Below are 51,928 nucleotides of genomic sequence, written 5' to 3' on the forward strand. Positions count from 1 at the left end.
CGACAGGCCCTTCTGCTCAAGGACCTTCGTGATCGCCGCCGTCAGCGTCGTCTTCCCGTGGTCCACGTGCCCGATCGTCCCCACGTTGATGTGAGGCTTCGTCCGCTCGAACTTCTGCTTCGCCATCGGTCCCTCCGTAGGGGATACATCGTCCTTCATCGACCCAGCGGCGCAGGCCCCGCAACTCGACGTGGGGAGAGCGCTGGGATGGAGCCCACGACCGGGATTGAACCGGTGACCTCATCCTTACCAAGGATGCGCTCTGCCAACTGAGCTACGTGGGCGCCTCACACATCTCAAGCCGGCGCCCGCCGGCCGCGCAATGGCCGTCCGACGAGTCTATCAAGGCGCCCCGCAGCCGTCAAGCCCACAGCTCGAGAGCGGGTCTGTTCTCTGGAGCGGGAAACGGGATTCGAACCCGCGACCCTCAGCTTGGAAGGCTGACGCTCTAGCCAGCTGAGCTATTCCCGCGCGTTCCAGCAAGCGATCCCAAAGAACCGGTCCCTGATGGTGGGGAGGGGAGGATTCGAACCTCCGAAGGCTTCGCCGACAGATTTACAGTCTGTTCCCTTTGACCACTCGGGAACCTCCCCGATCCTCACCGCCCCGCGCTGCGTGTCTCGCCCGCGCGGACTTCTCATCCGTCTGTCTGGAGCTGGCGAGAGGAATCGAACCCCCAACCCCCTCATTACAAGTGAGGCGCTCTACCATTGAGCTACGCCAGCTTGGGTGCGTACAGCACCGCCGCTGGCGGTGCTGTTCGGGGCCGCCAGCTGCAAACGCAAAAGGTTATCCCGCTTCGGATGGGCTGTCAACGGAAAACTCGGGGCGACGCACAACGGGGTTGGCGACCGAAAGTCACTATTTGACTGCGCGTGCCACGGGGCCCGCCGGTGTGTCCTCGATGCTGTAGCCCGCGGCCTCCACCTCCGCCCTGATCGCATCGGCCCGCGCCCAGTCCTTCAAGCGGCGCGCCTCCACCCGCTCCCTGATGAGTTGCGTGACGCACTCCGGCACTTCCGCGGCCTCCCCGCGCACGCCCTCGAGGAGCCCCAGGATGCCCAGAAGCTCCCGCAGGACCGCTCGGTCCGCGCGCAGGCTCGCAGGAGCGGCCCCCCCGTCCACCTCCTGGTTCAGCGCGCGCACAAGGTCGAACAGGTGCCCGATGGCCTGCGCCGTGTTGAGATCATCGTCCATCGCTTCGAGGAACCGCCCGCGCGCGCTCGCGACGGCCGGTGATGCCTGGCTGGCGACCGCCCCCTCCCCTTCGGTGCCCGCGACCCGAGTGAGCGTGCGGAACAGGTTCTCGAATCGCTCCACGGCCGTGCGGGCCTCCGCGAGCCTCTCCTCCGAGAACTCGATCTCCGAACGGTAGTACGTCGAGAGCAAGTAGAACCGCACGACGTCCGCCGGAAACCGCTCTGAGATCTCGGCCATCGTCCGGAAGTGCCCCGTCGACTTGGACATCTTCTCGCCTGTCAGGTTCACGAGGCCGTGGTGGACCCAGTGATTGACGTAGGGCTTCCCGGTCGCCGCCTCGGACTGCGCGACCTCGTTCTCGTGGTGGGGGAAGATGAGCTCCGTACCGCCGCCGTGGATGTCGAAGTGCTCACCGAGGTACTTCATCGACATCGCGGAGCACTCGATGTGCCATCCGGGGCGGCCGTTGCCCCACGGGCTCGGCCAGCTCGGTTCGCCATCTTTCGCGGCCTTCCAGACTGCGAAGTCCTCGGGATGCCGCTTCCGCTCGTCGGACTCGACGCGCTCGCTCGCGCCGGCGATGAGGTCATCGAGGTTCCGCTTCGAGAGCTTGCCGTAACCCGGCCACTTCCTCACCTCGAAGTACACGCATCCGCCGGACTCGTAGGCGACGCCCCTTTCGATGAGCCTCTGGACCATTGCGATGATCTCGGGGATGTGGGCCGTCGCCCGCGGGTAGTGGTCCGCCGGCCTGGCCCCGAGGAACGACAGGAACTCCATGAATCGGTCGATGTTGCGCCGGGCGATCTCGGTGTAGGGGACCCCTTCGGCAGTCGCCTTCTCGATGATCTTGTCGTCGATGTCCGTGAAGTTCACGCAGAAGGTGACATCGTAGCCCTTGAACGTGAGGTAGCGCTTGAAGACATCGGCCACGATGGCGACACGCATGTGTCCGACATGCGGCTCGGACTGCACGGTGAGGCCGCAGAAGTACATGCTGACCTTTCCCTCGCGCACCGGGACGAAGTCCTTCTTCTTCCCGGCCATCGTGTCGTAGATCCTGAGCATCAGCGCCTCCCGGCCCTCGCCGCCGCGACGAAGGACGCCGCCCGCTCGAGCACCGCGGGCCCACCGGCCCGTCCGTCGCGCATCACCGCGCTCCCCACGATCACGCCGTCGCAGGCCTCGAGCACACCGGCTACGGAGGCCGCGGTCACGCCGCTCCCGACGAGCACGGGCACGCCGGGGACGGCGGCCCGGACAGCGATGACGCGCTCCATCGGCGTCTCCGAGCCCGTCGCCGGTCCCGTCACGATGAGCGCATGCGCCAGGCCACGCTCCACGGTGTCCCGCGCGATGCGCCCCGGGTCCGTCTCGCCCAGCGGCCGCGCGTGCTTCACGAGAACGTCCGCGAGCACGAGCAGCCCGGGAGCCATGCAGCGGATCGCACGCATGGTCCGGAACGCCGCCCCATGCACGACGCCCTGGTCGGTCACGGCCGCCCCGACGTGCACGTTCACGCGGATGAACGCGCCCCCGGCGGCCGCGGCGATCGCCACCGCCGACTCCGCGTCGTTCCTGAGCACGTTCACGCCGACGGGCACGCGGACGCTGTCGGACACGCGCGCGCCCACCGCCGCGAGTCCCGCGATGGCGCCGCGCCCGGCGAACCCGCGCGAGAACGGCGCATCGCCGTAGTTCTCCACGATCACGGCGTCGAACCCGGCGCGCTCAAGCGTCGTCGCGTCCTCGACGGCCCGGCGCGACACATCCACCATCGGGCCCGACCATCCCGGGCTGCCCGGCAACGACATGACGTGCACCACGCCGATGAGGCACTTCGGCGTGCCGAACAGCGGCTCGGCTCGAGCCATCGCGACTCCGTTCCCCGCGCGACCGGCGTGAGCCCCGGCGCACGGCAGGTCGCCCGCGTCAACTCCTCGTCAGCGACGCCACGGTCTCCGCGTCCAGCTTCTTCACCACCTCAATGATGAGACGGACGACGCAGTCGTAGTCCTTCCTGTGGATGATCCCGACGTGCCCGTGGATGTAGCGGGCCGGCACGCCGAACGTCAAACAGGGCACGCCCTTCCTGTTCAGATGGATGAGGCCGCTGTCGGTCCCGCCCCGCTCCAGGGCCGTGAGGAAGAACGGGATCTTGCTCTTCTCGGCCGTCTCGATGACAAGGTCGCGCAGTCGCCTGTTCGGGATGACGCTCCCGTCGAACACGAGAATGCCGGCGCCGGCGCCGAGCTTCTCGTCGGTGCCATCCATCCCCGGCGTGTCCATCGCGATGCAGACGTCCACGGCGAATCCCACGTCCGGGTCCACCATGTTCGCGCTCGTGCGCGCGCCGCGCAGGCCGACCTCCTCCTGGACCGTCCCGACGCCGTAGAGCGTGTTGGGATGGCCCTTCCCCACCTTCGTGAGGACATCGATCACCGCCGCGCAACCGATCCTGTCGTCCCACGCCTTCGCGAGGTAGGTCTGCTTGTTGCCCAGGATCGTGAACTCGCCCACCGGCACGATGGGATCGCCCAGCCGGATGCCGAGCTTCTTCTTCACGTCGAAGTCGCTCGTCGCCCCCACGTCGATGTACATGTCCTGGAGGTCGATGACCTTCGCCCGCTCCTCCTGCTTGAGGACGTGCGGCGCCTTGGAGCCCGTCACGCCGACGATGTCGCCCTTGCGCGTCCTCACGATGACTCGCTGTGCGAGCACAACGTGCCCCCACCACCCGCCGAGAGGCAGGAACTTGATGTACCCGTCCTTCGTGACGGACTTGACCATGAACCCGACCTCGTCCATGTGGCCGGCGATCATGACCTTCGGCTCGCGCGTCTTCCCTCGCTTCTCCGCCACGAGACTGCCCAGTCTGTCGTAGGTCACCGACGCCGTGCCCTTGAGGTGGGCGGCCATGATGTCCGCCACCTCTTCCTCGAAGCCGGGAACCCCCACCGCCTCCGTGAGCTCCTTGAACAGAAGTTCCGTTCGGTCCACGCCTTCCTCTCCTTCCCGCACGCGGGGGATGACCGGGCCACCGGGCGCCCGGTCTCGTTCTTCGGCTGCCGATTCCTGAATGTGTGTGAGCTTACGCCGACAGCGAGGTGCCGTCAAGCGCTCCGGCCCGGACGCGCGCGGTCCTCCGCTGGTACGCAACTTGCAGAACCCGGTTGTCCGCACTCGGGCCACCGGGTAGAGTCGCGCGTCCGGGCACAGGATGGGAGCGCCGAACGGAGCGCGATGCTGAACCGGACGGGAGTCCGCTCGGTCCTTCGGCGATGTTGGGGGCACATCATGGTCGACCTGGCACTCCTTGGCGTCGGAGCGTGGGGGAAGAACCTCCTTCGCACCTTCCTGCGCCTCAGGAACGCGACCCTCAGGACGGTCTGCGACCCGGATCTCTCGAGGTGCCATGCGGCCCTGAACGGAGCGCGGGGCGTCGAGGTCAGCGCGGACGCCGAGAGCGTCCTCTCCGATCCCTCCATCGCGGCCGTCGCGATCGCCTCGTCCGCGCGCACGCACTTCGACCTGGCACGGCGCGCCATCCTGTCCGGGAAGGACGTGTTCGTTGAGAAGCCGATGACGCTGTCCGTCGCCGACGCCGAGGAACTGGTGCGGCTCGCGGAGGCGGAGCACCGCGTGCTCATGGTCGGGCATCTGCTCATCTACCACCCTGCTGTCGAGAAGATGAAGCAGCTCGTGACGAGCGGCGAGGTCGGCAAGGTGTACTACCTGTACTCGCAGCGCCTGAACCTCGGCAGGATCCGGACCGACGAGAACGCGCTCTGGAGCTTCGCCCCGCACGACATCTCCGTGGCTCTCCACGTGCTGGGAGACGCGCCGGTGGAGGTGGCCGCCCGGGGAGCCGCGTACATCCAGCCCGGGATCGAGGACGTGGCGTTCCTCCACATGCGATTCCGGGATGACCGGCTGGCGCAGGTTCATGTCTCGTGGCTCGACCCCCACAAGGTCCGGCGGACGACGCTCGTCGGAAGCGAGAAGATGGTCGTGTTCGATGACGCCGAGCCGTCCGAGAAGATCCGCATCTACGATCGCGGCGTTGACCTCAACGGCACGTGCGTGGGCTACTCCGACTCGTTCACCCTCCGGTTCGGTGAGGTGACGGCGCCGGTCATCGACATGGTGGAGCCCCTGAAGGCTGAGTGCGCCCACTTCATCGACTGTGTCGAAGCGCGGACCAAGCCGCGCACGGACGGCAGGGACGGGCTCCGCGTGGTCCGCGTGCTCGACGCGGCGGAGAGGTCACTCAGGAACGGCGGCCTGCCGGTGCCCATCGAGTAGGATCTCCGAAGAGCGGGCGGTCGGTGACTGCGGGGCGGCGCGGCCGCCAGGGAAGGGCGCGCATGGAACGATACGTAGATCCCAAGGCGACAGTCGGCCGCGGAACCACGATCGGGTACTTCTCGGTCATCGGTCCCGATGTCCGCGTGGGCTGCGACTGCGCAATCGGCAACAACGTCGTGATCCACGCCGGGACGGTGATCGGCGACAGGGTGAGGATCGACGACGGGACGGTCGTCGGGAAGCTGCCCATGAAGGCGGCCCAGAGCGCCACGACGGACGGCAGGAGCGTGCCGCCGGCGGTCGTCGGCGACGGCTGCATCATCGGAACCTCGGTGGTCGTGTACGCCGGCTGCCGGCTGGGCCACCACGTGCTCGTCGCGGACCTCGCCTCGGTGCGCGAGGATGTGACGATCGGCGACTACACGATCGTCGGACGCGGCGTCACGGTCGAGAACAAGTGCGCGATCGGCCGATACTGCAAGCTCGAGAGCGAGTGCTACATCACGGCCTACTCGGAGCTTGGGGACCGCGTGTTCGTGGCCCCTGGCGTTGCGACGTCGAACGACAACTTCATCGGGAGAACCCAGGAGCGCTTCAAGCACTTCAAAGGTGTCACCGTGGAGAGAGGCGGCCGCATCGGCGCAGGCTGCGTGATCCTCCCTGGGAGGACCGTCGGCTCCGACGCCGTGGTGGCGGCGGGCTCCGTGCTTACGCGGGACGCGCCGCCGCGCAAGGTGGTCATGGGCGCTCCCGCCCGCGTCACGAGGGATGTTCCCACCGAGCAGCTCCTCGACAACCAGGGCTGGAAGGACTGATCCCGCGGACCACGGCGCAGGCAGGGCACACAAAGCAAGGGAGCAGGGATCACCGATCCCTGCTCCCTGCTTCTGTCCGCCGTTGTTCGAGATCTAGCCGCGGCGCCGTCTCACCAGGCCGACCATCCCCAGGAGCCCCGTGCCGAGCAGCATGAGCGTCCCGGGCTCAGGCACCGGCGGCGTCTCCCCGCCGTCGAAGCTCCCTGTGAGCCGGATCACGTCGTTGCGGCAACCCATCGTCCACAGAAGACCGATGGCGTCCCCGTCGGCGCCCCCGATGAGGGAGCGGTCGAGCGTGAGCTCGAACACGTACGTCGGCTTGCCGCGCTCGGTGAGACCGTAGTTGTAGGCGTTCAGCGTCGCATGCCCGAGCGTCACGCCGCCGGCGAAGTTCGTGGGGCCCGTTTCCGCGAGATACACCGTGTTGGACTGGAACCAGTTGCCCGGAGAGGTCGCCGCGATCCGTCCGGTGTTCCCGTCGATGTCCACGCCCATCTCATGCGATCCGCCACCGAGGTCCATCGCCAGGTCGCCGGCGCGCACGACCGAACCGAGGTACGACACGCCCGTCGGGACCTTGAAGGAGGTCACGACGGCGATGTAGGCATGGTCGGCGTCGTTGTCGAAGTAGATCGCCTCGATGTCGAACAGCTCGCCGCCGTGCGGCGTTCTCCCGAAGTACGTGCTCCAGTTGTCGTCCACGAAGTAGTCCGCCGTGGACGAGACCGGCGCCCAGCTGTGATTGAACGTCCCTGTCCCCCCCACGGAGAGCGTCACACCGAACCAGTCGCTGAGAAGCCCGGCGCTTGCAGGAACGGCGGCGGCAACGACCGCGGCCATCGCGACGAGGATGATCAGGGTCCTCATGATGCGGCCTCCTTCGAGTGTCCGAGCAATGACAATGGGTTCTTATCCGCCTATTGTCAATACTAGCATGGGGGCCGACTTCTAGACAAGAGCAATCTTGTGTGCTTGTGGGGCGCAACGAGCAACTCGCTGTGGCATAAGATGTTACAGGCGCGAGAATCTGCCGGGAGTCCTATCGGAGAGCCACGATCTTCCTCTTCGCCACGGCGCCTCCCGACTCGACCGCGCACACGTAGGCCCCGGACGACGCCGGCACCCCGTCGCCGGTCGTGAGGTCCCACGTCGCGGAGTGCGGGCCCGCGGAGAACACGTCGTCGGCGATGACCCGGACGAGGCGCCCGCCCACGGTGTAGACGGCGACTCGGGCGTGCCCCGCCTCGGGGAGAAGGAACGCGAGCGCGGCATCCTGCACGGCCGGGTTCGGCCACACTGCGAGCGACAGGGTTGCGACGACACCGCCGTTCAGCGATGACACCATCGTCGCGTCATCACCCTCTCCAGGGAGAACGGCATGCGGTGTCCCGGGGGCCGAGTCCCTCCTCGTCGGAGCGGTCGTGAAGCTGTCAGCTGCGGTCGCCGCGAACGCGCATGCCTCGTCAACGGCGCACACCCTGTAGTGGTACACGGTGTTCGGCGCAAGCCCGCTGACCTCCACCTGATAGCTGCTCCCGCCGGCAGGCATCCCGGGCCACACGCCCACGGGTTCCGGGTTGCCTGCAAGCTCCACCCAGGTCGAGCAGGGCCGGTCGGTCGCCCATCGGAGGACCGCCCTCGTGTCCTGCACCGTGTCGGCCCGCGCCCGCGTGATCGTGGGAGCCTTGAGCTCAGGGGCGAGCACGACGTCGAAGCCCGGCGTCCGGAAGAACCCCGGAGCGCACGCGGCGGTGTCCGCGCCGCACGCGCTCATGGCCACGAACGCGTACTCCGCCTCAGGGACGACCGGCCCGACCAGCACGCGGTGGTTCACCACGAGCGTGGTGTCGACCGGCGTTTCGAGGTCAAGGACTCCCCGGATCCCGTATCGGACCTTGGACGTCGCGGGGCGGTCCGTGTCCCAGATGACCGTGACGTAGAACGACGAGACGGTCCGTGCCGAGACCCCCCAGATGATCGGCGGCCCCGTCTGCGCGAGCGGGAGCGTCTCGAACAGCGTCTCCACAGGAACGGCCGGCACTCCTTCGGCGCTGCTCGAGCGCGCCCGCACACGGTATGGGGTTCCCGGCGTCAGACCCTCGAGAGCGACCGCGTGGCTGGTCACAAGGTCCCCGTCGAGCGGCGTCAGGTTCCCGAGGTCCGGAGAGGGACCGTACTCGACCTGGGACGTGGCGGGAGCGTCGGTCGTCCATGCGATCGTCGCCGAGGTCGGCGTGACGTCGAGGACCTCGAGGTGCGAGATGACGGGCGCGCCCGATGCGAGGACCGTCACGACGATCCCGCCGCCCGGAAGCCCGTCGTCGTCTACGGTGAACGCCAGGATTCCGAGTTCATCCGACTCGACCGAGACGGCACTCGAGGGCGCGCCGTTCAGGATCACCGAGAAGGACGTCTGGGGGGACATGCCCACGAGCACGTGAGAGGTCACGGCGCGAGTGGTGCCGTCGGCGACGGCGGCGGCGGAGCTGAACCATAGAGCGGCCGCGGCCGCCAGTGCGGCCGCGGCGCGCTCTCGCCCTGATGCTCGACATCCCATCGGAGCCTCTCGAGTGGCGAGTGAAGGACTTCAGGCGGGACCCGCGAGGCCGGAGGCGGGTGCATAGGGGGTTGCCAGATGCGTGGAAGACCCTTGGGCCAGCGGATGTGGGGGGATCCGCTCGACCCAGCGCGACCGAGGCTTCTTGGTATGCCTGCGCGGCCCCGCAAGGTCCCGCTTCACCTGAGTTCCTTTGTCAAACGCCGGAGGCTCGACCTGCACTTGCTGAGATGCACAAACTGTGCCGGGTGGGAGGTTACATCAGTGAAACAACGAAGAAGCCCGGCCGCCACTGCGACCGGGCTTCGTGGGAACACCAACCGCGCTGTGTCCGCCGGGACCGCTCTTACCTGAAGGACGGCCTCGGCGTGGCGGAGACAACGTTGGACAGCGAGCGCGCCCCGAACGAGTCAACCACAGCGACCTCGTACCAGTACACGACCGTCTCCAGAAGCGAGGTGTGCGTGTAGAACGTCTCGCTCGGGACGGTGATGCGCGCGAGGACGCGCTTCTCGCCGGTGCTCGGGGGACTTGGGGGAACCTGTTCCCAGCCTATGACCTCGTACTCCAGGAAGTCGTCCTCCTGGCTCCGGGACCAGCTGAGAACGAGCGAGGTGCTGTCCGGCGACCACGGTGTGTAGAGCTCCACCGGATCCGGGGGCTCGTTCGCAAGCGTCGTGCCGGACCGCTCGTTGCTGATGGTGGACAGCCCGATGGCGTCGAACACGTACACAGCGTAGTGGTAGGTGCGATCGGGCTCAAGCCCCGTGTCCGTGAACTCGGTGTCGTTGGCGTCCCGTATGTCGGCGATGAGCCTGCGCTGCGGGGACGTTGCCACGCCAGGAACGGGAGACCTGTAGAGCTTGTACCGCGCGAAGTCGGCATCGTTGCTCCGGCTCCAGGAGAGCGCGATGCTCCGCTTCGACAGCGCCACCGGCAGAGCGAGCGTCACGGCGTTCGGCGGCGTCTGGATCGTCACGGTCCCCGGCGCCAGCGCGGTCGGCGCGTCGTTCCCCACCTCGTCGATGAACCCGCCGTGCACCGCGGCGTTCACGACTTCGACGCCGTGCTCGACCGCGTAGTCGCGCTCGTACACGCCGTTGCCGGCCTGCGCGTCTCCATGGGTTCCGTCGTCGTAGAGCGTGATCCCCGACACGGACGACCCGAGGGTCACCCACGCGGTGCCGTGGGGCTCCCCCGCCGAGACGCTGAAGTGGATGACGTCTCCGGCCTGCTTCACGAGGCCGCCCGTGTCCTCGGTCACCGACGAGATCGCGGCCCGCGTGTCGAGCTCGATGTCGTCGCTGACGACCAGCGACTGGCTGTCACCGGAGTCCCGGAACTGGGCGTACACCGTCTTCACGCCGTCGCCCGCCGGGAGCTGCCACGAGTAGTTGGCCTGATACGGCACCCACGGGGACCCGTCGACCGAGGCCGAGTTCGAGACCCTCATGAGCTCGGTCGTCGACGGGGCGGACATCGTGATCGTGACGTCACGAGTGGACGTCTTCGGCCTGCCGCCGGCGATCAGGATGCCGAACGCGCGCGGCGTGACCGAAAGCGGGCGCGAGAGCCGTCCCTCGAGGCCCAGCACGTTCACGCCGGAGACTTTGTAGGAGTACTCCTGGCCGTTGCGCACACCCGAGTCCTCACAGCGCCTCCTCGTCACGGTGCGGAGCAGCTCGTAGTCCTCCTCCTCGCCGGCCTCGACCGCCCAGCGATAGACCCTGTAGCTCGCCACGCCGGTCGTGTCGTCCATCGCCCACGAGAGGACCACCAGCCGGTCGGACACGACCGCCGTGAGCCCGGTCGGCTTCCCCGGGATCCCCGACGACGTGCCGGGGTTGTCCGGGTCGAGCGGGTTGTCGTGGTCGGGCGACGCGAGTTCGCGGAAGCAGCCTGTCAGGGCCGCCGCGCCCAGCGCCGCCAGAAGGACAGCGAACCCAATGCGCCTCTTCATCGGGGGAACCTCCAGGGTGTCGCTAGAACCCGAACGCGACGCCGAACGTGGTCCGGTCCGCGTCCATGGACGCGAAGAACCCGGGCCCAGGGCCGTCGGTGACCGCGAAGCGGCCCTCTCCATACGAGGGAAACAGCAGCGTCGCGTCCAGCACGTTCACCAGCCAGATGGCGGCCGCCGCGTAGGACCACCGCTTCCGCTGCTCGTGCCACGTGTTGAGATCGTCGTAACGGCGCAACAGCTCGGCGTACTTCTCCTGGATGTCGTCGATCTGCGTCGCGGCGTCGTACGCCGCAGCGGCGGCGTTGTACCGCTCCTCCGCGGTCTGGCGCTTCGCGTCCGTCCACAGGACGCCGGCCAGCGCCGCCGCCTGCGCGACGGCGAACGCCGCTCCTTTGCCGCCCTGTCCCGTGTAGTGCTGGCCCCAGCCCGGCAGGATCGCCGATCGGAACCCCGCGCGGAGCGGGGTCTTCCTCACCATGCGGATGGACAGCGAGTCCGTCCGCGTGGCGGAGAGAACCACGTACCCCTCCCACATCTCGTGCCCCGCCTTGAACGCCCGCACCTCGTACGCGCCCCAGAGCGGCCTGTCCAGCCGCCACGGCGTGACGCCGCGCAGCACGTGCTCCCCGGACAGCTCGACCACCGCTCCCGGAGGCTGCGATGTGATCACGAGCCCGCCGGTCTGCGCACCCGCGCTGCCGGGCAGCGCGAGCGAGGCCGCCGCGAGCGTGAGAAGGAACAGGAGTGGCATGCCGCGAACCATGGGTCGCCCCCTCGCTGTCGTGGGCCGGTGTTGCCGCCGAGGCACCCGTCGCCCCCGCGGGCAGGGGCCATTCTAGGGAGCGTCCTCAGCGCTGTCAAGGCGGCTGGCCGGCGCGTCACGCCGGCAGCCGAGCCCGAGCGTCGGCTATCCGGCGTGCTGCCTCGGGCGGCCCTTGAACCGGGTGGCCGTGATCCCGTGCTTCCTCATGAGGTCGTAGAGCGTCGGCCTGCTCACGCCGATGGCCCTTGCCGCCCGGGAGACGTTCCCGCCCGTCTCCCGCAGCGCGCTCTCCAGGAGCTCGCGCTCGGCCCCGTTCCTGACCTCGGTGAGCGTGTGCTCCCGGCCGTTCGCCGCGTCGCCGGGAAGGCCCAGGTCGGTGGCCGACACGAGCCGCCCCCGCGCCATGATGACGGCGCGCCGCACGCGCGCCTCGACCTCCGTGACGTTCTCCGGCCAGTCGTGCGCCAGCATCGCCCGCTCGGCCGCCTTCGTGAACCCGACCGTCCGACGCCCCTCCGCGAGCGCAGCCGACTCGAGCGCCGCCTCGGCCAGGGCGAGAACGTCCATCTGACGCTCCCGCACGGGGGGGAGCGGGATCGCGATGACGGCCAGCCTGCAGTACAGATCGCCGCGGAAACGCCCGGTACGCGCATCGCTGTCGAGCGGGCTGTCGGACGACGCGACGATCCGCGCGTCCCGCCCCGGCTCGACGGACGCGAGAAACGCGGCAAGCCTCGCCTGCGCCGACGGCGGAAGCGACCGGAGGTTCGCGATGTAGAGCGTCCCGTCTCGCGCCTCCGCGAGCAGCCCGCCGGGCGGCCGCCCGTTCGATGCCGGCCCGAACACGTCATCCTCCATGGCCCGCTCGGGCAGCGCCGAAGCGTCCACCGCCACGAACGGCCCCCCGGCGCGCGCCGAGAGCTCGTGGATCGTCCTCGCGGCCCGCCGCTTCCCCGTCCCCGACTCCCCGATGAGGAGCACCGGAGCGTCCGTCGCCGCGGCGGTCCTGATGAGCGCGAGCGCCTCGGCCATCGCCGGACAGGAGCCCACCATGCCACGCGGGCCCTCGACGCGCCGATCTGCCTCCTCAGGCTCGCCCGTCCCCTCGAGGTCGCGCACCCGGATCGCGCGCCGCAGGAGGACGAGAAGCTCACCGACGTCCACCGGCTTCTCGCAGTAGTCGAATGCGCCGAGGTCGATCGCGCGGACGGCGTGCTCCCGCTGCGTGCTGCCGGTGAGCATCACGACCTTCGGGGGACGGCGGCACTCCTGCGCCGCCGCGAGGATGTCGAGCCCCTCCTCGGACTCCCCCGGCCTTGCCGTGAGCGACAGGTCGAGCGTGACGACGTCCGGGGAGCGCTCGCGGAGCTCCCGAAGCGCGTCCGCCGCCGTGGCGGCCGACGACACGTCGTACTCGTCGGACAGCGCCCAGCCGAGCTGCGAGCGGATGACCGCGTCGTCGTCCACGATGAGCACGCGCCTGCGTTCCGCCATCGTCACCTCGTAGCCTCCGGCCCGCGCGGCGATGCGCCGCCCGACCTCGCTCAGCCGGCCTGAGGCAGGACGATCTCGAAGACCGCCCCGCGCGCGCCGTTGAACGCCCGGATCCCGCCGCCGCAGCTCCTCACGAGCTCCCGGCAGTGGTACAACCCGATCCCGAGGCCGCCTTCCTTCGTGGTCCTGAACGGCCTGAACAGCGCGCCGCTCTCGATGAGCCGTTCCGGGATCCCCGGACCGTTGTCCGAGACCCTGACCACCACGCTGGCATTGCCGCAGCGTTCCGCGTGGATGTCGATCTGGCCATGCCCGTCCAGCGCCTCGCGCGCGTTCCGGAGCAGATTGCGCAGCACGATCGCGACGTCGCCGCGCGCGGCCGCGACGGCGAGGTCCTCGGGCACCGACATGCGCACGACGACCGGCGACGTCGGTCCCCCCAGCCCCGCCCCGTCGATCGCCTCGCGCACGGCGTCCGCGAGCCCGGAACGCGCCGCGGCGGCCTGCTCGCCCTGCGCGCCGCCCACGCGGGCGACGATGCGCTCCATCGAGCCGATGGACTCGGCGATCGCCTCGAGACAGCTCGCCCTGAACTCGGGGTCCTCGAGCCGCGTCCTGGCGTTCCCAAGCAGCATCGAGAGCCCGGTGATGCAGTTCTTGAGATCGTGCACGACGAACGCGGAGACCCTGTGCAGGGTCTCGAGCTCCCTGCCTTCCGCCATCCGCGTCGCGAGCCGCGCCGCAAGGAGCGCGTTGCCGGCCTGAAGCCCGATGGTCGTGAGCAGATCGAGGTCCTCGCTCGTGTGCCCGCCCGCGCGCCGCGGCCCGACGAGCACGATCCCGACAAGCTCCGCGCCGGCGAGGAGCGGACCGGCGATCTCGTGGCCCGAGCGCTCGAGCGCCTCGGCGTGGCGCCCGGCCCACGCGCGCAGCTCGCGCTCGCCGCCGCCGATCCTCACGGCGGCCCGCCGCGCGTCCAGGACCCCGAGGAGCGCGTCGTCCCCCAGCGCGTCGCTCAACCGGGCGTCGAACGCGCGGTCGCCGAAGAACAGGGGGCCCCGCGCCTCGTTCTCGACGAGCGCGACCTCGACCGGCGCCGCGTCGAGCGCGTCGGCCACGAGCGCCCGCACGCTCTCGACGATCTCCGCCTCATCCACCCCCGACGCCATGACCCTCGACGCGCGCGCCCACTCGCGCCGGTAGTCGTGCCGCGACAGGTGGAAGTTCGAGTCCACGAACCTCCGCATGTGGCGGCGGACGCGCGTCGAGCTCAGGAGCGCGGCCAGAGCGGTGAGCGCCAGGAAGGAGACCGCGACGAGCGGCGCCGTCGGGAGGCTCAGGCCCAGCGTCCGGACGATGAGCGCGACGAGGCCGACGGCCAGCAGGTAGGCGCCGGCCGCGAAGGCCGTGAACGAGGCGTAGAACACCGGGCGGCCGACGCGCACGGCGGCGCCGGCGAGCCTCCTCCGAGCGACGGAGTAGCCGATGAGCGCCATCGCCGCGAGCGCCGGCACGGCGCCCACCGCGAGGAGCGACACGCGCACCCGCGAGTAGAGAAGCGCTGCCGAGAGCACGAACGCGTGATAGGCCAGCGCGGCGAACAGGCCGAGCGCGGCATGCTTGAGTCGAGGGAACGCGTCGGGCCTCGCCGCCCGCAGCGTCACCTCGAGGTTGAAGAGCAGCGCGAGGACCGATGCGATCAGATAGACGATCATGGCCCGCCCGGCGGGCCCGAACACGAGCACGTGCCCGTCATCGGCGCCCGCGATCCCGAACAGCACGCTCCCGTCGAGGCTCTTCGCGACGAAGAACGCCGCCGCCAGCGCCGCCAGGACGAGGTAGGGCCGCCACGCGCGGACGACGCGCGCCCCGTTCTCGCGGGCGTACGCCAGAAGAAGAACCGTCCAGGGGAGAGGCACGGCGGCCGCCGCCGCGCACGCGGCGCGCGCGCGCAGCGCGGCCACGGACGCCGACGGACTCACGCGCACAGAGCCGATGGCGAAGAGCCACGCGGCCGCGCCGAACGCGCCGAGCGCGAACGACACGCGGCTCACGCGCGGCCCCGGGCGCGCGAGCGCGGCGACACCGCCCGCCAGGCAGGCGGCGACCGCAATGAGGATCAACGCGGAGACTGCGTCCATGAACTCACTCCGTCACCGGCCGCGCCGGTCCAGCGCGTCAAGCCTCGCCTTCGCTTCCTCGCCGGCCGCCGTTCCCGCGTGGCCGGCGCGAACGCGCGCGAGGAGTTCGCGCGCCCGCGCCTCGTCTCCAAGCTTCGAAGCGTACAGGGCCGCCGCCTGCAGCAGCATGCCGGGCGCCGCTTCCGAACCCGGCAGGCCTCCCGCGGTCTCCACGAGCGTCTCGGCGGCCTCCTCCCACTTCCCCTGGTCGAGCCTCGCCTCGACGAGGTAGCTCCTCGCCGTGAGGTCCGCAGGGGTGGACGGCCACTCTCCGCTCACGCGCCGGTAGTGCTGCACCGCCCGCTCGTACGCGCTCGCCGCGGCGGCGGCCTGCCCGGCGTCGCGGTAGTGCCTTGCGACGTGAAGCGGAGCCTGCAGGCCGTAGAGGGTCGCCGGGTGCTCCTGGGACAGCGCGTTGTAGCGCGCCACCGCCGTTTCCCAACTGCCCCCGAGTTCGTAGGAGAGCGCAAGGTAGTGCATCGCCGTGGCCGAGACCGTCGGCTCGCCCCTGAATTCCGCCAGAACCCGCTCCAGGCGCGCGCGCGCCTCGGGGTACCTCGCAGCATCGATGTCGAGCGCGGCCAGGGCGATGGCCGCCGTCGCCCCGGACACCTTCGAGGGATACGCGGCTTCGGTCTTCTCGTAGTACTCGCGGGCCCTGGCGGTGTTTCGAAGCCCGGCCGAGTAGATCTCCGCAAGTCGCAGCCAGATGGCGGCGCGGTTCTGCTCGTTCCCGTACAGCCCGTCGAAGTGCTCCAGCGTGCCGGCGGCGTCCGCGAATCGCCCCTCCTGCGCGTAGCTCTCCCCTTTGAGCTCGAGCGCGAGCCTGGCGGTCGGGCTTCCCTCCCACTCGCCGATCCAGCGGTCGTAGTAGTCCCGCGCCCGCTCGAAGAGCTCCGCCGCGCGCGCGGCCTCTCCGCGCACGGCGTACCCGGCGGCCAGCTTGATCGGCGTGCGGAGGATCCGGGCGTCGGGAGCGCCGGACGCCTCGGCCGCCGGCGGCCACTCCTCGGTCAGCGCCTCGTACTCTTCCGCCGCGTCCTCCCAGCGGCCGGTCGCCTCGAGCATGCTCCCGGCCGTCAGGCGCGCCTCGACGCACAGGGCGCGGTCGAACGCGCAGCTCTCGCGCACGGACGCGAGCACCCCGAGCGCGGCGTCCGCGTCTCCACGATCGAATGCCATGCCGGCCAGAACGAGGCGGCTCCGTCCCGCGATGGACGCGATGTCGCGCCCCAGCTCCGTGGTCGGCTCGCCGGTCCGGGGGTACCTCGCGACGATGGCCTCGTAGCTCGATCGCACGCGGGCCAGCATCTCGTCGGTCATGAGCTCCGGGTTGGACCGCATCGCCTGGGCGAGCTTCCCCGCCCGCCACGCCATGCGCTCCGCCTCGTAGCGGTCCTCGAGCTCCGAGGACCCGCAGCCGGCGGCCAGAAGCGCGACGACCGCAAGAAGGGCCGCGGCGAGGGTGCAGGCGCGCGAACGACGACTGACGTTCCTCGCCATGATCAGACCTCCTTCCAGTCGGCGATGCCGTGCACGACGTCCTCTGCGGAGTGGACGAAGACGCGCGTCGCCGTGCCGATCACGGCGTAGCTCGAGGCGAGGATGACGGCGATCCACAGGACCATCACGGCCGCGAGAAGCTCCGGCGACAGCCGAAGCGCGATGGCCTCGCCCTGCCTCGCGAGCCACGCGGGCAGAAGCTCGAACGCCGCAGGAACGGCGACGAGCAGGTACGTGGTGACGGGCTGCCTGAGCGCGGTGCGGACGCTCCGCGCGAGCGCCTCGGCGAGCCGCAGCCGCGCGGCCGCGATGCCCGGGACGGCGTACACGAGCAACGCCTGCAGCGCCAGCACGACCGCGATCGTCGCGAGCCGAACGAGGCGGAAGCGGTTCGGGCTTGCGTCGGCCAGATGCCCCCACAGCGCGAGCGGAACCCTCACCGCGGCCTGGGACAGCGCCACCGAGAGCGCCGTCACGCACAGGAGCGGCAGATAGGCGGCCCCCGCCCATCGGAACGCCGTTCCCACGCGCTCCGGCCGCCCCGCGTAGAGCGAGGCGAAGAGCACCGCGGCCGCGCCCGCCGTGAGCGGCCCGAGCAGCACCGAGAGCGGCAGGTCGGCCTGGCCGACCGCGGCGCGCAGCACGAAGAGGTTGTTCGGGTAGTGCAACGCCTGCGGCCCGAACCGCCACGCGAGCGCCGGCGCCGCGAACGCCGAGAACGGCCGGTACGCGAAGAACACGATCGAGACGAGCACCGCGACCTGCGCGGCGGCGTACACGAGGAGCGGCGCCGCCCCGACGCGCCGTCTGAGCGCGCGCAGCATCTCGGCCCAGCCCCACAGGAGAGCGTTCACCTGCTCAACGAGTGTCATCGTCACCTCCGGTCCGATCCGCAGTGAACACCTCGGAGAGGCGCGGCAGCGCCGCCTCGGCGAACTCCCTGACGAGCGCCTGCGCCGCGCCGAGGTCCCCGTCCCTCACGACGGCCGAGACCCTCGCGAACGCGCCGAACGTCCTGTTCGAGCGCATGCCCGACGCGGCCATCCGCGACATGAACTCGCCGTGGTCGCCGGTTGCCAGATCGCCGGCCGTGTACCACCAGAAGAGCGCGACGCGCTCCTCGTGGCCCATCGCCAGACGGATCCACCTCGCGGCGAGCTCCCCGCCCTCGCGGCGAACGGGCAGCGTGCCCTGGTCGGTCACCTTCCAGCCGTGCGCCGTGTAGCAGACGACCGGGTCGTGCGCGCCGTACCGGTCGTTCTGGTGGAACACGACGACGAACCACACCGTCGCGCCGTCGCCCCGGCTGTAGCGCCGGACGAGCGTCGCGTCGGCCTCGAGCTCATCGTAGACGACGCTGTCGAACTCGACGTTCTCGCTCACCCAGCCGCCGAGCCTCGCGGGGAACGCCGCGAGCGCCTCCTGCCCGAGCTCAAGCCGCGCGGGCGGGTTGAGCGCGATGACCAGCACGGCCGCGGCGAGGAGCGCCGCGACGACCGCCACCTTCACCGTGCCCCTCATGCGGCCTCCTTCCGCGCGCCCTCGAACCTGAGCAGCGCCCTCACGACGGCGAGCCCCGCGAACGCGATGACGAAGAGAAGAAGCCCCGAGAAGTCGTGGAAGAACCCGACCGCCGCGTCCACGCCCCACACGTTCGCGACGGCGCACAGCACCGAGATGCGCACGATGTTGGCGAGGACCGCGAGCGGCACCGCGGAGGCGAACAGCACGAGCCTCTTCCAGAGCGGCCCCTTCGTGAGGTACGCGAACAGCGCGCCGAGCGCCACGAGCGCGATGAGCGAGTGGAGCCCGCTGCACGGATCGGCGATGCGGAGCGACCCGGCCGGCATGTGAATGGTCACGCCCGAACGCACGAGCGGGATGCCGAGCCGCGCCGCGACCGCGCTTCCCGTGCGGGCGGCCAGCAGCTTGAGGTTGAAGCTCACGACGTTCATGAGGAAGGGCGGCATGGGCAGCATGAAGACGAGGTAGCCGATGCCGAACCACACGGCGCGCGTCGCGCGGCCGCCGAAGAAGAAGAGCGCGAGGCCGAAGAGCAGCAGCACGAACGAGTAGCCCTGCGTCATGAACACGCCGGCCCGGATGGACAGGAGGTGCGCAGCGAGCGCGGCGACGATGAGCGGGAGCCCCCACGCGGTGCCGGGACCGACCGACTCCGCGAACCGGCGGCGCTCCAGCCAGAGCAGGAACGCCGTCACGGGCGGTATGAGATGGCCGTGGGAGTAGTTCGGGTTCGAGAGCCACGTGCCCCACAGCGTCGCGAACGTCCGCCCGTACGCCGCGGCGGCGAGCGCGACGATGAGCGCGACGGCGAGCGCCGCGCGGACCCCGATCCTGCGTGGTGTCGTCGCCTGCGTCATCGTCGGGCGAGCTCCTCTTCCTTCAGCATGACCGCCAGGGTGCGAAGCACGATCCTCGCGTCCAGCATGATCGAGCAGTTGCGGACGTAGAACGCGTCGAGCCGCACCTTCTCGTCCACCGTGATGAGGTTCCGTCCGTTGATCTGCGCCCACCCCGTGAGGCCGGGCCTCATGAGGTCGCTGCCGGTCCTCCGTCGCATGTCGACGAGCTCGTGCTGGTTGTAGAGCGCGGGCCTGGGGCCCACGACGCTCATGTCGCCCTTGAGCACGTTGAGGAGGTTCGGAAGCTCGTCCAGGCTGAACCGTCGCAACAGCCTCCCGACCCGCGTCGTGTAGTCCACGGGCCCCGACGCCATGATGTCCGTGGCCACGTGGGGCGTCTCCCGCCGCATCGTCCTGAACTTGAAGATCGTGAACTCGTGCGAGTGGATCCCGATCCTCCGCTGGCGGAAGAGGATGCTCCCGCGCGAGTCGACGGCGATCGCGAGGGCGACGGCGGCGAAGAGCGGAGCGCCGAAGAGCAGCGCGCACGCCGCGAAGAGCCAGTCGAGGACGTACTTCGCGGCGAGGTAGCGCCGGAACCGAAGTCTGCCGCGCCCGAGCCACTTCTCGGTCACGACGATGTCGCGGAGCGCCGCTTCCATCCTCGCGGCGAGCGCCGCGCGCGCGTGCTTCCCGCACACGAAGTTCCGCCCCGCGCGCCCGAGCCTCTCGGCGGTCTCCGCGTCGCCGACGACGCGCCGCACCGCCTCCGCGAGGCCGGCGCCGTCGCCCGGCGCGACGACGATGCCGCCGCCCGAGGCCTCGACGATGTCCTTCGCGTCGCCGGACACGGCGGCGACGACGGGCCTGGCGCAGGCCATGTAGTCGAACATCTTGACCGGCACGACGGTTTCGACGAACGCCCCCGGGGCCACGGTCACGACGCACGCCGCCGCGCCGCGGATCGTCGCGACGAGCTCGTCGGGCTGCTGGCTCGGGCGGAACTCGACGTTCGGAAGCCCCCGCTCTGCCGCCTCGCGCACGAGCTCGTCCTTCTCGGCGCCGTCGCCGACGAGCAGGAAGCGAACGGAGGGCTCCGAGCGCAGGACCTCCGCGGCGTCGAGGATCGCGCCCATGCCGTGGATGAGCCCGTGCGTGCCGCTGTAGAGGACCGTGCGCGTCCCGCCGTCGGAGGCGGCCGCCGCGGGCCCCGGCGTGAAGAGGTCGGTGTCGGTGCCGTTCGGGACGAGCACGACGCGGTGTCTCGGGACGCCGCCTTCGACCATCATGCGAAGCGTCCCCGGCGTGACGGTCGAGATCGTCGACGCCCTGCGGACGACGAACCGCTCGAGCGCCTCCGCGAGCGCGATCGCGCGCCGGCCGCGAAGCTGGCCGAGCTCCACGGCCGCCCTCGGCCAGTAGTCGCGCACGTCGAGGAAGAACGGAACGCCCCTCACGACGCCGAGGAGCCACGCCGTGACCCCAAGGAAGAGCGGCGGGGACGTCACGAGGATGACGTCGCACGAACCCGCGAACAGGCCCCCGAACAGCGCCGTGAGCGCGAAGGAGATCTGGTTGAGCATTCTCGTCGCGAACGTCTTCCGCGGCGTGGCGAACAGGTAGCAGTGGCGGATCCTCACGCCGTCAGCCGTCTCGCGCGCGGCGAGCTTCCGCCGGTATGCCGGCAGCTTGACCCCGCTCGGGTGGTTCGGCATGCCCGTGACGACGGTCACGGTGTGTCCCAGCGCGGCGAGGTTCTTGGCGAAGTGGAAGGCCCGGAGCGGAGCCGCTCCGGTCTCAGGCGGGTAGTACTGCGTGATGAACAGGACCCTCATGCCGCCCTTCCGCTCCGCGCGCCGTCGCCCGCGCCCTGGAGGCGCGCGCACGACCCGGCCGCGCGGGCCTCGAGGAGATCATCGAAGAGCCGCTCGACCCTGCGCACGACCTGCGCGATGTCGTGCCGCTCGCGCACGACGCGCTGCCCGGCGCGCCCCGCCGCTGCGGCCGCGTCGACGTCCGATAGCATGCCGAGGACGCCGCGCGCGAGCGCGTCGGCGTCGCGCGGGGCAACGAGCACCGCTCCGCTCCCACCGGCGACCGCGCGGATGCCCCCGACGTCCGTGGCCACCACCGGAAGCCCCGCCGCCATCGCCTCCATGACCGCGTTCGGGGAGCCCTCCGACACGGAGGACAGCGCGAACACGCTCATGAGCTTGAGGAGCGCGGACACGTCGTTCCTCGCCCCCGCGAACACCACGCGGTCCGAAAGACCGAGGCGGGCCGCCGTCGCCTCGAGCTCCGCCCTTCTGGGGCCGTCGCCCACGATGAGGAACTGCGCGTCGCCGCGCTCCCGCGCGACCCGCGCCGCCGCCTCGAGGAACCACTCGTGCCCCTTGACCTCCGACAGCTTCGCGACGATGCCGACGACCGGTCCGCCGGACAGCCCCAGCGAGCGGGCGAGCCGTTCGTCACGGCCAGCTCCGGCGAACCGCCCGACGTCGACGCCCGCGCCCACGTCCACGACCTTCGCGCGCGGAACGCCGAAGCGCGAGACGAGCTCGTCGCCGGCCGCGCCACTGTTCACGGCGACCGCGTCCACGAGCCTGCGGTTCACGAAGCCGTACGTCGCCGCCCGCGCGCGGCCGCGGATCCAGTACGCGGCGTTGCGCTGGTGGTTGATCACGACCGGCACCGCCGCCGCGCGGCCGACGAAGGGCCCGAAGAGCGTGATGATGCCCAGCATGCAGTTCAGGATCGCCACGTGCTCCCGCCGGAGGAACGCCGCGGCGGCCGCGAGCCCCCGCGCGGTCGCCGGGCTCGCGAGACTCGACCCCGTCCCGAACTCGAGCACGGGCACGTCGAGCGACTCGATCGTCGGGAGGAGCTCCCCCCGCCTGAGCGCGGAGAACACGATCGGCCGAAAGGCGCCGCGGTCGAGACGCGCGAGGAGCTCGACGAGGAACCGCTGGGTCCCCGCCTGCTCGAACGAGCCGGCCCAGAACACGACCTTGGCCGGACGCCCAAGCCGCCCCATGCGGTCGAGTCGCACCCCGGTCACGCGCGCCTCCCCCGTCTCACGTCGATGACCTGCGCCGTCCGTCCTCGCCGTCCCAGCGCGCGGGCGACGTCGCGCACGCACCGGTCCGCCGGGCCGCACACCCGAGCGCGGTGGACGTCCGCGCCGAGCCGCCCGAGGTGCTCGTGGCGCGTGTACACCCCGACGCGCGGGATCGCGTAGACCGAGCACGAGCGCGACGCCGCCCCGGAGACCGACGTCACGGCCGAGACGAACCCCGCGTCGGCGACGACCCTCGCGACGCGCGCGTCGAAGTGCCGGTCCGTGCGCCCGTTCGGGTACGCGAAGTGCTCGACGGGCGACCCGAACTCGCGCGCGAGCGTCGCGGCGGCCCCGTGCACCTCGCGCTCGAGGTCCGCGTCGGAGAGGCTCGGGAGGTTCCAGTGCCCGACCGAGTGCGCTCCGACGGTCATGCCCGCGTCGCGCAGCGCGCGAATCTCGTCCCAGCTCATCATGACGCGCCCGCTCGGGCGGTCGCGCTCGCCCGTCGCGCCGAGGACCTCCTCGACGATCGCCCGCGCCTCCGGCTCGCCGCAGCGCTTCACGCGCGCCGCCAGCTCCCGCGCGGCCGCGTCGCGCGCCGCGTCGGTGGACACGTCGAGCGGCCCCTCGGCCCGGAACGACAGTCGGAGCGACGGCCCGCGCGCCCGCATCACGGCCCGCCGGACCGCCACGGTCCACAGCGGCAGCGCATCGCCGACCGCGCCCGTCGTCACGTAGAACGCCGCGGTCGCGCCGTGCTTCCTGAGGATCGGGAGCGCGCTGCGGTGGTTGTCCTCGTACCCGTCGTCGAACGTGATGGCGACCCAGCGGCGGTCGGGCGCCCGCCCGTCGCGGATCGCCCCCGCGATCTCGCCGATCCCGACGACGCGGTGCCGCGCAACGAGGTAGCCGACCTGCGCGTCGAACACCGCGGTCGGCACGACGAGGCTGCCCTGAACGCACTCACGCGCCCATACGGGGTCGTCGTTCACGGAGTGGTAGCGGAGGACGACGGCGCCCCGCCCAGGCAGGAGCGCGGCCGCGCGGACCACGGGGTCCGCCGTGGCGATCGAGACGCCAAGGCGCCTGCAGAACGACCCTCGCCGCTTCCGCGCGCTCACGCCGCCTCCTCCCGGGCCGCCGTCGCGTCCACCCACTGGATGAGCCCCGGGACCCGCCCCGCCAGGAGCGTCGTGTAGATCTCCACCGTTCGGGCCACCATGCGCTCGACGCCGAACGTCGACATCGCGCGCTCGCGAGCCGCCTCTCCCATGCGCCGTCCGAGCGCGCCGTCCGTCAGGATGCGCGCGACGCGGTCCGCGACCGCCGCGGCGTCGCCCGTCGGCACGAGGAACCCCGTGACGCCCTCCACGATGAGCTCGGGGTTCCCGCCGACGGCGGTCGCGACGATCGGGCACGCCGCCGCCATGGACTCGAGCACGACGTTCGAGCATCCCTCCTTGACCGAGGTGAGCACCGACACGTCGGCGGCGGCGAGCACGGCGGGCGTGTCGTGCGTCTCCCCGGCGAACGTCACGGCGTCGGACAGGCCGAGCAGGCTGGCGCGCTCCTCGAGCTCGCCGCGCAGGGGCCCGTCGCCGACGACGAGGAACCGGGCGTCCGGCACGCGCTCCCGGACCAGGACCGCCGCGTCGAGGAACGTGAACGGCGACTTCTTCTTCGTGAGGCTCGCGACCATCACGACGGTCGGGCCGTCCCCTCTCTCCGCCACGGGTGTCGCCGGAGCGCCCGCCGGTGAAGACCGCTCGGGCGAGACGCCGTTGTGCACGACGTGCACGCGCTCGCGCGCCACCCAGTGCGCGCGCGTCACGTAGTCCTTCACGGCCTCGGCGTTGGCGATCATGCGGTCCACGAAGCAGGCCAGCGCGCGCTCCAGGAGGTTCATCCACAGACGGCCGTGGATGTCCACGTTGCGCACCGACGAGACGATGAGCGGCACGCGCGTCAGGCGGCCGGCCAGAAGGCCTCGCCAGTTCCCGGAGAAGAGGTACGAGTGGATGACGGCGGGACGCTCGCTGCGCACGAGTCTGATGAGGCCGGCGGTCGCGGAGGAGAGGGCGCCGGGGCGCTTGTTCAGCGAGACGACGGGCACGCCCGCGGCTTCCAGCGAGTCCGCGAGCGGGCCGCGCGCGGAGAGCACGCAGACGAGCGGGTCGAAGCGGTCCCTCGGAAGACGCGACGCCAGCTCGAGGAGCTGCCGCTCGGCCCCGCCGTACCCGAGCTGGCCGATGACGTACAGCACCTTGACGCGTCGGCCGGTCGCCAGATCGGCGCGGCCCGAAAGCGCAAGCTCGTAGAGCGCCTCCGTCTGCCGGGCCATCTTCGACGCGGTGAACCGCGCCTCGTAGGTTCGACGGCCCGCCGCGGCCGCGCGCGCCCGCGCCTCCGGGTCCCGCGCGAGGCGCTCGACGGCCTCCGCGAGCGCGCCGGGGTCGCCGGGAGGCACGAGGAACCCGCTGGCGCCGTCGCTGATGACCTCGGGGACGCCGCCGACGCGCGTCGAGAGGACCGGGACGCCGGCCGCCAGGCACTCGAGGACCGTGATGGGCAGGCCCTCCCAGTCCGAGGACAGGACGAAGAGGTCGGCCGCGCCGAGGAGCCTCGGCACGTCGAGCCGCTGGCCGAGAAGGCGGACGCGGTCCTGAACTCCCGCCTCCCGGATCGAGCGCTCGAGTCCATCTCGAAGCGGTCCTCCGCCGACCACGAGGAACGTCACCGCGATGTCCCTCGAAACGAGCGCGGCGGCCCGGACGAGGTTCGCGTGGTTCTTCTGCTCCGTGAGGCTCCCGACGGTGAGACACACCAGTCCGCCCTCGGGCACATCGAGCTCGCGCAGCACGGCCGCGCGGTCGGCGGCGCTGAACCGCGCGTCGTCGATGCCGTTCCGGATGGTCACGAAGCGGCCGCGCGGGACCCGCCGCGCGGACACGTGGGACGCGCGCACCGCGTCCGCGACGGCGACCTGCGCGCTCTCCCTGAGCGCGGCGAGCCGCGAGAGCGCGGGTCTGTTGACGTCGCCGACGACGAGCACGTTGTGCTCGGTCCGCACCACGGCGCGGGCGCCCGCGAGCACGGCCGCGGGAACTCCCACGGACAGCCCCGTGAAGTTGTGGTTGTGCACGACGTCGATGCGCCGCCGTCTGAGCAGCGACGCGAGGGACAGCACCGCGCGCGCGTCCACCCTCCGCCTGCGCGACAGGACGTGCACGGGAACTCCCAGCTCCTCGACGGCGTCGGCGAGCGGGCCTCTGCGGACGACGCAGCAGACGTCGACGTTGAACCGCGCGGCGTTGCGGTGCGCGGCGAGCTCCAGCACGACGCGCTCCGCCCCGCCCGGATCGAGCGACTCGATCACGTGCATCACGTTGGTCACGAAGGTCCCCTATGCGCCCGCGCCGGTCGGGCCCGCCGTCCGGGCCGCCCGGCCCCCACGGTCACAGCGCCGCGGCTCCCCCGCCGCCCCGCCCCCAGCTCACCGGGGCGGTCGAGATGACCCACCGGAACTTCCCCCTCGCCGACCGGGGGATGTCACTGACGTACTCGAACCGCACGGTCGCCCTCTCGCCGAGCCGCGCCCGAAGGCCGTGCGCGATGAGCCGCTCGTCGTCGTCGGTGTAGCCGTCGAGCCTGACGATCCGCACCGTGACCTCGCCGCGCTCGCGCTGCACGATCTGCGACTCCGCGACGCGCAGGGCGTCCTTGAACACGCCGGTGAGGAGGGATGGCGACACGAGGCGACCGTCCTCCGCGACGAGCAGGTCCTCTTCCTTCGTGGCGACGCCCTTCGTGAGGGCGAGCGTCCTGCCGCACGGGCAGGATCGCGCGGCCATCGCCGTCGCGTCGCGGAGCTCGTACCGAATGAGCGGCATGCCGAGGTTGTGCAGGCTCGTCGCGACGACGCGGCCGGGCGACCCCGGATGAACCGGAGCGCCGCGGTCGTCAACGATCTCGGTCACGCCGTACTGCTCGAACAGGTGGTGGCCGTCGTGCGCCTCGCACTCGCTCGAGAACATCACGCGCTCGGCCTGCCCGTACGCGTCGAACACGCGGCATCCGAACCGCTCCTCGATGACCTCCCGCTGCGCCGGAAGGAGCGGCTCGCTCGTGGTGAAGACGGCGCGGAGGTTCAGGCGCCCGCGGGCGGCCCGGGCGTGCCTGGCGAGCACGTACGCCGACGACGGATACGCCTCGAGCGCCTCGACCCCGAAGTCGCGCATGGCCTCGAGGTACCGCGTCGCCGTCTCAGCAGTCACGTGCAGCGGCGAGAGGAGCAGCTGGTTCCAGCTGCGGTTCACGCGCCAGTACGGCGGCCGCGTCGCCTCGGCTGGCACGACGAGCCGCCCCAGGAGCGTGGCGTACGGCCGCCCGAACTCGAAGCCCGCCCAGCGCCTCGCGCGCCAGAGACACGCGTTCGTCATGACGACCACGCCGTGGTCCCAGCGCACGGAGACGGGGGCGCCGGTGGTCCCCGAGGTCGTCACGCTCCAGAGCCTGGGCCGCGGCGTCGCGGTCGTCACCATGCGCGCGCCGTGCGCGGCGAGGTCCGCGCGCGTGACGATCGGGAGCTTGGGGAGGTCGTCCACTGAGCGCACATCGCGCGGCGCGAGCCCGAGCGCGTCCATGCGCTCGCGGTAGAACGCAACGGTCTCGTAGGCGTGCGCCACGATCGCGCCGACGCGCTCGTCCTGGTACGCGCGCAGCTCGGCGCGACTCCACCGCTCCGACCGCTCGAGGAACTCGATCGCGCGGTCGAACGCGGCCCCGAAGCGCTCGCGCCGGGCTCTCGCTCCATAGGCGGACACCACCGCGTTCTGAACGAATGGCGGCGAGAGGGCGTAGAGCCTGTCCGCGAACTGCCCCATCGTCTCTCCCGGGCCCGCGACCACCGCGGCCCCGCTACCGCGCCGAGGACGCCCGAGCCACGAGCTCCCCGTACGCGGCCTCGATGCGCTTCATGTTGACCCTGATGTCGCCGCGCTCCTCGACGATCCTCCTGTTCCGCTCAGCCGCCGCGCGGCGAAGCTCGTGGTCCCGGCACGCCGCGGCGATGGCGGCCGCGTAGCCGCCCGGGTCGTCCCCGGCGACCAGGAACCCGTTCTTCCCGTGCTCGACCCAGAAGCGGTTCGCCTCGATGTCCCGAACGACCGGGAACGCGCCGCACGCCATCGCCTCGAGGAGCGAGGCCGACACGCCGTCCGACGGCACGGGCGACACGTACACCGCGCTCCGTGCCAGGTATCCGGGCAGCTCGCCGTTCATGACGTGCCCGGGGAACCGCACGCGGTCGCCCACTCCGAGGCCCGCCGCGAGCGCCCGCAGCGCCTCCTCGGCCTCGCCGCCGCCCGCGACGAGCGCCGAGATGCCAGGCACCTCGCGCCGCGCCTCCGCGACGGCCCGCACGACGATGTCCACGCGGTAGCCGTGGTGGAGGCCCCGCGTCGTCACCACCGAGAACTCGTCTTCGGCCGCGTCCGGGCGCGCCGCGAACTTCTCAAGGTCGATCCCGCGCGGGCAGACGAAGACCTTCGCCGGGTCCGCGCCGAGCTCGACCATCCGCCGCGCCATGTGCGGCGCCCACGCGTGCAGGAGGTCCGCCGACCGGATGGCCACACGCGCGAAGTAGCGCTTGGGCAGCGAGCGCGGCGGATACACGATGTACTGCCCCTGCGCCGTCGCGACGAGCGGGTGGAACCCGGCGCGCGCGCCCAGATAGCCGTAGCTCGCCACTCTGTAGCCGATGAGGAGGTCGGGCCCGACCTCGCGCACGATGCGGCGGATGGGGCCGACGCTCGCGAGCAGCGCGAGCTTCCCGGCCGCCGACGCCGTCCCCGCGTCGCTTCCTATGCGGTGCAGCCGCACCGACGGCGAGAGCGTCCCGGGGCGGTTGACCGACACGACGTGCACCTCGTGCCCCAGCACGTCGGCGAAGTGGTCCACCCACGTCCGCGTGTTGACCGCCCCCGCGTCAGCGAGGAAGCAGACCCTCATGACACCCCCACCCTAGTCTCCGAACTGGTATGTCTCCGAGTCGATGATCGCACCGGTCCTCGAGAAGAGGACGACCCGTCCGGCCACCTCGACGCCGACCATCTCCTCGCCCTCGACGAGCATGACCTCGGGCATCGCGCTCACGTTCGTCCCGCACGCGTACAGCACGTGCAGGAAGATGTGCTCCTGCGCGTTCACCGAGGGCGACACCTCGAGCCGCCACGCCCCCATGTCCAGGGTGATGGTCTGGCTCGGCGGGTAGTTCGTGCCGTTCACCTCGAACTGGCGCCCCGGACCGCCCACCTTCGCGATGGCGCGCGGGTTCGGCAGGAGCGACTTCACGAAGAGGCGCGACGCGCCCTGCTGCACCATCGCCGTGTCGCCCGAGATGGTGGGCTCGTTCACCGAGTGGAGCAGCCACGTCTTCTTGTAGCTCGCGGAGGTCGCGCGCACGCGATCGAGGACCACGAAGGTGTCCGGCTTGAGGTAGACCATCTCGCGCGTGAAGAGCGACACCTTCGAAGACGCGTACGCCGCCGTGGCGTCGCCCTTCATGTACGTGAACTCCGGGGTGTCCTTGTAGCCGACGATCTCGCCGCGGTGGTACGTCGAGGCCGACGCGTCGCCGAACCGCACGGGAAGGTCGTCGCGCGGCGGGATCTGCCCGCCGTCGTTGGAGAGCGACCCGAACGTCGTCTCGCCGGGGTTGAAGACCGTGATCGTGTTGTGCGCGATCGTCCGCTCGAAGTAGTTCCTGTGGTGCGACGACGTGCCGCCGTCGTACACGCCCGAGTCGAGGGCGAGGAGGTCCTTGCCCCGCGCGATGAGGAAGTGGTTCTGGTGCGCGTTGGTGTGCCCGGCGTTCATCTGCTCGCAGCGGAAGACCGCGTAGACGTCGGTGCTCGCCTCGGAGAGATTCCAGCCCGACCGCATGTACACGGTGCCCATGTCCTGGAAGCAGCGCGACGGCGGCGGCGAGGCCGGCGCGGTCGCGGGGAGCGCGGTGTCCGTGTACACGATGAGCTTCCATCGGTCGGGCCGGTTGACGTACCCCAGGCCGTTGGCGACGATCTGGCCTGCGAGCCACTTCCCGCGCCCGTCCTGGTACTTCCTCGCGAGGCTCTGCATCACGACGCGCACGGACGCCGCGGCAACGGTGTGGCTCTTCGAGTCGCCCTGCTTGGAGCCGCTCATCGACGCGCCCGCCCCGGGGCCGTTCTTCGCGAACACCTCGTAGAGGTAGTAGTCGATCATGTTCCTGAGGTTGCCCGAGAGCGCGAAGGGGTCCTGGTTGACCGCCGTCGCCCAGAGCCAGCAGCCCTCGCGGAACGGCTCCGCGAGGACGATGAGGTTGTAGTCGCCCTCGTAGTAGGAGCCGTCCGAGGCGATCTCGTCGATGCACGCGATGGTGTGCTGCGGCCCGAACGTGTGCTCGTGGAACATGTTGCACAGCGTGACGGCCGCGGCGTCGCTCACGCCGTCCCCGTGGATCGCGAGGCCGGCGTACGCGAAGTCGACCAGCCGCGATGCCTTCGAGTGGTAGTTGTTCATCGCGTCCCAGCTGTGCATCGCGAGGTACGCGTTCCCGCTCGCCGCCACGGCCGCCCCGAACGTCTGCCGCTCGGCCGCCGTGAGGTAGCCGTAGCACCAGTCGTAGAAGAGCGCCATGCCCTTCGTGTACGGCGTCTGGCCCGCGTAGCTCTGCCCCATCGCGTAGGTCGCGATCTGCTTCGCGCGCGCCGCGTAGGCCGTGTTCTGGCTCATGAGGTAGACGAAGCTGTAGGCCGCAAGCTCCATCTCGTAGAAGTCGATCGAACCCAGGGGCAGCGACTGGTTCATGTTGCTGTCGCAGTAGCTCCTAAGGTCGTTGTAGTCGCTCGCCATGGGCCCGGTGCACTTCGCCCGAAGCGCCGGCAGCTCCGACGCGAGGAAGAAGAGCCGGGGGTGACCCGAGACGACCTGGTAGGCGGACGCCGGGGCGGCGAACGACGCGAGAGCCGCGAGCGCGAGCGCGACGACTGCGAGTCTCTTCATGATGCGTGCTCCGTTTCCGCGCCGGCGGGCAGCGCCTCCGCCCGCTCGAGCGCGATGCTACGGTCCACAAGACCGGCAAGGAAGAAGTACGTGCCTGCGATCGTCACGTGCGTCAGGCGCTGTCCGAAGACGCACGCCAGGAGAAGGGCGACCGTCCCCGACAGGAACCCCACGGCGAGGCCTCTCGGGGCCCCGCGGGGCGAAAGCGACAGAAGCTCCCTGCCGCTCCCCACGCACGCCTTGATGAGCCAGAACAGCACGACGAGCCCCACGATCCCCGACTGCGCCGCCGTCTCGACGTACAGGCTGTGTGCCGAGTACGGCCGATCGAGGACGCGCCCGGTCAGATACGGCACCGACGCGTACCCGTAGCCGATGATGGGGCTCCTGAGGGTCGCCGCGAGCGCGACCTTCCAGATCTCGAAGCGCACCGCCACGTTCGGGTCGATCCCGGCGTACTGGTCCTCCCAGGCCGCCGACTCGAGCGATTCGGTGACGGTGGTCTCCGCGACGCGGTCCTTGACGAAGCCCGGTGCCCACAGCGGGCTCGCGGCAAGGACGATGACGAAGATGACGATGGCCCTCCTGTTGGTGAGGTACGTCCCAAGCCCGAGTCCGGCGGCCGCGCCGACAAACCCTCCCCGCGACTTCGGGAATGCGACACCGATGAACGCGAGCGCCGCCGCCGCCCACACGACGAGGCGCTTCCATCCCCTGAAGGCCCCCGAGGCGAACGCGAGCCCCGCGAGCACCGAGACGCAGAGCGCGAAGTACGCGCCGAGGTCGTTGATGTCCCCGATCGCGCCGGCGACCCTCGCGTCCGGGCCGCGCCGCAAGAACTCGCGGAGCGCGATGAGACCGGCGATCGAGACGCCGACGCCGAACGACACGAGCAGGTTCCGCGCCTGCTCCTTGTTCGCCACCGTGTTCGCCACGACGAAGTACACGGCGAGCCCCACGGCGCTCTGCCACACCGACCGCAGCATGACGTCGCCCGGGTAGGTCCCGCCGCCGGGCGGCGCGACCCACGCTCGGACCAGCGACAGGACGAGCACCGCGATGTACGCGGTGAGCGGCCACGCGATCCTCGCCGGGCTTCCGATCCGCTCCCGCTTGAACGCCCGCGGCAGGACCCACGACGCCACGAGCGCCAGGAACAGCAGGTTCGGCCCGTTGACCCCGGGAATGCCGGTCGCGGGGAGCCACTCCCCGAGGGGAATGGCGAGCAGCCACGCGTGGAGCGCGACGGGCGGCCTGAGCAGCACCACAAGGAACACGCCCAGGCCGGCGAGGATCTTGAGGATCCGGTGCGGCGCCTGGCCGTAGTCGTAGTGCAGCCTGTGAATGGCGACGGCGAGCAGGACCGTGAGGAGGGCGCCGCCGACGTAGATGAGCCAGCCGTAGTTGTAGTGCGGCACCTCGCTCGGGGGCGCGCCCGGCGGCCTCGCGACGAGCGGGCGCGCGGGCCGCCTTCCCGACGGAGCGGCCGGGCCCCTGAGAACCGATCTCCCGGGCCTGCGAGGGGTCACCGCGTGCCCTCCCGTCGCTTCGCCCCGATCTCGTAGATCTCGATGACGGGATTGTGGAACGACCTCCCGGGGCCGCGATCGATGAAGGGGGCGCCGCGGTCGTCGGCGAACCGGGCGACGCGCGTCGCGCGCCCGCCGAGCCACTCAACGAACGGCTGCGGGCGAACGCTCGCCGGCGGCTCGGCGCCGTCCATCGGCCGCCCTGGCGACGCCTTGCTCGACAGCACGACGTAGCGCACGCGCAGCCGCTCGATCGCCGCCGCGAGCGAGTCGGGCGCGGCGTCCGGGTTCGGAAGCCGATGCGCCCGCTCGCCCCAGTCGATGCCGTACACCTCGAACTGCGGATGCCGCGCGGCGCCCACCTCGAGCTTGAGCTCGTTCAGCCGCCGCTTCGGCGCCTGCCACGAGCCGACCGCCGTCCCGGAAAGCTCGATGAGCGACCGGAGCTGCTCCTCGGTCGGGTTCAGCACGGGCCCGTAGTCCTCGACGGCGACGCGCGAACCCGCCGCGACGTGTCGCTCGATCCAGTGCTTCGCAAGCGTGCGCGTGTCGGGCCGGTCGAGCGACGCGACGAACAGGACCGACGGCGCCCCGACGGCCGCGACGAGCGCGACGCCGATGAACGCCGCGGCGGGGCCTCTCCGCGCGGCGGCGGCCGTCCGGCCGATGATCCCGCGCGCCGTTCCGCTGAACGCCGCCGCGAGCGCGCCGTCCAGGCCGGCGCCCGCAAGCGCCGCGATCGCCGGGAGCGCGGGCGTGAGGTACGTCGAGCGCTTCACCGTCATGAGCGCGGCCACGAGGACGACCGCGAGCGCGTACAGTGCCGCGAGCATCCTGCCCTCGGCGGCCGCCCGCCGCTCCTGCGTCGCGTACGCCGCCTCGCGCTCGTCCACCGACCACGAGGGTGCGCCGCCCATGAACCGCACGGGCACGAGGAGCGCGGCGAGCGCCAGCGCGACGACCGGCCAGCCGACCCCGCTGCCCACGGTCCTGCCGAAGATCTCGCGCAGCCCGGCGACGAACGACGAGGCCTCCTGCGCGACGCCCGGCTGCGACACCATGGTCACCTGCGTGAGGATGTCGCGCATGAACTCGGACGGCGACAGCACGCTGAAGGGCGTGCCGAGCACGAACCCGAGCGCCAGCATCGCCAGCGTCCCCGGCAGCGCCCACGCCGGGGCGGCGCCGACGCGCCTGAGCGCGATCCACGCGGCGAGCGCGCCGACGATGACGATGGCGCCCGGGTACTTCGTCGAGGCGGCGAGTCCGGCGAAGAACCCAGCGAACAGAAGATCCTCGGAGCCCGAGCGCGAGATCGCCCGCTGCGCGAAGAGCAGCGAGACGCTCGCGAGGAACGCGGACGCGACGTCGGGCGTCGCGTAGTGGGAGTCCCGGACGTGCAGGAACATCACGGCCATGAACGCGGCGGCGATGAGCGCCGCCGGCTGGCCGAACGCGCGGCGCGTGAACCGGTGCGTCGTCCAGACCGTCGCGACGCCGAGCACGGCCGAGGCCAGGCGCCCGATGAGCCAGAAGGGCGTCGGGTCGGCCACGTACTGCCGCACGACGTCGGCTGGCGAGCTGAACTGCCTGAGGACCATCCCGGCCCCGAAGTAGACCCCGTACATCGCGGACACGACGTACATGAAGAGCGACGGCCACCGGAACCAGTGCGGGTTGAGGTCGCCGGTGCCGAAGCCGAGGGAGTGGATCAGGATCGAGCCCTCGTCCGGGTGGTAGGCGTGCGGGAGCCCCCACCCGATGCCCTTGAGGCGCAGGATCGCCGCGACGGCGACGATCGCCACGAGGGCCAGAACGGTGCCCGGATGCCGCGAGCGTCTCACCATGCTCATGTCGTCAGCTCCTCGAGATGACCACGACCCCGGCCACGATGATGGCAAGCCCCAGCATCCTGAGCGCCGATACCTGCTCGCCCAGGAACAGCCACGACGCGATGACGACGAACACGTACGCGAGCGCGACCATCGGATACGCGAGGCTCAGGTCCACGTTCGACACGACGGCGATCCACAGCACGGCGCTGATCCCGTAGCAGACGAACCCGAGCGCCACCTGCGGCACCGTCAGGATGGGAACGAGCTGCCCCCACACCGATCCCGCCGAGACCTTCCCGTACTTCGTCATCCCCATCTTCATGATCACCTGGCCCGTCGCCCCGAGAAGCACGGCCATCACGATGAGCGGGATGCCCTTCATGCGGTCCTCCCCCCTGACAGCGCTCCGTCGCCGGCGCCGGCCCGCGCCGCGGCGCGCCGCGCCCGCGCGGCGGTCCGCTTCCCAGCGGCGGCGAGACGCAGGTACCTTCGAACCGTCGCTCCGACGTTCATCTTGCTCGCGCCCCCCTTGAGGTCGTAGCGCAGTACGAGCGGGACCTCCCCGATCCTCGCCGGCAGCCACGCGCACTTGAGCAGGATCTCGGCGGACGAGACGAATCCGCTCTCGGTGATGAACTCGTCGCCGTAGACCTCGAACGCGCGCCTGAGCGTCGAGGCCCGGTACACGCGGTAGCCGCAGGAATAGTCGCGGGCGCCCCGGACGGGGACGAGCAGCCGCAGAAGGAGGCTTGCCCCCCGGCTCATCACGCGGCGGCGCGGCGAGAGCCCGACCTCCTTGCCGCCCGGCGCGTAGCGCGACGCGATGACCACGTCGAACCCGCTCGTCAGCTTCGCCGCCATCGTCGGGATGAGCGCCGGGTCGTGCGTGTTGTCGGTGTCCATGACGACGACGACCCCGTCGCCGCCCGCGAGCTCCGTCCCGCGCGAGAGCCCCGTGCGGAGCGCGGCCCCGAGCCCGCGGTTGCCGTCGTGCGCGGCGACCTCGAGCTCGAGACCGAGCTCGGCGGCCTTCGCCCGGGCGAGGTCGGCCGTCCCGTCGGCGCTTCCGTCGTCCACGAGGAGGACCGACGCGGGCCCCTCGGTCTCGCGGAACGCCGGCGCGACCCGATCGAGCAGCGGGCCGATCGCCTCGGACTCGTTGTACGCGGGAAGAACGAGCACCAGCATCAGCGCCCCCCTGACTCGGGAGCGAACGCCTCGAACGGCTCGCCCCCGGGCACGCCCATGGCCTGCATGATCGCGGCGACGATCCTCTGCGACGCCCTGCCGTCGCCGTACGGGTTGACCGCGGCCGCCATCGCGTCGTACGCGGCGGCATCGGTCATGAGCGTCGTGATCTCCCGCGCGACGGTCGCGCGGTCCGTGCCCACGATCCTCACGGTCCCGGCCTCGACCGCCTCGGGCCGCTCGGTCTCGTTCCTGAGCACGAGCACCGGCTTGCCGAGCGAGGGAGCCTCCTCCTGGATGCCGCCCGAGTCGGTGACGACGACGTGCGCCCTCGCCATGAGGCGCACGAAGGGCTCGTACGAAAGCGGCGCCAGAAGCCGCACGCGGGGATGGCCGCCGAGGACCTCGCGCGCGACGCGCTGCACGTTCGGGTTCATGTGCACCGGGTACACGACCGCGACGTCCGGCAGCGCGTCGGCGACGTCGCGGAGCGCGAGGCAGATGTCCCTGAGCGGCGCCCCGAAGTTCTCGCGGCGATGCGCCGTCACGAGGACGATCCGCGCGCCGGGCGCGAGCGGCGCCGGCGGCGCGCTTTCTTCCGGCCTGTGCGCCTCGCCGACCGGCCGCCGCGCCACCTCGAGCAGCGCGTCGATGACCGTGTTGCCGGTCACGAAGACCGTCTCGTCGCTCACCCCCTCGCGCAGGAGGTTCTCGCGAGCCCTCGCCGTCGGCGCGAAGTGGAGCGAGGCGAGGTCGTCGGCCACGACGCGGTTCATCTCCTCCGGGAACGGGTAGTAGCGGTCGTGCGTCCTCAGGCCCGCTTCGACGTGGCCGACCGGGATCCTCTTGTAGAACGCCGCGAGCGACGCGGCCATCGTGGTCGTCGTGTCGCCGTGGACGAGCACGAGGTCCGGTGGTTCTTCGGCGAGCACGCGCGAGAGCCCCTCGAGCACGCACGCGACGACCTGCCACGGGGCCTGGTCGTCGGTCATCACGTTGAGGTCGGCATCCGGCGTGATGGCGAACACGTCGAGCACCTGGTCGAGCATCTCGCGGTGCTGCGCCGTCACGCAGACGCGCGACTCGATGACCCCGGGGAAGCGGGCCAGCTCGGCGAGGACGGGCGCCATCTTGATCGCCTCAGGACGCGTCCCGAATGTCGACAGGACCTTCATCCCGCTCTCCGGGCGCCGGTCCGGCCCCCTGGTTCTGCGCCGACTCGTGGTTCGTCTCCGCTTCGGAGCCGGCGTTGGCGTAGCCGTAGTACTTGTAGTCGTAGTAGTACGGGAGCACGCGCTCCAGGTTGTTCACGATGAGCCCGACGACGTTCGGGCTGTCCTCCTGCTGCAGCGACAGCCCGCGGACGACGACCTCCTTGGGCGTCACGCCCGCCTTCACGACCATGATGACGACGTCCACGGCGGCGCCCAGAAGCAGCGCGTCCGGCACGGCGACGTTCGGGGCCGTGTCGAGGATGACGTGATCGAAGCGCGCGAGGAGTTCCGTCATGACGCGCGAGCCGGGAAGCGACTCGAGGACCCACGTCGCCCGCTCCGGCGTCGCGCCGCACGGGAGGACGAACAGGTTCGGCAGCGTGGTCGCCTTGAGGTCGAGGCCGAGCAGGTGTCCCCGCTCGAGCGCGTCGGAGATGCCGGGCGCCGACGGGACCTCCATGAGGTGGTGGCCACGCGGCTTGCGGAGGTCGCAGTCCACAAGGACGGTCCTCCGGTCGTAGTGCTTGGCGAGCGTGATGGCGAGGCACGCGGCGGCGGTGGTCTTCCCCTCGCCGCGGTTCGCGCTCGTCACGAGGATGGCGCGCGGGATCTCGCCGTGGTGCTTCTTGGCGATCTTCCTGGCCACCCGCCGGAACTCGAAGGAGATGGGCGTCTCGCGGGAGAGGTGCGCGATGAGCGGCGAGTTGCCGGCCGTGGGCCGCGCCGTCCCCCGGCGGCTGAGCGCCTTCTCGCGCGCCGCGACCGACCTGAAGACCTCGGCGTCCGGCACGGTGCCGAGCACCGGGAGCCCGAGCGTGCGCTCGATCTCCTCGATGTCCTTGAACGACGTGTCGCTCTGCTCGGTCGCGAGCACAAGGCCGAACCCGACGACGAGGCCCGCGAGCATCGACAGCGCGAGGATCGTGAGCTTGTCGGGCGCGACCGGCGCGACCGGGCGCGTCGCGGGCTGGATGACCTCGAAGCGGCCGCCGGCGCGCGCGGCCTCGAGCGCCTCCTTGATCTGCCCCGCGGCGGACTGCTCGACGAACGCCTCGTAGAGCGCGCGGTTGCTCTCGACCTCCTGCCTGAGCCGCGCGAGCTCGAGCTCGTCCTCGGTCGCCGTGGCGCGGCCCTGCGTGTAACCCCACATGAAGCGCTCGAGCACCGCCTTGCGCTCCGCCGCCATGGACACTTCGGCCTCGGCGACCTTGAGCTCGGCGAACGCGTCGAGGGCGGCCTGCGACGCGCCCGGCACGGTCCGCGCCGCGAGCGCGAGCGCCCTGGCCCGAAGCTCGCCCTTCTTCTCGGCGGTGCTCACGAGAAGGGAGTTCACCTCCGGCCCGCCCTGCGGCTGCCGCACGAGCGCGGAGGCGATCTGGCGCTCGAGCTTCACGAGTTCGTCGGTCTCCGTCGCGAACGCGCCCGAGGCGATCGCGTTCAGCCGGTCTTGACCGGCGCCGGCCGCCGTCCACAGCTCTGCGCGCAGATCGACGACCCGCTGCCGCACCCTGCCCTCGTCCACGGCCGCCTGGCTGATGAGCACGTCCACGCGGTTGACGTTCTGCGCGTTGACCGGGTTCTCGACGGGCGCCCGGGCGACGCGCCCCGACTGGTATCGCTGGAGGGCCCCCTCGGCGTCGTCGAGCTTCGCCTTGAAGATGGCGATCTGCTCCACGCTGAAGCTGTGCACGGCGCGGATCTCGTCGAGCTGCTCGCGCGTGGACGACGCCACGAAGCTGTTCGTGATGTGCTGCGCGAGCAGGAACGCTCGGTCGGGGTCGAGGTCACGCACGATGACCTCGAAGCCGGTGGCCGACGTCCGCGCGATCATCACCCTCTTCTGCAGGAGTTCGACCGCCTTCGCCTCCGCGTAGTCGTCCACGGAGAGCGCGGACGACTTCTCGTGCATCTTGACCGCCCACGCCTGGATGCCCGGGTCCTTCGCCATCCCCAGGGTCCGCACGAGCTCCACGAGGAACGACGTGCTCTTCACCTTCTCCTGAAGCCGCGACAGCTGGTCCTCGTGCGCCGTGCGCGAGCCGACGAACCGCGCGAGCGGCTCCGACAGGCGGTCCTCCACCCTCACCACGACCCTGCTCCGCGCCTCGTACACCGGCGGCAGCGACTGGGCGATCGCGAAGCCGATCACCCCTCCCGTCAGGATCGGGATGATGAAGAGCCACTTCCGACGCCACACGGCCTTGGCGTACGTCCTGAGGTCCACCTGCTTCGTTGTCTGCTCCGGCATGTCACCCCACTCCGGTTGCGGCTTCCCGCGTCGGCTGTCGACCGCTCTACTGCTGAGCTGCTTCCTCGAGAGCCCTTCGCTCCATGTCGCGGAGCTTCCTGTCCTCGATCTCCCTGTCGATGGTGAGATACAGGAGGTACGACGACATGACGTCCCTGACCGACCCGAGCACGGTCGCCGCCCCGCCCCAGATCGCGCCCGCGATGTTCGGCGTCGCCTTGGGCACGACGACGCGGTCGCCGGCTCGCAGGATGAACGGGCTCGCCGTCCCGTCCCGCATCACGCGCTCGACGTCCACGACGGCGACCGCCTGGCCGCCGCCGCTGTTCATCACCACACCCACCTTGCTGAGTTCGGCGTCGGGCGTCGTCCCGCCCGCGAGCGCGAGCGCCTGGATGATGTCCAGCGCCTCGGTCGTCGGGTACGGGCCCGGACTCGCCACTTCGCCAAGCACGTAGACCAGTCCGGGCCCCCGCATGCCCCCGGCCCCCATGAGCGCGGGGACGTCCACCGTGTCGCCGGGCCGGAGCGCGGGCAGCCTCACACCGGTCCCGCGCATGTACGCCCCGAGGTCCACGCTGATCACCTGCGGGTCGCCGACGCCCGGGCGCACGATGGCCACGGACGAGAGGTCCGCGCCCGGCAGCGCGCCGCCCGCCTGCCCGAGAAGTTCGAGGATGTCCGGGATCTCCTCGAAGCTGTATCGCCCCGGGGCCGTCACCTGGCCCGTGAGGTAGATCGACCTGCTGTTGTACACGGCGACCGTGACGGTCACCTGCATCGTCTCGCCCGTGTAGTCCCGGAGCCGCTGTGCGAGCTCCCTCGAGAGCTCCTGGCTCGTCGCCCCTGACGCGCGCAGGTCTCCGACGGGCGGGAACGTCGCAAGCCCGTCCGCCCGCACGACCACCTGCCGCTCGAGCTCCGGGTGCCGCCAGACCGACACGGAGAGAATGTCGCCCGGACCGATCGTGTACTCCGCCGCCCCCGCATCTCGGACGGCGCCCCCGCCGCCAAGCACCGCCAGCGCCAGCACCACCGCCGCAACCAGGCTGCGCCCTGCCATCGGCTGATCCCCCCTGTCCCGTCCCGTCTCGTCGCCGGAAAGGCACACAACGCCGGTGGTGCCTTGCGCCACCGGCATAATCCTGCGAATCACGCTATAGGCGGTGCCTCCGCCCGTCAACATCGAATCTGCGAAAGTGTAGCCTTGCCCGACACCACCGGATTTGAACTGCGCGACCAGGGACGCTGCAACGCCTTCACTGCTAAAGAGTTATGCCATCGCAGCCGAGCAGCGCTACGGTGTCGGATGCCCAGACGCCGTGTCTCCGGAGTGTCGTGTAGTGCGACACTTGGCCAGCCCGGGGTATGCATCGGGCGTGCCAGCGGGTGGCCTTCTTGCCGCACGCGGGCCGCCTTCGCTATCATCCGTGAACCGGACGTCAATAACCAGCGCGCCCTGGAAAGCGCCATGAGCCTCGCCTCGATCGTCCTCGCGTCCATCGCTGCCCTGCTCGCCGGCTACATCGTCTACGGCCGCCTGCTGAGCCGCCTGTTCCGGATCGACCCGCGCGCCCCCACGCCGGCCGTCACGCAGCGCGACGACGTGGACTTCGTTCCCATCAGTCCGCGGTTCCTCTTCGGTCAGCAGCTCTCGGCCATCGCGGCGGCGGGCCCCATCGTCGGGCTCCTCCTCGGCGGCCACGCGGTCTCGTATCCGGCGTTCACCGGGCCCGCGGGGAAGGCGCTCGCCGGCAAGCCGAACTTCATCTACGCGCAGGGCCTCACGGCGTTCCTCGAGCGCATCCGCGTGCCGGTCGCGTTCGGCGTCTCGTTCGCGCTGCTCGCGTTCACGACCTTCGTGTACGACACGCTGGACGTGTGCACGCGCCTGGGACGGTACATCGTCGTCGAGCTCACCGGCTGGCGCGGGCGGCCGGGGAGGTGTTCGCGACGGCGCTCACCATCGGCGTGCCGCTCGTGCTCGTGATGCAGACGACGCGCGACGCCGCCGGCAACGTGATCCCGGCGTGGCGCGCGTTCTGGGCGCTCTTCGGGGCGAGCAACCAGCTCCTCGTCGCGCTCGCCGCGCTCATGCTGGTGGAGGCGGTCAGGCTGCTGGCGGGGGCGCGGCGGCCCGCGGCCGTCGCTTCCGCCTGAGACGCAGGACGAACGTCGAGCCGTTCCCCGGATCGGTCCGATCCAGCTCGAGCCGCCCGCCGAGCGCTTTGAGAAGCTGCACGGAACGATAGAGCCCCGTGCCGCCTTCCCCTTCCTTCGTCGTGCCGCCGAGCGTGAACAGGCGCTCGCGGTCGGCCTCCGCGATGCCGCACCCCGTGTCCGCGAACCGCAGCTCGACGAACCCGCCCGACAGCTCGCCGCGGACCTCGAGCCGCCTGGTCGCGGACGACCGCATCGCGCGGGCCGCGTTCGACACGAGGTTGCCGACGACGTACAGGAGGTCCGCCGGGGCGATCCACGCGTAGCCGTCGTCCACGGCCCGGAGGTCGGTTTCGAGCGCGACGCCGGCCGCCTTCAGGTCCGGCGCGAACTGGTCGAGCGCGTCGCGCACGCCGGCGACCGCGTCGGCGCCATACGGCTCCCCCGCGGTCTCGCGCAGCTCCCGCAGGGCCGACTCGAGCGCCTCCGTACGCCCTGCGATCTCCCGTGTGAGCGCGCCCTCCACGCGCCCGGCAGCGAGCGCGGCATCGAGGCGCGCGAGTTCGCGGTCGAGGTCGGCAAGCGCGGCGCGCAGCGTCCCTGCGGGGCCCCGCAGCGCGGGCAGCCGCCCAGCGACCTCGAGGATGCGGGCGATGCCGGGCCACCCCGACTCGGCGTGGCTCGCAAGCGCCTTCCTCGCCAGTTCCGCAGTCTGCTCAGCCGGCGCGCCGACGCCCTCGGCCATCGTGAGCGTGTCGGCGAGCCTCCTGAGCGGCCTCGTCACGATGCTCTTGTCGTGGCCGCCCATCTCGAGGAGTTCGAGCAGTTCCAGCTCGCGCGCCCGCCTGCCCGCGCCCGGAAGCGGCAGCCGCGACAGCACCGGCCTCACGACGCGACGCGCCGTGAGGTCCCGCACGCGCCGGGACATCGCGCACCCCGCCGCCCACGCGAGCCCGAGGATCCCGAGGGCCCGCCCGCCGAGGAACGCCCAGTCGATCGGCGCAGACTCGAGGGCGAGCAGGTACGCGCGGTCGGAGAGGCCGACGAGGCGCGTCACGCCCGGACTCTCGCGGTAGAGCCCGAGGAACTGCGCGCAGGGATAGAGCGGCGGCCGGCCGGGCGTGTGCGTTGCGAGGAGGCGAAGCCGCGAGTCGTAGACGGAGAGCGCGCCCTCGGTCGTGCCGACGAGAAGGCACGAGCCGCGCACGCCCTCGACCTCGACGCACGCCTGCGCGTCCGCGGGCGCTCCGACCTCCGCCGACCCGCTCTCGACGAACCGCCCGTCCACGAAGCGGTACGCGTGCAGTCCGCCCGACCGCGTTGAGGCGAACGCGACGCCGCGCCCGTTCCGGTCCTTCCCCACGAACACCATGCCGACGCGCTGCGGGACGGCGACGCCCGCGAGGGAGTCCCCCGTCGCCCCGTCCCACACGGTGAGCGGGCTCACGATGCGCTCCGAGGCGTCGCCGGGGGTGGTCGCCGACACGACCTCGGGCCGGCCGTCGCCGGTGAGGTCGCCGACCGCCACGAACGCGTCGCTGAGGTCGGCGGGACCCTCGTGCAGCCACAGGAGGCGCAGACTGCCGCGGTCCGCGCCGCCCTCGAACGCGAGCGCGCCGACGTACGGGCGCTCGCCGCGCGTGCCGTTCACCTCGCCGGCGTTGCCTGGCCCGGCGCTTGCGAACACGACCTCCTCGCGCCCGTCGCCGTCCATGTCCGCGGAGAGAAGCGTCCGAAACTGCGTTCCGCCCTCGAACCGGCAGACCTCGCGCTCGAGTCGGGAGTCGAACATCAGGACGGCGCGAGGCACGCCGTCGTAGTCGGCGCCGGCGGCGATTGCGTAGACGTGCTCTCCCCCACCCAGGTCAACGCGCCGCGCCTGTCTCACGCGGCCGTCCCACGAGGGCTCGTGCCCGCGGTCGCTCCCATGCAGAACGGCGACGTCGCGCACGACCCGCCCCGCCCGCCCGTAGCAGAGCAGGCGGAGCGTGTCGCGCACGACGCAGGAGACGAGGAACTCGTCGGCCCCGTCCACGTCCACGTCCCCCGGCCCGACGAACGAGAACGGCTGCCACTCCTCACGCGCGACCGGCACGTTGATCTGCCCGGTCTGGACCCAGGTCTTCTCCACGAGGCGGACGGGACAGACGGTGCCGGTCAGCTCGTTCGCGCCCACAAGCTCGTCGCAGCCGTCCCCGTCCATGTCGGCAACCCACGGGACGGTCTCGTCGCCCCAGGTGTGCGAGTCGGCGACGGTGAGGACGAACGGGAGACGCTGCCCTGCGGGCGCGGCACCGGCGCGGGGCACGGCAGCGAGCACGAGCGCGAGGGCGATCACGGCGGCCGGGCCCGCCCGGCCGGCATGGGGCCCCGCGCCGCTCGCCGTCGCGTCCGGCGCCGCGAACCGCTCGCGCGCCTTCGCCCGGTGCTCCTCGAGGAGCTCGCGGGGAATCAGCCTCGCGGCGAGCGCGATGCCCAGGGGCAGGATGAGGAGGTCGTCGAGAAGCCCGATGACGGGGATGAAGTCGGGGATGATGTCGATCGGGCTCACGGCGTACGCGACGGTGACCGCGACGACGGCCTTCGCGTACCACGGCACGCGCGGGTCCCTCGCCGCAAGCCAGAGCGCGTAGGCTTCGGTCCGGAGCGCGAGGACGCGCCCGCGGAGGCGCGCGGCGAAACCGGGCGGACGGTCGCCGCCCGCGCCGCTCGCCGTCGCGCCCCGTCGGTCAGATGTGACTCTCGATGTACTCATCGAGCTGCCTGTGCCACTCCGTAGGGTCGGTGACGCCCGGCGCCGTCTCCTCGCCGAACACGAGGTCCACGAGATATCGCGGCCGCTTCCCGCCCAGCGCCATCGCCTTCGCGCACGTGACGCAGTAGACCACGATCTCGTCGGCGGGCATCGTCGCCGCCTTCCTCCGCATCGCGTCGGCGACGCGGTCCGCCGGCGCCTCGCCCCAGAGCGAGTCCCCGCAGCAGGTGCCCTCGGCCCGCGTCCGCTTCGGCTCGACGAGCGTGACGTTCATCCTGCGGACGACCTCGCGCACGGCGTCGTGCACGCGCGCCTGGTCGCGGGTCGGGCAGGCGTCGAGGACGCTCATCGGGCGGCCGCCGTAGTCGGGAAGCGCGACGGACGCGTGCCCGGCCACGATCTCCCACGCGGAGACGGTCGTGGCATGCTCGTAGTTCTGCCGGTACCGCCGGTCGCACCCCGGGCAGACGTTGACGACCTCGGCGCCCGGCGGCAGCGGCGGGACGTGGCGGCAGCAGGCGTGGAGGTACTCCACGGGCCCGACGCGTTCGGCGACGAGCCCGCGGAGCCGCTCCGCGAGATGCGGCTTGTACAGCATGAGGGCGCAACCGGGCGCGAAGAGACGGGTCATCGGGACTCCCGCGCCGAGCGTGCCCGGCGCGCGTCCGGCTACAGCTTCACGAACTCCACGCGCCGGTTGTTCGCCTTCCCCTCCGGCGTCGCGTTCGCGTCGATCGGCTTCGACTCGCCCCAGCCTTTGGTCTTGAGGCGCGCGCCGTCGATCTTGTACGAGTCCATGAGGTAGGTCCTCACGGCGTCGGCGCGGCTCTGCGAGAGCGTCATGTTGGACTCGTCGCTCCCGTCGCTGTCGGTGTGCCCCTCGATGGAGAGCTTGAGCGCGGGGTCGTCGGTGAGCAGCGCGGCGACGTCCGCGAGCGTCTTGTATGACTCCGCCTTGATCTTCGCCGACCCGGAGTCGAAGAGGATGCCGTGCGAGATGATCTTCCCGGTCTCCGCGAGCTGCTCCCTGAGCGTCTTCCCGCCCTCGGCGTAGCGGAAGGTGCCGAGGAGCATCGGGTTGCCTTCCTCGTCCCACGGGTCCAGCAGCACCGCGAGGTCCGTGGGCCTGAACCCCTCGACCGCCGGCACGTTCGCGACGCGCTCGGCGTCAATGTAGCACTTCATCGTGGTCTTCGTGGCCATCACGCGCATCGTGTGGACGCCGGGACCGAGCGGCTTCGGAAGGGACTTGCTCGCGAGCTCGTTGTGGTTGATCGCGAGCCGGGTGTTCTCACTGTCGGTGATGGAGAAGATGCCGACCTCCTCGCCGTCGGCGTCGAGCCACACGATGTGGAATCAGTGGCCGCTGGCCCCGCCCTTCGTGTAGAAGTCCATCTCGATCGTGTACGACGGAGGCAGCGGGCCGACCGCGATGCGCGGGCGGATCTGGCCCTTGTCGGTGCACATGATCCAGCTCCTGCCGCCCTGCCTCGCGATCTCGAAAACCCCTCTGTCGAGCCGCCATCTTGACGGGAACTCGCCGAGCTCCTCCGCCGACAGGTCGTCGTAGAAGATGACGCGGTCGCCGGGGACGAAGTCGTACTTCGTGTAGAGGGCCATGTCCTCGGCGGTCGCCGTGCCGCCTGTGGCCTTCGGCGCAGCGGCCTGCTCGTCATCCGCGGCCTCGGCCTCGTCGGACCCGTCGGCCGCCTCGTCGATGGCCTCCTCGACCTTCTCCTCGGCCTTCTCCTTCAGCTTGTCGCCGATGAACCCGAACTGCGCGTGCGCCGGCGTCCACGTCACCATGAGGGCGCAGGCGGCCACCGCAAGCAGCGAGACCCAGGACCTCAGCATGACAACCGCCTTCCTGGAAGAAACCCCTACCTCCTCCTCGACACCGTGATGAGCCCGATGCCCAGGATGGCCACGGCGATGGCCCACCGCGGGCCGCCCCACTTCTCGCCGGTGAGGAGCATCACGACGGCGAACGCCACGATGGCGATGCCGATGACGAAGAGGACGCGGTTCATTGCCGAGTCCTCGCGCCACGCGGCGCGGCACGTGGTGATCTACCGGAACAGGGCCTTGATGCCGCCCCAGGTCGCGGCCTCGACCGGAGTTCCGCACGCGCCGCAGCCGACCGGCTTCGCGCCGATGAGCTCGCCCCACGCGTTGTTCGCGGGCGCGCAGACCGAGTCCTCGCAGAGGCTCCAGTCGAACCCCGCGGCATCGCAGAACAGCGGGTCTCGATGGAGCGTGTCCGAGACGGACCCGCACAGATCGTCGTTGGGGCTGTTGTCGTAGAGCACGACCTTGGAGAAGACGGGCGCCGCGGTGCCCCCGCAGTAGACCAGCGGGTCGCCATCGGAGTCCGTCACGACGCTCCTGGTGAAGACAGGGGAAGCGTCGTTCGCCACCACGAGCGACCCGTCGACCGTGGCGATGTTCGACACGAAGGTGCAGTTCCCGAAGGTCACGTTCGCGCCGTCGTAGCAGTAGAGCACGCCGCCGATCTGCGCGTAGTTCCCCACGAACATGCAGTCCGTGAACTGCCCCGTGGACTCGGAGTACAGGAGCTGGAGAGCGCCGCCGCTGCCTGCCGCCTCGTTCTGGTAGAACAGGCAGTCGGACAGGCTGGCCGGGGAGCTGTGGCCGCAGATGGCCCCGCCGCCGGTGCCGCACGTGTTGCCGACGAAGCTGCACCACTCGATCAGGGGGCTCGAGGACGTCATGAGGAACATGGCCCCCCCGCCCTGGATCGTCGCCTCGTTGAATGCGAACATGCAGGACCTGAAGGTCGGAGACGAGGCCTGGCAGTGCACGGCGCCGCCGAAGTTCGCGGCGGTGTTGCCCGAGAAGCTGCAGCGGTAGAAGACGGCGCTCGAGTTGTCCAGGCACGCCACTGCCCCGCCGCGCGGGGACAGCGCTCCCGTGGCGAAGTTCATCCCGAACGTGCAGTCACGGAAGATGGGATTCGACGCTTCGAGGCACGCAACGGCCCCGCCGATGTCCATGGCGCTGTTCTGCTGGAAGACGCAGTCCTCGAACCTGGGGGACGAGGCGTTGACACAGACGACGGCGCCGCCGCTGTCGGCGAAGGCGTGCTCGATCGTGAACCCCCGCACGACCGAGGTCGTGTCCTCGCCGCTCGCGAAGACGAATCCGCGGGCGACGCTGCCGCAGTCGATGAAGGTGCTCATGTACCCGGACTCCGACACGAGCACGATGTTGGTGCCGCCGAAGTCCAGGTCGCGGTTCATGATGCCCGAGTACGTGCCGGCCGCGACACGGACCGTGTCGCCCTCGGACGCGGCGGCGACTCCCTCGCTGATCGACGGCTGGTCGCCGGGGACGCGGATGGTCGCGGCGTGGGCGCCGATGGCGGCAAAGACCGCGGCCAGAAGCGCGATCACGACCGACTGAGACGGCGTTCGCGATGACATGTGGTCACTCCTCCTGCTTGAGGGTCTGTGCCGGGGGTTCGTAGCGCTCATAGTACCCGATGAGCGCGCCGTCCGCATCACGAACCGCGCGCATGTAGATGCGGTGTTTGGGCGAGTCGGTGATGAGCCGCTCGTCCTCCCCCGCCTGCAGGGCGGCGAAGACCTCGCGGATGACCGCGTTCGAGGCCGCGTTGTGGCAGGCCATGATGGAGCGGCCGAGGAGGGTGCGGCCCTCCTCGTAATGGCGCTCCGCGGCCTTGTTGATGTAGCGGACCGTGTGGGTCGTGTCCACGAACACGACCGGGTCCTTGAGGCTGTCGAGAAGAGCGGAGAGAACGGCTGGATCGTCCGGCATGGGAACCCCTTCCGCGCGAGCGCGCCTGGGTGTGTGATGCATGCCGCGCCCGGCAGGAGGGGCGGCGTCGCCATGCTACCACGGCGCCGCCCGCGGCAACAGCGCCGCCGTCACTCGCGTCCGCTCGACCTCGAGCATCGCCTCGGGCGTGACGGACACCGTCCTGCGTGTCATACGTGCTCTTCCGTCCTCCAGGGTCCGCCGGGAGACCAGACCGACCGCGCTCGTGTGCCGCGCCGGAGGTCTTCCAGAACGGGGGAGAGAAACGCGTCCAGCACGGACGCTATCCCGCTCCAGGACTCGTCCGGGAGAGTCAGACCGGCCCGGCGGGCGAACGCCCTCACCTGCGCCGGACGCGATGGGTTCCGCCAGTAGTCGGGCGTGAGGGCGAGCGGCTTCTCAGGTGGTATCGGCGTCCTGCGCTGCGCGAAGGTCCTCCCGACGGCTTCGGAAAGGGTCATGCGCTCGAACTCGAAGTGCATTGCCAGGTGGTGGACATCGAAGAAGTCCCTGATGCGGCTGTTGCGGTCCCCGAGCACGACCATCGCCTCGAACTTCTCCGCAACGACCGCCTCTCGTGGGTACGCGAGGATGCGGGGAGCCGGGGAGTCGAGGAGGACGGGGTACGCGCACGGCTGCGCCGCCGGCCACACGGCGTCCCCAACACCCAGGTCAATGCGCAGCGTGAAGCGTGCGCTGCCGCAGCGCGCGGGCAGGATGACCCTCGTTCCGGCGTACTCGTCCTCCGGACGAATGGCCTCGGTGGTCATCGCACCGACGTCGAACACGATGCCGTCCGCCTCCACGCCGGCAGAGCAGATGGCACGGATGTCCTCCAGAATGGACTCGGGAGTGGCGTCACCCAGCCGCAGGAGGTCCAGGTCCCTGGTGGAGCGGTAGGGACGATCGGACCAGACCCGAAGCAGCATGGCACCCTTGAGCACGAACCTGTCCCGAACGGGCGAGCGGCCCAGCCGGTAGAGGAACCGCTCGAAGCAGTAGCTCGTGAACAGCGTGTGGTAGTCGTCCCCGGTCCGCTTCGCCAGATTCAGCAGCCGCGCTGCGATCGAGGCCGGGAGATCGCGCTTCTCGTTTGTCATGCGATCGAGTCGAGATAGGGCTGCATCACGCGGGTCACACGACAGACCTTGGCGAAGTAGGCCAGCTGGGTGGCGCCGCCGCGGTGGCGCCGGCTGTACTCGCGCAGTGCCTCCACCGCCACGTCGACTCCGACCTTGCCGCGGTACTTGAAGCAGTCGGCGACGGTCTTCGCGGGCGAGTAGACGCGCACCTCGACACCCTCCAGCCGATGCTTCTCGATGCCCTCGGTCAGGGCAGGCCCGGAGAATCGCGCCACACGGAGCCGCGGGTAGTCGAGGCGCGGCCTTCGTGCCTTCGGGGGCAGGGCGATCCACACTTCGGGGGGAGATTGAGTGCTGAGCTCATGAAAGCGGAGGGCCGTGAGCAGGCAGAGCACGCCGCCGGGCACCCGCCGCGCCACCTGCGCCAGCGTGTGCTCCGCCGTCCGCGGGTGTCCGCCCGCGACGTAGATGCCGCGCGCCTGCCTCACGACCGCTCCGGACCGAACCAGCCGGTAGAGCTGTCCCCTGGGAACGCCGCGGCGCTCAAGGTCCGAAGGCCGGACGATCCCAAGCCGCTCGATGAGCGCGGCCGCTTGCTTGTCAGTTCTCCGTCTCATGCTGCAGGCCATCGTACAAGACGTCGGGGGTTGTGCGCAAGTACCGACGTTTTGTTCTGCGGTGCGGGGCTCGCACTGCCGGCAGGCTTGCTGCAACTCCTTGCACCGCGGGTGGGTGCGGCCGCAGCCCCCTACCTCCCCACCTCCGGATGCGCCTTGCGCAGACTGTCGAGCGCGGCGGCCGCGTGCTTCTCCTTGGGGTCCACCTTGAGCGCGCGCTCCCACTCGGCCTTCGCGTCCGCGAGCCGCCCGGCCTTCGCGTACACCTGACCGAGCCGCCAGTGCGCCGGCGCGCGGCCCGGCGGCGTCGGCGGGGTCTCCGCCACGATGAAGCGCTTGAAGCCGGCCTCGGCGGCCTTGAGGTCGTCGCCGAGCAGGAGGTGCGCCTTCGCGACCTGGTAGATCGTCATGAGGTCGTCGGGCTTGAGCGCGAGGACGCGGTTGCCGACCCTGATCGCGTCGCGAAGGCGCGACTGCTCCGCGTAGAACCACGCGACCATCCGCCAGCCCTTCGGGTCGAGGGAGTCCACGCGCGCGGCGGCGAGGTACTCGCGCTCCGCCGCGGCGAGGTCCTTGCCCTGCCGCGCAAGGAACGCGCGGGCGAGGTGCCCGCTGTAGCGGTCGAGCCGCTCGATGGTCGCCGCGGTCGCGTTGGCCTTGTCGCGGCCCCCGCCGAGCAACGCCGGCGCCATCACGTAGAACTGCAGGAGGCCCATGTGCGCGTCAACGTACTTCGGGTCGCACTCGACGGCGGCCTCGCACGCCTGCTTGTACTTGCCGCCGTAGAACATCGCGGTCGCGCCGCCCCTCATGGCCTTCATGCCGTAGCCGTTGGCGAGCGTGAGCTGGTAGACCGCGTTCTTCGGGTCGCGCTTGAGCGCCTTGCGCGCGCGTTCGATGGCGGCGTCCGCGTCGCCTCGCATGAGCGCGACCGTCGCGAGACCGTGCTCCGCCCGTGCATCGTTCTTCGAGGCTCTGAGCGCGTCGACGAAGAGGCGCTCGGCCTGCTCGGCCTGGCCGCCGTTGATGGCGCGCGTGCCGCGCGCGATGAGGGAGTCGGCGCCGGCGGTGGATTGGGCGGCGTGGACGACCGTCGCGAGAAGGAGGACGGCGAGGAAGCCCAGGGCGAGGTGCGTGGCTGTCGAGTGCGCGGCGGGGCGGGAGCACGGCGGTCTTGGGCGAGTCACCTGGACCATGCGTCCTCCGTGGTGCGGTTGGGAGTTGTACAGGCGCTGCTCACATCGTCTCCCAGAGTGTGCGGATCGGGACGGCGTGCAGTCCATCGCCGAAGCTCGCGCTGGTCTCCCCGTCGTAAAGCACGACGCCGCTCGAGAACCGCTTCCCCGCGGCTTCCCTGAGCTTGCGCAAGCCGCGGAAGTCCGCCGCTGTCACGGTAGCTGCCGCCTTGACCTCTACGCCGGCTAGCTGTTGGGCGCCTCGCTCGATGACGATGTCCACCTCCGCTCCGTCCCTATCGCGGTAGTGGAAGAACGCGAGCGGGGCGTCATGCCAGCTCGCCTGTCGTCGCAGTTCCTGGAACACGAACGTCTCCAGGAGCTGGCCCAACAGAGCCCGGTCGGCCGAGAGCGCGGCGGCGTCCGCCCCGAGGAGCGCACAGGCAAGGCCGGTGTCGCCAAGGTGCAGCTTCGGCGTCTTGACGAGCCGGCTCAACCGATTGCTGTGCCAGGGGGGCAAGCGCTCCAGCAGGAACACTCGCTCGAGAAGGGTCATGTAATCACCGATCGTGGGTCGGCTGAGCTGGAACGGAGCGGCCAAGTCAGTCACGTTGAGCAGCCGTGCCGTCTGCGAGGCTCCCAGGGCGAGCAGTCGCGGCAGGGCATCGAGCGAGCTGATGCGCGCGATGTCGCGGACGTCGCGCTGGACGAGTGCCTCCAGGTAGTCGCGATACCAAGCGGCGCGCCGTGGGCCGGCCCGTCGTGCGAGGGCCGCCGGATAGCCTCCCGCGACAACGCGCTGGATGAGGTGGGCGCCGAGGCGTTCGGCCTGCCGCGTCTTGAACCGGCCCTCGAACAGGGCAGCGAGAAAGGTCGGCTGACGGCGCTGCAACTCGCACTGCGCCAGGGGATGCAGACGCTGGATCTCCATGCGGCCGGCCAGCGAATCAGCGAGCGTCGGAACCAGCAGCACATTGGCCGAGCCGGCCAGCATGAAGCGGCCGGGTACGCGCCTGCGATCCACGGCCATCTTGAGCGCCCCGAAGAGCGCCGGCACGCGCTGCACTTCGTCGAGGATCACCCGCTCCGGCAGGTCGGCCACGAACCCCGCCGGATCAGCCTCCGCGGCTCCACGCGCAACCTCATCATCGAAGTTGACGTAGGCGTAGCCCCTTCGCTTCCCCACCACTCGGGCGAGCGTGGTCTTGCCGCACTGCCGTGGGCCGTGAATCAACACGACAGGGGAGTCGGCAAGCGCCTCGATCAGTCCGGGCTCGCCGTAGCGTGGGTAGAGAGCGCTCTTGGGCATCGGCTGATCGTAACCTTAGGGGTCGGCTGATTGCAAGGTTGTTCTGCGGCAGATCGAGAGCCGCGGCCGGTCCGGCTCCGGCGGTGCCATCAGCTCCCGGATGGCCTCGAAGACGACCCGGAACTGCGCATCGTACTTCTTCTCGAGCTCATCGAGTCTCAGCGCGAGCTCGGCGTGGGTCGCGAGCATGCGGCGCAGGCGGACGAAGGCGCGCATGATCTCGACGTTCGCACCCACGGCGCGCCGGCTCCGGAGCACGCTGGAGAGCATCGCAACTCCTTGCTCCGTAAAGGCGTAGGGGCGCCGTCGGATACCACCCCACGAACTTGAGGTCACAATTCGTGACTTCAAGATACTGCACTCCTCGCGACTAAGCTGAAACATGAAGTCCTCCGGGAAGCGCTCGATGTTGCGCTTCACGGCCTGAATCAGCACCTTCGTCTCCACCCCGTACAGCACCGCAAGGTCCCTGTCCAGGATCACCTTCTCGCCGCGGATGACGAGGATGAGCCCCTCGACGCTCTCGCGGGTCACGACTGCCACATCGTCGGTCATTCGGATGCTCCACCAGGGGCGCGGTACTCGGGGGGACGATCTCAGGGGCGGGACTGCATCGAATCTAGTCAGCATCCGGCTGGGTCGCAGCCGCAGGCCCTATCTCCCCAGCTCCGGGTGCGCCTTCCGCAGGCTGTCGAGCGCGGCGGTCGCGTGCTTCTCCTTGGGGTCGAGCTTGACGGCCCGCTCCCACTCCGCCTTCGCGTCGGGAAGCCG

42 protein-coding genes, 4 tRNA genes and 1 pseudogene are annotated in these 51,928 nt (G+C 70.9%); 3 read left to right on the forward strand and 44 right to left on the reverse strand.

Translation table 11 applies throughout. The features are described 5' to 3' along the window. From tuf to FJY74_04265, 8 genes are all read right to left on the reverse strand, one after another. Positions 1-126, reverse strand: a 126-nt coding sequence (gene tuf / locus FJY74_04230) for an elongation factor Tu (GenBank protein ID MBM3307513.1), incomplete at its 3' end; no start/stop codon positions are given. Positions 127-208: 82 nt separating this feature from the next. Beyond that, positions 209-284 (reverse strand) — tRNA-Thr (locus tag FJY74_04235). A gap of 110 nt (positions 285-394) precedes the next feature. Further along, a tRNA-Gly gene (locus FJY74_04240) sits at positions 395-471 on the reverse strand. 37 nt (positions 472-508) lie between these two features. After that, a tRNA-Tyr gene (locus FJY74_04245) sits at positions 509-593 on the reverse strand. 57 nt (positions 594-650) lie between these two features. Further along, positions 651-725 (reverse strand) — tRNA-Thr (locus FJY74_04250). Positions 726-861: 136 nt separating this feature from the next. After that, positions 862-2,271 (reverse strand): cysteine--tRNA ligase, encoded by a 1,410-nt coding sequence (locus tag FJY74_04255; protein MBM3307514.1) that lies wholly within the window; start codon positions 2,269-2,271, stop codon positions 862-864. Further along, on the reverse strand, positions 2,268-3,074 hold the full coding sequence (locus FJY74_04260; GenBank protein MBM3307515.1) for a BtpA/SgcQ family protein: 807 nt from the start codon (positions 3,072-3,074) through the stop codon (positions 2,268-2,270). The genes FJY74_04255 and FJY74_04260 overlap by 4 nt, the downstream gene beginning before the upstream one ends. Positions 3,075-3,132: 58 nt before the next feature. Next, positions 3,133-4,119, reverse strand: coding sequence for a M42 family metallopeptidase (locus tag FJY74_04265; protein MBM3307516.1), 987 nt, complete (start codon positions 4,117-4,119; stop codon positions 3,133-3,135). 378 nt (positions 4,120-4,497) lie between these two features. Between FJY74_04265 and FJY74_04270 the strand changes: the two genes are divergently transcribed. Next, entirely contained in the window at positions 4,498-5,505 is a 1,008-nt protein-coding gene (locus tag FJY74_04270; protein ID MBM3307517.1) for a Gfo/Idh/MocA family oxidoreductase, read from the forward strand. A 62-nt stretch (positions 5,506-5,567) separates the two neighbouring features. Continuing rightward, positions 5,568-6,323, forward strand: coding sequence for an N-acetyltransferase (locus FJY74_04275; protein ID MBM3307518.1), 756 nt, complete (start codon positions 5,568-5,570; stop codon positions 6,321-6,323). Positions 6,324-6,416: 93 nt separating this feature from the next. On the opposite strand, the gene FJY74_04280 is transcribed toward FJY74_04275, so the two are convergent. From FJY74_04280 to FJY74_04395, 24 genes are all read right to left on the reverse strand, one after another. After that, positions 6,417-7,190, reverse strand: a complete 774-nt coding sequence (locus FJY74_04280; GenBank protein MBM3307519.1) for a PEP-CTERM sorting domain-containing protein — start codon at positions 7,188-7,190, stop codon at positions 6,417-6,419. Positions 7,191-7,362: 172 nt separating this feature from the next. Beyond that, positions 7,363-8,880, reverse strand: coding sequence for a hypothetical protein (locus tag FJY74_04285; GenBank protein ID MBM3307520.1), 1,518 nt, complete (start codon positions 8,878-8,880; stop codon positions 7,363-7,365). A 346-nt stretch (positions 8,881-9,226) separates the two neighbouring features. Then, entirely contained in the window at positions 9,227-10,840 is a 1,614-nt protein-coding gene (locus FJY74_04290; protein MBM3307521.1) for a hypothetical protein, read from the reverse strand. Between the two features lie 22 nt (positions 10,841-10,862). Then, a complete protein-coding gene (locus tag FJY74_04295; protein MBM3307522.1) occupies positions 10,863-11,606 on the reverse strand; it encodes a PEGA domain-containing protein in 744 nt (247 codons plus the stop codon). A gap of 144 nt (positions 11,607-11,750) precedes the next feature. Beyond that, complete coding sequence (locus FJY74_04300; GenBank protein ID MBM3307523.1) at positions 11,751-13,100, reverse strand: sigma-54-dependent Fis family transcriptional regulator; 1,350 nt, start codon at positions 13,098-13,100, stop codon at positions 11,751-11,753. 50 nt (positions 13,101-13,150) lie between these two features. Next, on the reverse strand, positions 13,151-15,241 hold the full coding sequence (gene prsK, locus FJY74_04305; protein ID MBM3307524.1) for a PEP-CTERM system histidine kinase PrsK: 2,091 nt from the start codon (positions 15,239-15,241) through the stop codon (positions 13,151-13,153). A 12-nt stretch (positions 15,242-15,253) separates the two neighbouring features. After that, on the reverse strand, positions 15,254-16,783 hold the full coding sequence (locus FJY74_04310; GenBank protein MBM3307525.1) for a tetratricopeptide repeat protein: 1,530 nt from the start codon (positions 16,781-16,783) through the stop codon (positions 15,254-15,256). Between the two features lie 2 nt (positions 16,784-16,785). After that, positions 16,786-17,655 (reverse strand): hypothetical protein, encoded by an 870-nt coding sequence (locus FJY74_04315; protein ID MBM3307526.1) that lies wholly within the window; start codon positions 17,653-17,655, stop codon positions 16,786-16,788. Then, positions 17,642-18,304 carry an EpsI family protein gene (locus FJY74_04320; protein MBM3307527.1) on the reverse strand — a complete coding sequence of 221 codons (663 nt, stop codon included), beginning with the start codon at positions 18,302-18,304 and terminating at the stop codon, positions 17,642-17,644. The genes FJY74_04315 and FJY74_04320 overlap by 14 nt, the downstream gene beginning before the upstream one ends. Continuing rightward, positions 18,301-19,164, reverse strand: coding sequence for an exosortase/archaeosortase family protein (locus FJY74_04325; GenBank protein ID MBM3307528.1), 864 nt, complete (start codon positions 19,162-19,164; stop codon positions 18,301-18,303). The genes FJY74_04320 and FJY74_04325 overlap by 4 nt, the downstream gene beginning before the upstream one ends. Next, positions 19,161-20,981, reverse strand: coding sequence for a sugar transferase (locus FJY74_04330; protein ID MBM3307529.1), 1,821 nt, complete (start codon positions 20,979-20,981; stop codon positions 19,161-19,163). Before FJY74_04330 ends, FJY74_04325 begins: the two co-directional genes overlap by 4 nt. Further along, positions 20,978-22,204: a glycosyltransferase gene (locus FJY74_04335; GenBank protein MBM3307530.1), complete on the reverse strand. Its 1,227-nt coding sequence runs from the start codon at positions 22,202-22,204 to the stop codon at positions 20,978-20,980. Before FJY74_04335 ends, FJY74_04330 begins: the two co-directional genes overlap by 4 nt. After that, positions 22,201-23,325: a polysaccharide deacetylase family protein gene (locus FJY74_04340; protein ID MBM3307531.1), complete on the reverse strand. Its 1,125-nt coding sequence runs from the start codon at positions 23,323-23,325 to the stop codon at positions 22,201-22,203. The genes FJY74_04335 and FJY74_04340 overlap by 4 nt, the downstream gene beginning before the upstream one ends. Continuing rightward, complete coding sequence (locus FJY74_04345; GenBank protein ID MBM3307532.1) at positions 23,322-25,598, reverse strand: glycosyltransferase; 2,277 nt, start codon at positions 25,596-25,598, stop codon at positions 23,322-23,324. The genes FJY74_04340 and FJY74_04345 overlap by 4 nt, the downstream gene beginning before the upstream one ends. 61 nt (positions 25,599-25,659) lie before the next feature. After that, positions 25,660-27,087: a phenylacetate--CoA ligase family protein gene (locus FJY74_04350; GenBank protein MBM3307533.1), complete on the reverse strand. Its 1,428-nt coding sequence runs from the start codon at positions 27,085-27,087 to the stop codon at positions 25,660-25,662. Between the two features lie 34 nt (positions 27,088-27,121). Next, entirely contained in the window at positions 27,122-28,213 is a 1,092-nt protein-coding gene (locus FJY74_04355; protein MBM3307534.1) for a glycosyltransferase family 4 protein, read from the reverse strand. A gap of 12 nt (positions 28,214-28,225) precedes the next feature. Next, on the reverse strand, positions 28,226-30,247 hold the full coding sequence (locus FJY74_04360) for a heparinase II/III family protein (protein MBM3307535.1): 2,022 nt from the start codon (positions 30,245-30,247) through the stop codon (positions 28,226-28,228). Next, positions 30,244-31,776, reverse strand: coding sequence for an O-antigen ligase family protein (locus FJY74_04365; protein MBM3307536.1), 1,533 nt, complete (start codon positions 31,774-31,776; stop codon positions 30,244-30,246). Before FJY74_04365 ends, FJY74_04360 begins: the two co-directional genes overlap by 4 nt. Then, the gene (locus tag FJY74_04370; protein ID MBM3307537.1) at positions 31,773-33,629 is read right to left on the reverse strand and encodes a glycosyltransferase family 39 protein; all 1,857 of its coding nucleotides are present in this window, start codon (positions 33,627-33,629) and stop codon (positions 31,773-31,775) included. Before FJY74_04370 ends, FJY74_04365 begins: the two co-directional genes overlap by 4 nt. A 4-nt stretch (positions 33,630-33,633) precedes the next feature. Next, positions 33,634-33,993: an EamA family transporter gene (locus FJY74_04375; GenBank protein ID MBM3307538.1), complete on the reverse strand. Its 360-nt coding sequence runs from the start codon at positions 33,991-33,993 to the stop codon at positions 33,634-33,636. Then, positions 33,990-34,799, reverse strand: a complete 810-nt coding sequence (locus FJY74_04380; GenBank protein ID MBM3307539.1) for a glycosyltransferase — start codon at positions 34,797-34,799, stop codon at positions 33,990-33,992. Before FJY74_04380 ends, FJY74_04375 begins: the two co-directional genes overlap by 4 nt. Continuing rightward, a complete protein-coding gene (gene wecB / locus FJY74_04385) occupies positions 34,799-35,974 on the reverse strand; it encodes a UDP-N-acetylglucosamine 2-epimerase (non-hydrolyzing) (protein MBM3307540.1) in 1,176 nt (391 codons plus the stop codon). Before wecB ends, FJY74_04380 begins: the two co-directional genes overlap by 1 nt. Then, the gene (locus tag FJY74_04390) at positions 35,940-38,261 is read right to left on the reverse strand and encodes a hypothetical protein (protein ID MBM3307541.1); all 2,322 of its coding nucleotides are present in this window, start codon (positions 38,259-38,261) and stop codon (positions 35,940-35,942) included. The genes wecB and FJY74_04390 overlap by 35 nt, the downstream gene beginning before the upstream one ends. Before the next feature lie 46 nt (positions 38,262-38,307). Then, on the reverse strand, positions 38,308-39,324 hold the full coding sequence (locus FJY74_04395; GenBank protein ID MBM3307542.1) for a polysaccharide biosynthesis/export family protein: 1,017 nt from the start codon (positions 39,322-39,324) through the stop codon (positions 38,308-38,310). A gap of 543 nt (positions 39,325-39,867) precedes the next feature. On the opposite strand from FJY74_04395, the pseudogene FJY74_04400 reads away from it, so the two are divergent. After that, positions 39,868-40,421: pseudogene (locus FJY74_04400) on the forward strand (hypothetical protein). Here the strand turns inward: FJY74_04400 and FJY74_04405 are convergent. The 12 genes from FJY74_04405 to FJY74_04460 all read right to left on the reverse strand — a co-directional run bounded on the left by FJY74_04405 (position 40,372) and on the right by FJY74_04460 (position 51,712). Then, positions 40,372-43,176, reverse strand: a complete 2,805-nt coding sequence (locus tag FJY74_04405; protein MBM3307543.1) for a DUF1232 domain-containing protein — start codon at positions 43,174-43,176, stop codon at positions 40,372-40,374. The pseudogene FJY74_04400 and the gene FJY74_04405 overlap by 50 nt on opposite strands. After that, positions 43,151-43,807: a (Fe-S)-binding protein gene (locus FJY74_04410; protein ID MBM3307544.1), complete on the reverse strand. Its 657-nt coding sequence runs from the start codon at positions 43,805-43,807 to the stop codon at positions 43,151-43,153. Before FJY74_04410 ends, FJY74_04405 begins: the two co-directional genes overlap by 26 nt. 38 nt (positions 43,808-43,845) lie before the next feature. Then, complete coding sequence (locus tag FJY74_04415; protein MBM3307545.1) at positions 43,846-44,523, reverse strand: OmpA family protein; 678 nt, start codon at positions 44,521-44,523, stop codon at positions 43,846-43,848. A 9-nt stretch (positions 44,524-44,532) separates the two neighbouring features. Then, positions 44,533-45,030 (reverse strand): hypothetical protein, encoded by a 498-nt coding sequence (locus FJY74_04420; protein ID MBM3307546.1) that lies wholly within the window; start codon positions 45,028-45,030, stop codon positions 44,533-44,535. 26 nt (positions 45,031-45,056) lie between these two features. Further along, a complete protein-coding gene (locus FJY74_04425) occupies positions 45,057-45,206 on the reverse strand; it encodes a hypothetical protein (protein MBM3307547.1) in 150 nt (49 codons plus the stop codon). Between the two features lie 39 nt (positions 45,207-45,245). Then, positions 45,246-46,619 (reverse strand): right-handed parallel beta-helix repeat-containing protein, encoded by a 1,374-nt coding sequence (locus FJY74_04430; protein ID MBM3307548.1) that lies wholly within the window; start codon positions 46,617-46,619, stop codon positions 45,246-45,248. A gap of 4 nt (positions 46,620-46,623) precedes the next feature. Beyond that, positions 46,624-46,974: a PAS domain-containing protein gene (locus FJY74_04435; GenBank protein ID MBM3307549.1), complete on the reverse strand. Its 351-nt coding sequence runs from the start codon at positions 46,972-46,974 to the stop codon at positions 46,624-46,626. A gap of 170 nt (positions 46,975-47,144) precedes the next feature. Next, the gene (locus FJY74_04440; GenBank protein ID MBM3307550.1) at positions 47,145-48,074 is read right to left on the reverse strand and encodes a nucleotidyl transferase AbiEii/AbiGii toxin family protein; all 930 of its coding nucleotides are present in this window, start codon (positions 48,072-48,074) and stop codon (positions 47,145-47,147) included. Further along, positions 48,071-48,673 (reverse strand): type IV toxin-antitoxin system AbiEi family antitoxin domain-containing protein, encoded by a 603-nt coding sequence (locus FJY74_04445; protein ID MBM3307551.1) that lies wholly within the window; start codon positions 48,671-48,673, stop codon positions 48,071-48,073. Before FJY74_04445 ends, FJY74_04440 begins: the two co-directional genes overlap by 4 nt. A 131-nt stretch (positions 48,674-48,804) precedes the next feature. Continuing rightward, positions 48,805-49,869: a tetratricopeptide repeat protein gene (locus FJY74_04450; GenBank protein MBM3307552.1), complete on the reverse strand. Its 1,065-nt coding sequence runs from the start codon at positions 49,867-49,869 to the stop codon at positions 48,805-48,807. 40 nt (positions 49,870-49,909) lie between these two features. Continuing rightward, positions 49,910-51,157, reverse strand: coding sequence for an ATP-binding protein (locus tag FJY74_04455; GenBank protein ID MBM3307553.1), 1,248 nt, complete (start codon positions 51,155-51,157; stop codon positions 49,910-49,912). 15 nt (positions 51,158-51,172) lie between these two features. Continuing rightward, the gene (locus tag FJY74_04460) at positions 51,173-51,712 is read right to left on the reverse strand and encodes an ORF6N domain-containing protein (GenBank protein MBM3307554.1); all 540 of its coding nucleotides are present in this window, start codon (positions 51,710-51,712) and stop codon (positions 51,173-51,175) included. Positions 51,713-51,928 lie beyond the last annotated feature (216 nt).

Source organism: Candidatus Effluviviaceae Genus I sp. (assembly GCA_016867725.1).
Lineage (GTDB): Bacteria > Joyebacterota > Joyebacteria > Joyebacterales > Joyebacteraceae > VGIX01.

What these genes read in the sequence shown, in the direction of transcription:
- FJY74_04460 (MBM3307554.1), bottom strand. Translation starts at nt 51,712, where the DNA reads ATGACCGACGATGTGGCAGTCGTGACCCGCGAGAGCGTCGAGGGGCTC.
- FJY74_04265 (MBM3307516.1), bottom strand. Translation starts at nt 4,119, where the DNA reads ATGGCCGCCCACCTCAAGGGCACGGCGTCGGTGACCTACGACAGACTG.
- FJY74_04320 (MBM3307527.1), bottom strand. Translation starts at nt 18,304, where the DNA reads ATGAGGGGCACGGTGAAGGTGGCGGTCGTCGCGGCGCTCCTCGCCGCG.
- FJY74_04390 (MBM3307541.1), bottom strand. Translation starts at nt 38,261, where the DNA reads ATGCCGGAGCAGACAACGAAGCAGGTGGACCTCAGGACGTACGCCAAG.
- FJY74_04370 (MBM3307537.1), bottom strand. Translation starts at nt 33,629, where the DNA reads ATGAGCATGGTGAGACGCTCGCGGCATCCGGGCACCGTTCTGGCCCTC.
- FJY74_04355 (MBM3307534.1), bottom strand. Translation starts at nt 28,213, where the DNA reads ATGAGGGTCTGCTTCCTCGCTGACGCGGGGGCGGTCAACACGCGGACG.
- FJY74_04425 (MBM3307547.1), bottom strand. Translation starts at nt 45,206, where the DNA reads ATGAACCGCGTCCTCTTCGTCATCGGCATCGCCATCGTGGCGTTCGCC.
- FJY74_04440 (MBM3307550.1), bottom strand. Translation starts at nt 48,074, where the DNA reads ATGACAAACGAGAAGCGCGATCTCCCGGCCTCGATCGCAGCGCGGCTG.
- FJY74_04395 (MBM3307542.1), bottom strand. Translation starts at nt 39,324, where the DNA reads ATGGCAGGGCGCAGCCTGGTTGCGGCGGTGGTGCTGGCGCTGGCGGTG.
- prsK (MBM3307524.1), bottom strand. Translation starts at nt 15,241, where the DNA reads ATGGACGCAGTCTCCGCGTTGATCCTCATTGCGGTCGCCGCCTGCCTG.
- FJY74_04360 (MBM3307535.1), bottom strand. Translation starts at nt 30,247, where the DNA reads ATGAAGAGACTCGCAGTCGTCGCGCTCGCGCTCGCGGCTCTCGCGTCG.
- FJY74_04330 (MBM3307529.1), bottom strand. Translation starts at nt 20,981, where the DNA reads ATGAGGGTCCTGTTCATCACGCAGTACTACCCGCCTGAGACCGGAGCG.
- FJY74_04310 (MBM3307525.1), bottom strand. Translation starts at nt 16,783, where the DNA reads ATGGCGAGGAACGTCAGTCGTCGTTCGCGCGCCTGCACCCTCGCCGCG.
- FJY74_04445 (MBM3307551.1), bottom strand. Translation starts at nt 48,673, where the DNA reads ATGAGACGGAGAACTGACAAGCAAGCGGCCGCGCTCATCGAGCGGCTT.
- FJY74_04285 (MBM3307520.1), bottom strand. Translation starts at nt 8,880, where the DNA reads ATGGGATGTCGAGCATCAGGGCGAGAGCGCGCCGCGGCCGCACTGGCG.
- FJY74_04275 (MBM3307518.1), top strand. Translation starts at nt 5,568, where the DNA reads ATGGAACGATACGTAGATCCCAAGGCGACAGTCGGCCGCGGAACCACG.
- FJY74_04290 (MBM3307521.1), bottom strand. Translation starts at nt 10,840, where the DNA reads ATGAAGAGGCGCATTGGGTTCGCTGTCCTTCTGGCGGCGCTGGGCGCG.
- FJY74_04420 (MBM3307546.1), bottom strand. Translation starts at nt 45,030, where the DNA reads ATGCTGAGGTCCTGGGTCTCGCTGCTTGCGGTGGCCGCCTGCGCCCTC.
- FJY74_04450 (MBM3307552.1), bottom strand. Translation starts at nt 49,869, where the DNA reads ATGGTCCAGGTGACTCGCCCAAGACCGCCGTGCTCCCGCCCCGCCGCG.
- FJY74_04375 (MBM3307538.1), bottom strand. Translation starts at nt 33,993, where the DNA reads ATGAAGGGCATCCCGCTCATCGTGATGGCCGTGCTTCTCGGGGCGACG.
- FJY74_04435 (MBM3307549.1), bottom strand. Translation starts at nt 46,974, where the DNA reads ATGCCGGACGATCCAGCCGTTCTCTCCGCTCTTCTCGACAGCCTCAAG.
- FJY74_04410 (MBM3307544.1), bottom strand. Translation starts at nt 43,807, where the DNA reads ATGACCCGTCTCTTCGCGCCCGGTTGCGCCCTCATGCTGTACAAGCCG.
- FJY74_04405 (MBM3307543.1), bottom strand. Translation starts at nt 43,176, where the DNA reads ATGAGTACATCGAGAGTCACATCTGACCGACGGGGCGCGACGGCGAGC.
- FJY74_04325 (MBM3307528.1), bottom strand. Translation starts at nt 19,164, where the DNA reads ATGACGCAGGCGACGACACCACGCAGGATCGGGGTCCGCGCGGCGCTC.
- FJY74_04300 (MBM3307523.1), bottom strand. Translation starts at nt 13,100, where the DNA reads ATGGCGGAACGCAGGCGCGTGCTCATCGTGGACGACGACGCGGTCATC.
- wecB (MBM3307540.1), bottom strand. Translation starts at nt 35,974, where the DNA reads ATGAAGGTCCTGTCGACATTCGGGACGCGTCCTGAGGCGATCAAGATG.
- FJY74_04455 (MBM3307553.1), bottom strand. Translation starts at nt 51,157, where the DNA reads ATGCCCAAGAGCGCTCTCTACCCACGCTACGGCGAGCCCGGACTGATC.
- FJY74_04430 (MBM3307548.1), bottom strand. Translation starts at nt 46,619, where the DNA reads ATGTCATCGCGAACGCCGTCTCAGTCGGTCGTGATCGCGCTTCTGGCC.
- FJY74_04280 (MBM3307519.1), bottom strand. Translation starts at nt 7,190, where the DNA reads ATGAGGACCCTGATCATCCTCGTCGCGATGGCCGCGGTCGTTGCCGCC.
- FJY74_04315 (MBM3307526.1), bottom strand. Translation starts at nt 17,655, where the DNA reads ATGACACTCGTTGAGCAGGTGAACGCTCTCCTGTGGGGCTGGGCCGAG.
- FJY74_04260 (MBM3307515.1), bottom strand. Translation starts at nt 3,074, where the DNA reads ATGGCTCGAGCCGAGCCGCTGTTCGGCACGCCGAAGTGCCTCATCGGC.
- FJY74_04380 (MBM3307539.1), bottom strand. Translation starts at nt 34,799, where the DNA reads ATGCTGGTGCTCGTTCTTCCCGCGTACAACGAGTCCGAGGCGATCGGC.
- FJY74_04350 (MBM3307533.1), bottom strand. Translation starts at nt 27,087, where the DNA reads ATGGGGCAGTTCGCGGACAGGCTCTACGCCCTCTCGCCGCCATTCGTT.
- FJY74_04295 (MBM3307522.1), bottom strand. Translation starts at nt 11,606, where the DNA reads ATGGTTCGCGGCATGCCACTCCTGTTCCTTCTCACGCTCGCGGCGGCC.
- FJY74_04270 (MBM3307517.1), top strand. Translation starts at nt 4,498, where the DNA reads ATGGTCGACCTGGCACTCCTTGGCGTCGGAGCGTGGGGGAAGAACCTC.